The organism is Micromonospora sp. C41 (genome assembly GCF_018070485.1).
GTDB lineage: Bacteria > Actinomycetota > Actinomycetes > Mycobacteriales > Micromonosporaceae > Micromonospora > Micromonospora chalcea.
This window is the reverse complement of the sequence record NZ_JAGPXP010000029.1, coordinates 1-54,845: the sequence shown is the minus strand read 5'-3', so window position 1 is coordinate 54,845 and position 54,845 is coordinate 1. Positions and strand designations below refer to the sequence as shown.

Here is a 54,845-nt window from a genome sequence, read left to right as displayed (position 1 = left end):
GGCCTGCGGCGGTGGGTGACCGACCTGGACGACGACATGCGCCGGGCGCTCGTGGCCCGGACGGCGGTGGCCGCCGCGTCGGCCTGAGCTGGGAGCGCGCCGGGTGGGGGACCGCCCGGCGCGCTCGACGGCGGACCCCGCCCGGGGCCGCCGGGCGGGCGGCCTACGATCGCTGGGTGGAGGAAGACATCCGGCGGGTCGGCATCATGGGCGGCACGTTCGACCCGATCCACCACGGGCACCTGGTGGCGGCGAGCGAGGTGGCCGACCGGTTCGGTCTGGACGAGGTGGTCTTCGTGCCCACCGGACAGCCGTGGCAGAAGGCGGAGGAGGCGGTCACCCCGGCCGAGGACCGTTATCTGATGACGGTGATCGCCACCGCCTCCAACCCGCGCTTCCAGGTGAGCCGGGTCGACATCGACCGCGGCGGCCCCACCTACACCGTCGACACGCTACGCGACCTGCACGCCGAGTACGGCGCGAAGGCGCAGCTGTTCTTCATCACCGGCGCGGACGCGCTGGAGCGCATCCTCTCCTGGAAGGATCTGGACGAGGCGCTCGAACTGGCCCACTTCATCGGCGTGACCCGGCCCGGCTTCGAACTGACCGACAAGCACCTGCCGGCCGACTCGGTGAGCCTCGTGCAGGTGCCCGCGATGGCGATCTCCTCGACCGACTGCCGCGCGCGGGTCGCCCGGGGCGAACCGGTGTGGTACCTGGTGCCCGACGGTGTGGTGCAGTACATCGCGAAACGGCGTCTCTATCAGCGGTGATTCCGCGCTTTATGTCCCCGTTTGTGCCTGAAATCGACCAGAACTGACAAGTCGCCGCACCGCTGGGTGTGAGAGGCTTGGAGGGTCGCACGGTTGATCGAAGGAGAACGGTGACAGTTTCCGAGCGCGCGCACGAGCTGGCGATGGCCGCCGCCCAGGCCGCGGCCGACAAGAAGGCACAGGACATCGTCATCATCGACGTGGGCGACCAGCTCGCGATCACCGACGCGTTCCTGCTGGCCGCCGCTCCGAACGAGCGTCAGGTGCTCGCCATCGTCGACGCCATCGAGGAGCGCCTGCTGGAGCTGCCGGAGAAGGCCAAGCCGGTGCGCCGCGAAGGCGAGCGCGGCGGCCGCTGGGTGCTGCTCGACTACGTCGACATCGTGGTCCACGTCCAGCACACCGAGGAGCGCGAGTTCTACGCGCTCGACCGGCTCTGGAAGGACTGCCCGCAGATCCCGTTCACCGATCGCGACCTGGCCGACTCGGCCGCCGGCAGCGCCACCGCCGAATGACCCGACTGATCATCTGGCGGCACGGCAACACCGACTGGAACGCCGCGAGCCGCGTCCAGGGCCAGACCGACGTGCCCCTCAACGACCTCGGCCGCGAGCAGGCCCACGCCGCCGCCCCGGTACTCGCCGCGCTGCGCCCCGACGCGATCGTCGCCAGCGACCTGCGCCGGGCCGCCGACACCGCCGCCGCGCTCGCGGCGCTGACCGGGCTGCCGGTCCGCACCGACGCGCGGCTGCGGGAACGGCACTTCGGCCAGTGGCAGGGCCTCACCCTGACCGAGGTGGCCGAACGGTTCCCCGACGAGTACGCCCGCTGGCGGGCCGGCGACCCGGACCCGGGCGCCGGCCTCGAACCCCTGGGTGACCTGGGCGCCCGGCTCGGCGCCGGGTTCCAGGACGCGGCCGACCTCGCCGTCGGCGGCACGGTCGTGGTGACCACCCACGGCGGCGGCGCCCGGCAGGGCGTCGGGCACCTGCTCGGCTGGGACCACACGGTGCTGCGCAGCCTCGGCTCGCTGGCGAACTGCCACTGGACCGAACTGCGCCACAACGGCGTCCGGGGCTGGCACCTGCGGGCGCACAACGTCGGTCTGGTCACCCGGGCGGCGCTCACCGACGCGGTCTGACACCTCCGGCCCCGGCACGTCACAGCGCCATCGGCTAGCGTGCCGGTCATGCCCGTCGCGGTCGTCACCGACTCCACCGCCTACCTGCCCTCCGACCTGGCCCGCGCACGCGGGCTCACCGTCGTCCCGCTCACAGTCGTCCTCAACGGCGCGGAAGGGCTGGAGGGCGTCGAGACCTCCCCGGCCGACGCCACCCGCGCGCTGAGCGGCCGGCGGGTCTCGGTGAGCACGTCCCGGCCCGCGCCCGAACAGTTCGCGCAGGTCTACCGCACGCTGCTCGCCGAGGGCGCCGACGGCGTGGTGTCGGTGCACCTGTCCGCCGAGCTGTCCGGCACCGTCGAGGCCGCCCGGCTCGCCGCCGCCGAGATCGGCGACGACCGCGTCACCGTCGTCGACAGCCGATCCACAGGCATGGGCCTCGGCTTCCCGGCGCTCGCCGCCGCCGCGGCCGCCGCGGCGGGCGCCGACCTGACCGGGGTACGCGACGCGGCGCTGGACGCGGTCGCCCGCACCACCATCTACTTCTACGTCGACACGCTGGAGTTCCTGCGCCGGGGCGGCCGGATCAACGCGGCCGAGGCGCTGCTCGGCACCGCGCTCTCGGTAAAGCCGATCATGCACATGCCGGATGGCGCGATCGTGGTGAAGGACAAGGTCCGTACCGCCAGCCGGGGAGTCGCGCGGCTGGTCGACCTCGCCGTCGAGGCGGCAGACGACGCCCAGGTCGACGTCGCGGTGCACCACCTCGCCGCGCCGCAGCGGGCCGAGCAGTTGCTGACGGCGCTGACCGAGCGGCTGGGCGACCGGCTGCACGACACGTACGTCACCGAGGCCGGAGCGGTGGTCGCCGCCCACGCCGGGCCCGGGCTGGCGTGCGTGGTGGTCCACCGCCGTACACCCTAGGGTGGCCGGATGAACCTCCGGTCGTATGTCGTCACCGGCGGGGGCCGGGGCGTCGGACGGGCGATCGTCGAACGGCTGGCCACCGACGGCGGCATCGTGGTCGTGGTCGAACGGGACACGAGCGCACTGGACTGGCTGGCCCGGCATCCGCTCGCCGACCGGCTGCACGCCGTGACCGGGGACGCCGGCGACGAGGCGGTCACCGGCCGGGCCGCCGACCGCGCCGAGGCGTACGCGCCGCTGGCCGGCTGGGTCAACAACGCCGCCGTCTTCCGCGACGCCGACCTGCACCGCGCGCCCGCGAGCGAGGTGGTCGACCTGATCACGCTCAACCTGCGGCCCGCCGTGGCCGGGGCCGGCACCGCCGTACGCCGGTTCCTGGCCGCCCGTACCGGCGGCGCGATCGTCAACGTCTCGTCCCACCAGGCCCGCCGGGCGGTGCCGGGCGCGCTGCCGTACGCCACCGCCAAGGCCGCGCTGGAAGGGCTGACCCGGGCGCTCGCCGTCGACTACGGCCGCCACGGGATCCGCGCCAACGCGGTGGCGCTCGGCTCCGTCCACACCGAACGGCACGCCGCCTACCTGGCCGGACTCGACCCGGCCGAGGTCGCGCACGTCGACGCGGAGATGGCCCGGCTGCACCCGCTCGGCCGAATCGGGCGTACCGACGAGGTGGCCGAGGTGGTCGCGTTCCTGCTCTCCGACCGCGCCTCGTTCGTCAACGGCGCGGTCGTGCCGGTCGACGGGGGACGGGCCGCGCTCGGCCTGGACCCGGAGGCGCGCTGACCGTAGTTTTCGGCCACCTAGCACGGCCAGGGCTTGATCGGGTGTGTGTCCACAGTCCCTTGGTTGTCCACAGGTGAGCGTTCATCGGCCGATGCGGGACGAGCTGTCTCCGTAGCGTCCCGAGCCGTGCCAGACGACGAGGAGACGACGGTACGGCGGCGGCTCGCCCGGCTGTTCGGGCCTGGGCCCGGCGAGGCCGAGCCGGGTCTCGGGCTGCGTCCCGGCTTCCCGGAGCGCGACGGCGGGCGGGAACCCTCGTCCGGGGCGAACCCCTGGTCCGCCGAGCCGGACGCCGACGAAGGCCCGTCCCACGATGCTCCGGTGGCCGCGCGCGGCCTGGCGTCCCGGCTGCCCGGACCCGGGGCGTTCGATCCCGGCAGCCGGGGTGTGCGGGCGCTCGCGGCGGTGGCGGCAGTGGTGGTCGTGGTGGCCGCCGTCTGGGCCTGGCGCTCGCGTCCGAGCACCGAACCCGTGCCGCCGGTGACGGCGTCCTCCGAGGCGCCTGTGGGCGCGGCGACCGAGGCGGTCACCGGGGTGCCCGCGTCAGCCGGCGCACCGGGTCAGGTGGTCGTCGCGGTGGCCGGGAAGGTCCGCCGCCCCGGCCTGGTCCGGCTGCCGGCCGGCGCCCGGCTGGCCGACGCCGTCGAGGCAGCAGGCGGCGCGCTGCCCGGCGTCGACGTCGCGCTGCTCAACCCCGCCCGCAAGGTCACCGACGGTGAACTGATCCTGGTCGGTGTGACCGCCCCACCGGGACCGGGCGGGCCCGCCGCGGCGGGCGCAGGCGGTGCGCCGGGCGGACCTGCGGCGCCGGCCGGACCGGTCAACCTGAACACCGCGACGCTTGCCCAGCTCGACGCGCTACCCGGCGTCGGCCCGGTGCTCGCCCAGCGGATCCTCGACCACCGCGACCAGCACGGCGGCTTCCGGTCCGTGTCCGACCTGCGGCAGGTCGACGGCATCGGCGACGCCCGGTACGAGCAGCTCAAGGAACTGGTGACGGTGTGACCGGCCGGCGTGCCGCTGCCTCGCCCGTCCTCGACGGTGACCCTGCGCCTGTCCGCGACGTGCCCGACCTGCGGCTGGCCGGGTTGGCGGTGGCCGCGTGGCTCGCCGCGCTGGCCGGGCTGCACCTCACCGTCCGCGCGACCGTGTGGACGGCCGCCGTCGCCGCCGCGCTCGCCCTCCTGGCGGCCCTGCGCTGCTGCGGCGTGCTCGGCCGACCGGGGGAACCGACCCGCCGCTACGGCTGGATCGTGGTCGCCGTGCTGCTCGGCGTGGTCTGCGGGGCCGCCGCCACCGGCGCCCGGCTCGCGATCCGCGACGCCACGGCGGTACGCGCTCTGGTCACCGAAGGCGCAGTGGTCACCGCCGACCTGGTGCTGCGCGACGATCCCCGCCCGGTACGCGGTGCCCCCGGCCGGCCACCGATGCTCCTGGTCCGCGTCGACCTGGTCCGCCTCACCGGAGGCGACGGCGCGCGGGTCACCGGCCCGGTACGCGCCCTGGTGCTGGCCACCGACCCGGCCTGGCGGCCGCTGCTGCCGGGTCAGCGGGTCACCACCCAGGGGCGGCTGTCCGCCCCGCGCGGCGGTGACCTGACCGCCGCCGTGCTCTCCGCCGCCGATCCGCCCACGCTGCGCGGCAGCGCGTCCTGGCCGCAACGGGCGGCCGGGGTGCTGCGATCAGGGCTCCAGCGCGCCTGTGCGCCGCTGCCGGACGCGCCGGGCGGGCTGCTGCCCGGCCTCGTGGTGGGGGACACCAGCCGGCTGCTGCCCGAGGTGGAGGAGGACTTCCGGGCCACCGGGATGACGCACCTCAACGCGGTGTCCGGCTCCAACGTGGCGATAGTGGTCGGTGCGGTGCTGCTGCTGGCCCGCTGGGCGCGCGCCGGTCCGCGTACCGCCGCCACGCTGTGTGTGCTCGCCCTGGTCGGGTTCGTCATCCTGGTACGGCCCTCGCCGAGCGTGGTGCGCGCCGCCGCGATGGGTGCGATCGGGCTCGCCGCGCTGGCCGCCGGGCGGTCCCGGTCGGCGCTGCCCGCGCTCGCCGCGGCGGTCACCGGACTGGTCCTGTACGACCCGGACCTCGCGGGCGACCCGGGGTTCGCGTTGTCGGTCTGCGCCACCGGGGGACTGCTGCTGCTCGCGCCGGGATGGCGGGACGCGCTGCGCCGCCGGGGCGTACCGCCCGGGCTGGCCGAGGCGCTCGCCGTGCCGGCCGCCGCGCAGCTCGCCTGCGGCCCGGTGATCGCCGGACTGTCCGCGACGGTGAGCCTGGTGGCGGTGCCGGCGAACCTGTTGGCGGTGCCGGCCGTCGCGCCCGCCACTGTGCTCGGTGTGCTGGCGGCGGTGCTGTCGCCGGTGTGGCCGGGCGGCGCGGAGTTCCTGGCCTGGCTGGCGAGTTGGCCGGCGCGCTGGCTGGTGGCGGTGGCCGCGCACGGGGCGGACCTGCCGGCCGGGAACCTGCCCTGGGTGGGCGGGGTGGCCGGGGCCCTGCTGCTGGCGGGGGTGAGCGTGGCGCTGCTGCTCGCCTTCCGCCGACGCCGGGCGCGGCGGCTGGTCGCGGTCGTGGTGATGGCGGTGGTGCTCGGCGCGGCGCCGATCCGGTTGCTTGCCTCCGGCTGGCCGCCGCGCGACTGGGTGGTGGTGGCGTGCGCGGTGGGACAGGGGGACGCCGTGGTGCTGCCGGTGGCGGCCGGCCGGGCCGTGGTGGTCGACGCCGGACCGGACCCGTCCGGCGTGGACGCCTGCCTGCGCCGCCTGCGCGTACGTGAGGTGTCGCTGCTGGTGGTCAGTCACTTCCACGTCGACCACGTCGGCGGCGTGGCCGGGGTGTTCCGGGGCCGGCGGGTGGGCGCGGTGGTGGGTCCGTCCTGGTCCGAGCCGCCCTACGGCGCCGCCCAGGTACGCGAGGCGGCCCGCCGGGCCGGTGCGCCGCTCGCCGCCGCGCAGGCGGGCTGGCGGTGGCGGGCCGGAGCGGTGGACCTGGTCGCGGTCGGGCCGCCGCACCCGCTGCGGGGCAGCCGGTCCGACCCGAACAACAACTCACTCGTCCTGACCGCCACCGTGGCCGGGGTACGGGTCCTGCTCGCCGGTGACGCCGAGACGGAGGAGCAGCGGGCGATGCTGGAGACGATGCCGGCCGCCGCGATCCGGGCCGACGTGCTGAAGGTGGCCCACCACGGCTCGGCGTACCAGGATCCGCAGTTCCTCGCCGCGGTGCGCCCGGCGGTGGCGCTGGTGTGCGTGGGCGTCGACAACGACTACGGGCATCCCAACGCCGGGCTGCTGGACCGGCTGACCCGGGGCGGCGCGCGGGTGCTGCGTACCGACACCGGCGGTGACCTGGCCGCCGTGCGCGTCGGCGCCGGCCTCGCCGTGGTGACGCGCGGCCCCGATCCGGTACGACAGCGGTGAGGTGGCGAATCTTGTTGCGATAGATGGTGGATCAAGGCAAATGTCTGGATTTGCGCTGAGTGCGGGCTGTGCCGTCACAGTCCTCGATGACCAGGTCCGATCGGGTCGGAGGGCGTGCGAGTATGGGCGACGTGACCCCCGCCGACCTGCCTCCTATTGTGCTCGTCCTCGGCGACGAGGAGCTGCTCGCCACGCGAGCGGTGACCGAAGCCGTCGCCCGGGCCCGCGAGGTGGACCCCGACGTGGACGTGCGGGAATACCAGGCCGGCACGCTCACCGTCGGCGAGATCGCCGAGATGCTCAGCCCGTCGCTGTTCGGCGGCCGCCGGGTGCTGGTGCTCCGCTCCGGTCAGGACGCCCGCAAGGACCTGTCCACCGCGCTACTGGCGTACGCGAAGAACCCCGACCCGGACGTGCAGCTCGTCGTGCTGCATCTGGGCGGGGCCAAGGGCAAGGCGTTCGCCGACGGGCTTCGGGCGGCCGGTGCCACTGTGGTGCCGGCAATGAAGCTCAAGGGCGACCGGGAACGGGCCGCCTTCGTGCGGGACGAGATCCGCCGTAACGGGGGCAAGTGCACGCCGGACGCGGCCGACGCCCTGGTCGCGGCGGTCGGCAACGACATGCGTGAGCTGGCCGCCGCCTGCTCGCAGCTGCTCGCCGACACGGACGGGCGGATCAGCGCGGACACGGTGGCCCGCTACTACCGGGGGCGGGCCGAGGTGACCGGCTTCACGGTGGCCGACGCGACGATGGTCGGCGACGTGCCCGGCGCGCTGGAGGCGCTGCGCTGGGCGCTGCACGTCGGCGTCGATCCGGTGCCGATCGCCGACGCGCTGGCCGACGGCGTACGAACCGTGGCCCGGGTCGCCGCCGCCGGGCGGGGAAGCCCGTTCCAGCTGGCCAAGACGCTGGGCATGCCGGCCTGGAAGATCGAGAAGGCTCAGGTGCGGGCCCGGGGCTGGACGCCGGAGGGCCTGGTCGAGGCGATGCGGGTGGCCGCCGAGTGCAACGCGGCGGTCAAGGGCGGCGCCGACGACCGGGCGTACGCGCTGGAGCGAGCCGTGTTCTCGGTGGCCGCGGCCCGGCAGGGCGGCGCCCGGTGACCCGATCGTGGTCGACTGTGGCCACGGACGAGGAGCGGTACCGCCCGCTCTACGCCCGGGTGCTGGGCCTGCGCTTCGTCAACCCGGGCGGGGTGCTCTGCTTCCTGTTCTTCGAGGGCGCGATGGCGCTCGCCGTGCTGCTCGCGCTCGCCGAACTGGTGAGCTGGTGGGCGGTGCTGGTGCTGCCGGTCGCGGTGGCCGCGATGGTCAAGCTCAACGACGTGGTCGCCGAGATGGTCGTCCGCACCGCGGCGCTGGTGCCCGAGCAGGAGCGGGACCGCTTCCGGCGGCAGATGGAGCCGGTGGTCGGCCGGGCCCGGGTGCCCGCGAGCGCCCGCGCGCTGCCGAGCGGCGCGGTCCGGAGCGTCCGGTCGTTGCCGGGCGGCACGCCAGCCGACTCCCGGGGCGTCCGCTACCACCACCCGCAACGCGCGACGTTCGACCGCCCGACCGAGCGCTAGCAGCGCCTCTTCCCTGCGCCTTCGCGCGGAGATCTTGGTACGGAACCGCCCCTCAGGGGGCCGTTTCGTACCAAGATCTGCGGCGTGATCGGAGTGGGACAGCCGGAAGCCCCGTGGGCTCGATGGCCCCGGGGCTTCCGGTCGGGATCTGCGGTGCCGGTCAGGCAGAGAACGAGGCGACGCGCTTGGCGATCGCCGACTTCCGGTTGGCCGCCTGGTTGGCGTGGATGACACCCTTGCTGGCAGCCTTGTCCAGCTTCCGGGTGGCCTCACGCATCAGCACGGTGGCCTTCTCGGCGTCGCCCGCCTCGGCAGCCTCGTGGAACTTCCGGATGGCGGTCTTCAGCGACGACTTGACCGACTTGTTACGCAGCCGGCGCTTCTCGTTCTGCCGGTTGCGCTTGATCTGGGACTTGATGTTCGCCACGCGACAGCCTCGTCTTGATAGCTCGGGTTGGTCTGCTTTCGCGCACGACGAGCATGCGTCATCGCCGCGCGAAAAGCCAGGCTACCAGGTCGGTCCCCGACGAGCCAAAACGCCTCCGGCCGGGGCCCACCTGCCACCGTCACCAGCATGCCGTCGCACCCAGCGATCACACCAGTCCGATCGGCGTTTCCAGGCTGGTCGGGCAGCGCGCCAGCTCGGGGAGGTGGCGGGGTCAGGGCAAGTGTGATGCCGCCACCTCCCCGTGCTGGTGTGGATCAAGGGGGCGGTGGGATGCGTGCCACCTTGCCGAACCGGGGTGGATCACGGGGAACCGGCGGGGTGGGGTCAGGACCAGCCTCGCCGCTCGGCCAGCCAGCTGAGCGCCTGCTCGCCGCTCCAGCGCTGGTGGGCGCGCAGGTGCGGGGACGCCGTCGACGGTTCGGCGGCGGCTCCGGTCAGGTAGTAGCCGGCCAGCGCGGCCAGCGTCACGTCCAGCGCATCAGCGGGCGCCCCTGCCACCGCCGGGTGACCGGCGAACGCGGCGTCCGCGTCCAGGCCACTGGCGTACGCGGTGAGCAGCAGCCCGGCCAGGTCGAACCAGGCCGGCCCGTGACAGAGCCACGGCCAGTCGCACAGCCAGGCGCGCCCGCCGGAGTCGATCAGGAGGTTGTCCACCCGCAGGTCGCCGTGGGCCAGCCCGGGGGCCGCGTCGGCGTACCCGGGCAGGCGCGACTCCAGCGCCACCAGCTCGGCCAGCGGGGCGCCGGCGGCCTGCTCGGGCAGCGGCTCGCGCCCGGCGGCCACCTCGCCCCACCAGAGGATGTCGTCGCGGGCCAGGTCCGCGAGCCGGGGGAGCGGGAGCGCGGCCAGCTGCGCAGGCGGGTCGGCGAGGGCGGCGGCCACCTCGGCGTACGTGGCGAGAGCGGCGTCCAGCTCGGCCGGCGCCCAGGGCAGCGCGGGGGTGTGCCCGTCGATCGCGTCGAGCGCCAGCGCGTACCAGCCGGACTCGGTGAGCGCCCAGCGCGGCCGGGGCACCGGCAGGCCGGCCGGGAGCCGGGCCAGGATCGCCGCCTCGTGGGCGTACCAGTCGACCAGGTGCCGTTGCCCGTGCAGCGCCGCCGCCTTGACGAACACGCGCTCACCGTCTGGGCCGGTCAGCACGGCGGCGAATCCGCTGGTGAACCCGCCGGCGGCCACCCGTACCGCCGCCGGTGGGCCGCCGAGCCGGGCGGCCAGCGCGTTCCGCAGCCCGGCCGGCAGGTCGGCCCAGCCCGGCCGCACGGCCGTCGACCCGTACGCGACGGGCGGGAGTGAGATCGCACGCACCGCACCATGCTGCCGCACGCGGGCCGCGCCGCCCCGCCGCACCGGTGGCGCGCGGCGAACCGGCGCGTCGGAGGGCTCTGCCAGACTGCCTGCCATGAGGACCGACGAGTTCTGGCAGCTGATCGACGACGCCCGCGCCGGGGCCGGGGGAGAGCCCGACGCGGTCGCCGCCCGGGCGGTCGCGCTGCTGGCCGAGCGCGACCCGGAGGAGATCGTCGGGTACGCCCACCACCAGCGGCGGGTGCTCGCCGCCTCCTACCGGGTGGATCTCTGGGGCGCGGCGTACCTGATCAACGGCGGCGCCTCGGACGACGGCTTCGAGTATTTCCGGGGCTGGCTGATGACCCAGGGCCGGGCGGTGTTCGCCAAGGCGGTCGGCGACCCGGACTCGCTCGCCGAGTTGCCGCAGGTGCGGGCGGCGGCGCTCAGCGGCGAGGAGTTCGAGTGCGAGGACATGCTGGCGGTGCCGTGGGACGCGTACCGGAAGGCCACCGCGACCGACCTGCCGGCCGAGCGTGACCCGGTGCCGGTGCCCGACCTGAACGACTTCTGGGACTTCGACGACGAGGAGGAGGCCCGGCGTCGGCTGCCGAGACTGGCCACCCTCTTCGTGGAGCCACCCGTGGAATAGCAGTGGAGTAAAGGGGGAGTCCGGGCGCTCCCGGGGCGACGTGGGACCATGGAGGGGGCCGGCGGCGCGCCGGCCCGCTCACGTCAGCCGACCAGAACGGACCGCTGTGCCACCGACGCTCGATCCCGGCGCGAACGCTCCTGGTGCCACCGACCCGGCGCGCATCCGGAACTTCTGCATCATCGCCCACATCGACCACGGGAAGTCGACCCTGGCCGACCGGATGTTGCAGCTCACCGGTGTGGTCGACCCACGGCAGATGCGCGCGCAGTACCTGGACCGGATGGACATCGAGCGCGAGCGCGGCATCACCATCAAGAGCCAGGCCGTGCGGATGCCGTGGACGATCCGCGAGGGCGACCGGGCCGGTGAGACGGCCGTGCTCAACATGATCGACACTCCGGGCCACGTGGACTTCACCTACGAGGTGTCCCGTTCGCTGGCTGCCTGCGAGGGCGCGATCCTGCTCGTCGACGCCGCGCAGGGCATCGAGGCGCAGACGCTCGCCAACCTCTACCTGGCGCTCGAGAACGACCTGCACATCATCCCGGTGCTCAACAAGATCGACCTGCCGGCCGCCCAGCCGGAGAAGTACGCCGAGGAGCTGGCGCACCTGATCGGCGGCGACCCGGCGGACTGCATCAAGGTCTCCGGCAAGACCGGCGAGGGCGTGCCGTACCTGCTGGACGAGATCGTCCGGCAGTTCGTGCCGCCGGTGGGTGACGCCGAGGCCCCGGCCCGCGCGATGATCTTCGACTCGGTGTACGACGTCTACCGGGGCGTGGTCACGTACGTCCGGGTGATCGACGGCCGGATCTCGGCCCGGGACCGGATCAAGATGATGTCCACCGGCGCGGTCCACGAGCTGCTGGAGATCGGTGTCATCTCGCCGGAGATGGTCAAGGCCGAGGCGCTCGGCGTCGGCGAGGTGGGCTACCTGATCACCGGCGTGAAGGACGTGCGCCAGTCCCGGGTCGGTGACACGGTCACCATCAACAACAACCCGGCCAAGGAGGCGCTCGGCGGTTACAAGGACCCGAAGCCGATGGTCTACTCGGGGCTCTACCCGATCGACGGCTCGGACTACCCGAACCTGCGCGAGGCGCTGGACAAGCTCAAGCTCAACGACGCCGCGCTGGTCTACGAGCCGGAGACCTCCGGCGCGCTGGGCTTCGGCTTCCGCTGCGGCTTCCTCGGCCTGCTGCACCTGGAGATCATCCGGGAGCGGCTGGAGCGGGAGTTCAACCTCGACCTGATCTCCACCGCCCCGAACGTGGTCTACCGGGCCATCCAGGAGGACGGCGAGGAGATCGTGGTCACCAACCCGAGCGAGTACCCGACCGGCAAGATCGCGGAGGTGTACGAGCCGACGGTGCGGGCGACGGTGCTGACCCCGAACGACTACGTCGGCGCGGTGATGGAGCTGTGCCAGGGCCGCCGGGGCAGCCTGCTCGGCATGGACTACCTCTCCGCCGACCGGGTGGAGCTGCGCTACACGCTGCCGCTGGCCGAGATCATCTTCGACTTCTTCGACCAGCTCAAGAGCCGTACCAAGGGTTACGCCTCACTGGACTACGAGCCCTCCGGCGAGCAGGCGTCGGACCTGGTGAAGGTGGACATCCTGCTGCACGGCGAGCCGGTCGACGCGTTCAGCGCGATCGTGCACAAGGACAAGGCGTACACGTACGGCACGACGATCGCGGCGAAGCTGCGTTCGCTGATCCCGCGCCAGCAGTTCGAGGTGCCGATCCAGGCGGCGATCGGCAGCCGGGTGATCGCCCGGGAGACCATCCGCGCGATCCGCAAGGACGTGCTCGCCAAGTGCTACGGCGGTGACATCAGCCGCAAGCGCAAGCTGCTGGAGAAGCAGAAGGAGGGCAAGAAGCGGATGAAGATGGTGGGCCGGGTGGAGGTCCCCCAGGAGGCGTTCATCGCGGCGCTCTCGTCCGACTCCGGTGACGGCAAGCCCGCCGGCAAGAAGTAGCGGTCCGGCTCCGCGCAGCGGCCGGCGTCCCCTCGCAGGGGCGCCGGCCGTTCGCGTACCCAGGAGATTTTCAGCCTCTGGCAGCGCTCCCACCTGCGGGTTCGCGTCAGCCGGGAGGGTGGCGGTCGATGCGGCCGGTTTCGGTTTTCGATGCGTCGGGCACTTAGCGGTCACGACAGCAACCGCACAGAACGTGCGAAATCGCTTTAGGAGGACGACCGTGGAGTTCACCGTCTGGGGCATCATCACCGCGCTGGTCGTGGGTCTGATCGTCGGCGCGCTGGGCCGGCTGGTCGTGCCGGGCCGGCAGAACATGCCGATCTGGCTGCACATGGTGATCGGCGTCGGCGCGGCGCTGCTGGGCACCGTCCTGGCCCGCGCGCTCGGCATCGCCACGCAGACCGCCGGCATCGACTGGGCCGAGCTGGCCGTGCAGGTCGTGCTCGCCGCCATCGGTGTGGCCCTGGTGGCCGGCGTCGGCCGCCGCAGCAGCGTCTCGCGTTACTGATCGCATCACGCGCCTCGACGGGTGCCCGGCCGCATCGGCCGGGCACCCGTCGGCGTATTCGGCGCATTGAACCCCGTCGGTGTGCCGGGCCCGCCCGCCGCGCCGGGTTTCGGGGAGAAGCAGCAGGTCAGGGTACGTCTGAACAATTCGTCATCGGAGTCGGTTTGGATTTCCGGGCGGTCGGGAACTTAGCGATCACGACAGTAACCACACAAAAACGTGTGACCGGATCTTAAGGAGGAGGGCGACCATGGAGCTCACCGTTTGGGGCATCATCACGGCGCTGGTCGTTGGTCTGATCGTCGGCGCGCTGGGCCGGCTGGTCGTGCCGGGCCGGCAGAACATGCCCATGTGGCTGCACATGCTGATCGGCGTCGGCGCCGCGCTTCTGGGCACGCTCGTCGCCCGGGCCTCCGGCTTCGCCGAGACCGCCGGAATCGACTGGCGCGAGCTGATGCTGCAGGTGCTGTTCGCCGCGATCGGCGTGGCCCTGGTGGCCGGTGTCGGCCGTCGCCGCGGCGTCTCGCGCTACTGACCCCGCACCACGCGCCTCGACGGGCGCCCGGCCTCACCGGCCGGGCGCCCGTCGGCGTTCGTGGGCTCTGAACTGCCCGGACGGCATCGATGTCGGCCGGGCCCCGGCTGCGATACGGTCGCCTGTGCCCTCCGTCACGAACACCCCCTGTTGTAAAGGAAATTTTCCTACTAAGGTGCGGCGGAGAAGGTTAGTGCCAAACGGCCCTGAGGGAGATATGGCGTGAACAGGTGGAAGCGGCTGGCTCCGGTCACCGCCATCGTGGCGTCGGCCGCGTTGGTGCTGACCGCGTGCGGTGGCTCCGGCGACGACGACAAGGCCGCCGACAACAGCAAGCTCACTGTGTGGATGATGGGTGAGGGCGGCGACGCCCAGACCGCGTTCCTCGACAGCGTCGAGGCGGAGTTCAAGAAGAAGCACCCCGAGACCGACGTGGTGGTGCAGTACATCCCCTGGCTCGAGGCGCCGAAGAAGTTCCAGGCCGCGCTCGCCGGTGGCGAGGGCCCGGACGTCACCGAGCTGGGCAACACCGAGACCCAGGGCTGGGCCGCTCAGGAGGCCCTGGCCGACGTCTCGGACAAGTTCAACGCCTGGTCCGAGGGCAAGGACATCCTGCCCGACCTGGTCAAGAACGCTCAGCTCGACGGCAAGCAGTACGGCGTGCCGTGGTACGCCGGCGTGCGCGCCGTCTACTACCGCACCGACTGGTTCGCCGAGGCCGGCGTGAAGCCGCCGACGACCTGGGACGAGATGGTCGCCGCCGCGAAGGCGGTGCAGGCCAAGAAGCCCGGCACCTACGGCATCGCCCTGCCCGGCAACTCCGAGCTGCCGTTCTACTCCTTCCTCTGGAGTGCCGGCGCGGAGATCGCCACCAAGGAGGGGGACAGCTGGAAGTCCGGCTACAACACCCCCGAGGCGCAGAAGGCGGTCAAGTTCTGGACCGACCTGGTGACGGTGCACAAGGTCGCCCCGCCGGCCGCCGCCGGGTGGAACGAGGTCGACGCCCGTACCCAGTTCGCCACCGGCAAGGCCGCGATGGCGTTCGCGGGTAGCTGGCAGGGCGGCGCGATGAAGAAGGACAACCCGGACATCGAGAAGGTCTGGGGCACGTTCCCGATCCCCGGCCCGGACGGCAAGGCCGCCCCGGCGTTCGCCGGTGGCTCCGACATCGCCATCTGGAAGGACAGCGAGCGGGCGGCGCTGGCCTGGGACTACATGACCGTGCTGCTGAGCAAGCAGAAGGACAAGGAGTTCGCCAGCAGCCTCGGGTTCTTCCCGGTCTACCAGGACCTGGTCAGCAGCGGTGACTACGCCAACGACAAGGTGATGGCGGCGTTCGCCACGGCCATCCAGAACACCAAGCTGACCCCGCTCACCCCGAAGTGGGTCGAGGTCAGCCGGACCAAGACGGTGACCCAGGCGATGAACAGCTCGGTCATCAAGGGCCAGAAGACGGTCGAGAAGGCCACCGCCGACGCGGCCACCGAGATCGAAAGCATCCTCAACGCCAAGTGACCACGCTGACCGAGGCCACCGGCGAGGCCGCCGCGCGGGAGACCCCCGCGCGGCGGCGCCGTCGCCGGGTGGACTACCTTCCGTACCTTCTGCTCCTGCCCTGCCTGGCGATCATCGCCGTGCTGCTGCTCTGGCCGCTCGGCCAGGTCGTGTGGATGTCCTTCCACAAGCTGGACAGCGTCCGGCAGCTGCGCGGCGACCGCGAGTGGCCGTGGATCGGCCTGGCCAACTACGCGCAGATCCTCGGCGACCCGTTCTTCCGTACGGTGCTGCGCAACACGGTGCTGTTCGCGGTCGCCAACGTGGCGCTCACGATGGTCCTCGGCACGCTGGTCGGGCTGCTGCTCAACCGCCTGGGCAAGAAGATGGCCACGTTCGTGGCGAGCTGCGTGATGCTTGCCTGGGCCACCCCGGCGCTGACCGGCACGATCGTCTGGAAGTGGATCTTCGACGACACGAGCGGCCTGGTCACGTGGCTGTTCAACAAGCTTCCCGACGGGCTGTCCACGGCGCTGTTCGGGCGCAGCGACTGGACCGGGTACGGCTGGTTCAACGACCCGCTGCTGTTCTTCGCCATCCTGACGCTCGTGGTGGTCTGGCACTCGTTCCCGTTCATCGCGGTGAGCGTGCTGGCCGGGCTCAAGAGCGTGCCGACGGAGTTGCAGGAGGCGGCCCGGGTCGACGGCGCCGGCCCGTGGAAGGTGTTCTGGAAGGTGACGTTCCCGATCCTGCGGCCGGTCTTCGGCATCCTCGTGGTGCTCTCCACGATCTGGGACTTCAAGGTCTTCACCCAGCAGTTCGTGCTGGCCGGCGGCACCCAGGACCGGTCGACGTTCATGCTGTCGATCTACTCGTACGCGGAGGCGTTTTCACCGCCGCCGAAGTACGGCCTCGGCTCCGCCATCGCCGTGATCCTCACCGTGATCCTGCTCGTGGTGACCGCCCTGTACGTCCGCATGGTGCTGCGGCAGGAGGACGAATGATGAAGAGGATCGCCCTCAACGGCGCGGGCCTGCTGGTCGCGCTCTTCGCCGCGTTCCCGGTCTACTGGATGGTGGCGACGTCGCTGAAGCCCAACCGGGAGATCTTCTCGTCCACGCCCCGGCCGGTGCCGGCCGAGCCGACGCTGGAGCACTACCGGGAGATCCTCACCGGCAACCTGATCCCGGGCGTGACGTTCACCGACTTCTTCCTCAACAGCGTGCTCGTCGCGGGGGCCACGGTGCTGCTGAGCGGGCTGGTCGCCCTGCTCGCCGCGACAGCCGTGGCCCGGTTCCGGTTCAAGCTGCGCACCACGTTCCTGATCATGCTGCTGGTGGTGCAGATGATCCCGCTGGAGGCGCTGGTCATCCCGCTGTTCCTGATGATCCAGCGGCTCGGTCTCTACAACACGCTGCCCAGCCTGATCCTCACGTACCTCGGCTTCTCGCTGCCGTTCGCGGTCTGGATGCTGCGCGGCTTCGTCGCCGCGGTGCCGAAGGAACTGGAGGAGGCCGCCGCCATCGACGGCGCCAGCCGGGCCCAGACGTTCCGCAAGGTGCTGTTCCCGCTGGTCGCGCCCGGCCTGGTCGCCACCAGCATCTTCTCGTTCATCACCGCCTGGAACGAGCTGATCTTCGCGCTGACCTTCATCAACGACCAGCAGAAGTACACGCTGCCGGTGGCGATGACGTTCTTCTTCGGCCGCGACGACACCGCCTGGGGCTCGGTGATGGCGGCGTCTACGCTGTTCACCCTGCCGGTGATCGTCTTCTTCCTGCTGGTGCAGCGCCGGATGGTCTCCGGCCTGGTGGCGGGAGCGGTGAAGGGCTGAGCCGGCGGGCCGTCAGGCCGCGGCGAACACCTCGGCGCGTACCTCGGTGGCCGGGTCGCCCTTCACCCGGGCCCAGGAGCCCTGCTCGGCGGTCCACTCCAGGTTGCCGAAGCGGACCTTCTTCACGCCGTGGTCGTCGGCGTGCGAGACCAGCCAGTGCGCGTACCGCCAGCCGTTGCGGTCGTCGCCGGCCGGCACGGTGAGCGCGGTCAGGTCCGTCGCCGTGGCCAGCCGGGGCAGCCCCCAGTCCAGCGACAGGCTCTCCAGCACGGCGCTGGCGGCGGCCGGCCCGCGCATCGTCGGCGGCGAACTCACCGTGCAGGCCACCGCGCCGGTCGCGTGGCCGAGCAACGCGCGGGTCAGGACCTCCGACTCGTCGGCCCACTTCTCGTACGCCTCGGGGAAGGCCGACCGCTGCACCCGCTGGGCGGCGTCGGTGACCCGCATCCGCTCCCAGCCCTTGACCTTCTTCAGCGCGGCGTAGAACTTGTTCGCCGCGTACCGCGGGTCCTGGACCTGCTCCGGGGTGCCCCAGCCCTGGCTCGGGCGCTGCTGGAACAGGCCGAGCGAGTCGCGGTCGCCGTGCGCGATGTTGCGCAGGTGCGACTCCTGGTACGCGGTCGCCAGCGCCACCACCACCGCCCGCTCGGGCATCCGGCGCTGCATGCCGATGGCCGCGATGGTCGCCGCGTTCGCCATCTGGTCGGCGCCGAGCACCACCTCGCCGTCGGCCTGCACCGTGCAGGTCCGGCTGGCCAGGGGGAGCCGCAGGTGCTCGCCGAACTGCTTGGTCACGACATAGACCGCGAGCAGCGCCAGTACGCACACCGCAACACCAGATGCCACGATCGCCGCTCGCGTCCGCACCCGCACCCCCTGTCCCGACAGTCCGCCAAGCGTACGTCGGCCCCGCGCCGCCGCGTCTCGGCCGAGTGGCCGTCCCGCCAGCACGTGACCGGCGCCGTGCCGCCGCGCGGGGCCCGCCACCACCGAAGGTGACCAGCCGGGCCCCGCCGCGCACCTCAGTCTCCGGCGGGCACCCAGGCGGCGGGACGCTTCTCCCGGAACGCCATGACGCCCTCACGCCCCTCGTCGGAGAGGAAGTACCCGGTGGACAGCGCCGCCAACTCGGCGATCTCGGCCCGCAGGTCAGTCGCGGCGGGCCGGCGCAGCAGCTCCTTCGCCCCGGCCAGCGCCCCCGGCGCGCCCCTGACCAGCGAGGCGCAGTAACGCTCGACGGCGGCGTCCAGCTCGCCGGCCGGCACCGCGGCGGTGACCAGGCCGACCTCGGCGGCGCGGCGGCCGTCGAACGTGTCGCCGGTCAGGTACAGCTCGGCGGCGGCCCGCTGGTCCAGCCGGGGCAGCACGGTCGCCGAGATCACCGCCGGGATCACCCCGATCCGCACCTCGGTGAACGCGAACGTCGCCTCCTGCGCGCAGACCGCCAGGTCGGCGGCGGCGATCAGGCCCAGCCCACCGGCCCGGGCCGGCCCGGCGACCTTCGCGACCACCGGCTTCGGGCACTCCCGCACCGCCACCAGCACGTCGCCGAGCATCCCGGCGGGCACCGTGCCGCTGGCGTACGCGGCGGCGGTCTCCTTCAGGTCGGCGCCGGAGCAGAAGACCGGGCCGGTGTGGTCGAGCACGATCGCGCGTACCGCGTCGTCGGCGACCGCGTCGGCGAGCCCGGCCAGCAGCTGGGTCATCAGGGGCGTGGAGAGCGCGTTGCGGTTGTGCGGGCTGTCCAGGGTGAGGGTGGTCACCCCACGGGCCGTGGCGACTCGCACGAGAGCGTCCGGAGAGGTCATGCCGGGCACACTAGTGGCCATGCCCGGCGTCCTTCCAGAAGGCGAACCCGTCCCGCGCGACGGATCGCTGCCCGCCACCGCCCGTCGCGCCGTCGGCGCGCGCGGCTTCGGCGTGTACGTCCACGTGCCGTTCTGCGCCAGCCGGTGCGGTTACTGCGACTTCAACACGTACACCGCCTCCGAGCTGGGCGGCGGGGCGAGCCGGGAGACGTACGCCGACTCGGTGCTGGCCGAGCTGGCGCTGGCCGCCCGGGTGCTGGGCGACTCGCCGCCGCAGCGGGTCGACACCGTCTTCGTCGGCGGCGGCACGCCGACCCTGCTGCCCGCCGACGACCTGGCCCGGATCCTCGACGGCATCGACCGCGTCTGGGGGCTGGCCGCCGACGCGGAGGTGACCACCGAGGCCAACCCGGAGTCGGTGACCCCGGAGTCGCTCAAGACGCTGCGGGCGGCCGGCTACACCCGGATCTCGCTGGGCATGCAGTCCGCCGCACCCGGGGTGCTCGCGGTGTTGGACCGGCGGCACAGCGCGGGCCGGGCCACCGCCGCCGCGCTGGAGGCGCGCGACGCCGGGTTCGAGCACGTGAACCTGGACCTGATCTACGGCACGCCGGGCGAGACGGCAGACGACTTCGCCGCCTCGCTGGCCCAGGTCGTCGACGCCGGGGTGGACCACGTCAGCGCGTACGCCCTGATCGTGGAGGACGGCACCCGGCTGGCCGCGCGGATGCGCCGGGGCGAGCTGCCGTACCCCTCCGACGACGTGGCGGCGGACCGCTACCTGGCCGCGGAGGCGGCGCTCGGCGCAGCCGGCTTCTCCTGGTACGAGGTGTCGAACTGGGCCCGCTCGGCGGCGGCGGCGTGCCGGCACAACCTGCTCTACTGGACCGGCGCCGACTGGTGGGGCCTGGGCCCGGGGGCGCACAGCCACGTCGGCGGCGTGCGCTGGTGGAACGTCAAACACCCGAGCGCGTACGCGGCGCGGCTGGCCGAGGGCGCCTCGCCGGCACTGGCCCGGGAGGTGCTCAGCGCGGACGAGCAGCACATGGAGGACGTGATGCTGCGGGTGCGGCTCGCCTCCGGGCTGCCGCTGGACGTGCTGGACGAGCCCGGCCGGGCGGGCGCCGAGCGGGCCCGGGACGCCGGGCTGCTCGACGCCGGGGCGTACGCGCGGGGGCTTGTGGTGCTGACGCTGCGCGGACGGCTGCTGGCCGACGCGGTGGTACGCGACCTGCTGCCGTGACCGGCGCCGGCCGGCCGCCCCCTCGGCCGGCCGGCGGTGTCACTTCACGAAGTTGTAGGTCATCGGGTAGCGGTAGAGCACACCCTCGTTGGCCTTGACCCCGCCGATGATCCCGAAGATCAACGGCACCAGCCAGACCAGCATCGGGACGAAGAACAGGATCCCGCAGGTGATGACCGTGATCACCCAGGCGAGGACGCTGGCGATGGTCCAGGTGATCTGGAAGTTCAGCGCCGCGACCGCGTGGGCGCGTACGGTCGGCGACTGCTGGCCGCGGGTCATCATCGCGATCAGCGGGGCGACCCAGCCGAGCAGACCGCCACCGATGATGACGCCCGCGGCGCCACCGAAGTGCGCCACCAGGGCCCAGGTCTTCTCGTCGTTGTTGGCGTACCCGGCCGGGCCGTAGCCGCCACCGCCGGGATAGCCGCCACCGGCGCCGTAGCCCGGCGCGCCGGCCGGCGGGGGGTAACCACCAGGGGGCGGGTAGCCGCCCGGCGGAGGCTGGGCACCGGGGGGCGGGTAGCCGCCCGGGGGCGGATAGTCACCGGGCGGGGGATACCCGCCCGCGCCCGGCGCGCCGGACAGTGGAGCGGTGGGCGGCTCGCCGGAGCCGTAGGGCGCCGACGGGTCGGGCTGGGGGCCGGAGTCCCCTGCTCCGGGAGGGCGAGGAGGTTCAGTCATGGAGGTCACGGTAGGGCCAGCGGGCAAGTCGCACCAGGGCGACACAGACCGAGCGTGACCGGCTGTTCGGCCCTGGCGTGCCGCGCGGTGTGGTGGGCCGCACCGCAGGTCCGTCAGGCGATCATCGCGTCGGTGGGGGTGCCGACGTAGACTGGCACTCGCTACAGTCGAGTGCCAGCCGCCCGGCGGATGCCGCGTGCCGGCCCGGCCGAGGTGTGTCAGGAGGTGGGGACATGGGTCTCGACGACCGCAAACTCGCCGTGCTGCGCGCGATCGTCGAGGACTACGTCGCCACGCAGGAGCCGGTGGGCAGCAAGGCCCTGGTCGAGCGGCACCAGCTCGGCGTCTCCCCGGCGACGGTGCGCAACGACATGGCGGTGCTGGAGGAGGAGGGCTACATCCGGCAGCCGCACACCAGCGCCGGCCGGGTGCCCACCGACCGCGGCTACCGCCTCTTCGTGGACCGGCTCTCCCGGGTCAAGCCGCTCAGCCCCGCCGAGCGCCGCGCCATCGAGCGCTTCCTGGTCGGCGCGGTCGACCTGGACGACGTGGTGCACCGCACGGTCCGGCTGCTCGCCCAGCTCACCCGGCAGGTCGCCGTGGTGCAGTACCCGAGCCTGGCCCGGTCCAAGGTGCGTCACCTGGAACTCGTGCCGATCTCCACCACCCGGCTGATGGTCGTCATGATCGCCGACACCGGCCGGGTCGAGCAGCGACTCGTCGAGCTGCCCGCCCCGGTTCCCGCCGACGACGTGACCGACCTGCGCCGGCTGGTGAACGAGAAGCTCGTCGGCAGCCAGCTCTCCGAGACGCCGCCGCTGGTGCAGGCCCTGGTGGACGAGTCCGCGCCGCACCTGCGCCCGGCCATGACCACGCTGTCCACGGTGCTGCTGGAGACGCTCGTGGAACGGCACGAGGAGCGCCTCGCGCTGGCCGGCCAGGCCAACCTCACCCGGGGCGGCCTGCTCGACTTCCAGGGCTCGCTGCGGCCGATCCTGGAGGCGCTCGAAGAAGAGGTAGTGCTGCTCAAACTGATCGGCGAGACCGAGCCGAGCACCACCCGCGTGCTGATCGGCGACGAGAACGAGTTCGACAACCTGCGGGCCGCCTCGGTGGTCAGCACCGGCTACGGACCGGGCAGCACCATCGTCGGTGGGCTCGGCGTGCTCGGGCCGACCCGGATGGACTACCCCGGCAATATCGCCATGGTGAGGGCCGTGGCACGCTACGTGGGCGAACTGCTGGCCCAGAACTGACCAGTCAGGGCCGACGGCCGGTTGCGGCCGACGACCGGAGCGACGCGAGACGAACATGAGGACACCTAACGCAGTGGCCAGGGACTACTACGGCATTCTCGGCGTGAGCCGGGAAGCCTCCGACGACGAGATCAAGCGCGCCTACCGCAAGCTGGCGCGGCAGTACCACCCGGACGTCAATCCGGACCCGGAGGCCCAGGAGAAGTTCAAGGACATCAACGCCGCGTACGAGGTCCTCTCGGACGACCGGAAACGGCAGATCGTCGACCTCGGCGGCGACCCGCTCGCCCCCGGCGGCGGTGGCATGGGCGGCCCGGGCGGGCCCGGCGGCGCCGGTCCGTTCGTCGGTTTCCAGGACATCATGGACGCGTTCTTCGGCGGCGCGGCGGGCGGCAGCCGGGGACCCCGGCCGCGCACCCGGCCCGGCGCGGACGCGATCCTGCGCCTGGAACTGGACCTCAACGAGACCGCGTTCGGCGTCGAGGCGCCGATCACCGTCGACACCGCGGTGCTCTGCACCACCTGCTCCGGCGCCGGCACCGCCGCCGGCACCCACCTGGCCACCTGCGAGGCGTGCGCCGGCCGGGGCGAGGTGCAGTCGGTGCAGCGCACGTTCCTCGGCCAGGTGGTCTCCGCCCGGCCGTGCACCGTCTGCCAGGGCTACGGCACCACCATCCCGCATGCCTGCCCGACCTGCGCCGGTGAGGGCCGGGTGCGTACCCGCCGCTCGCTGACCGTCAAGATCCCGGCCGGCGTCGAGGACGGCATGCGGATCCGCCTGGCCCAGCAGGGCGAGGTCGGCCCGGGCGGCGGCACCGCCGGGGACCTCTACGTGGAGATCCACGAGCGGCCGCACGACGTCTACTCCCGCAAGGGCGACGACCTGCACTGCCGGGTGACGGTGCCGATGACCGCCGCCGCGCTCGGCACCCGGCTGACCATCAAGACGCTGGACAGCGAGGAGACCGTCGACGTCAAGCCCGGCACCCAGCCCGGCAGCACGCTGCGGCTGCGCGCCCGGGGCGTACCGCACCTGCGCGGCACCGGCCGGGGTGACCTCTACGTGCACCTGGACGTGCGTACCCCGACCAAGCTCGACGCCGACCAGGAGCGGATGCTGCGCGACTTCGCCAAGACCCGCGGCGAGGAGGTCGCCGAGCTGACCAAGCAGGGCGGCTTCTTCTCCCGGATGCGCGACGCCTTCAACGGGCACGCCTGAGGTGTCCGCCCCGCTGTTCCTGGTCGAGGCGCTGCCCACCGGTGACACGCTGACGCTGGACGGCCCGGAGGGCCACCACGCGGCCACCGTGCAGCGGCTGCGGGCCGGTGAGGAGCTGCTGCTCGCCGACGGCCGGGGCGGCACCGCCGCCGCGGTGGTCACCGCCGTCGGCCGGGGCGCGCTCGACCTGCGCGTCACCAGCCGGGGGTACGCGGACGCGCCCGTCCCGCGGCTCGTCGTGGTGCAGGGCATCGCCAAGGGCGACCGGGGTGAACTCGCCGTGCAGGCGATGACCGAGGTCGGGGTGGACGAGATCGTGCCGTGGGCGGCGTCCCGCTCGGTGGCGCAGTGGCGCGGCGACCGGGGCGTACGGGCCCGGCAGAAGTGGGTGGCCACCGCCCGGGAGGCGGCCAAGCAGGCCCGCCGCCCGTGGCTGCCGGTGGTGGCCGGCGCCCCGGACGAGTCCACCGCCACGGTGGCCCGCCGGATCGCCGGCGCGGCCGCCGCGTTCGTGCTGCACGAGGGCGCGCAGGACCGGCTGACCACAGTCGACCTGCCGACGGCCGGGGAGATCGTCCTGGTGGTCGGCCCGGAGGGCGGCATCGCCGACCACGAGCTGGCCACGTTCGCCGAGGCGGGCGCCCGCACGGTCCGCCTGGGCCCGTCGGTGCTGCGTACGTCCACAGCAGGCGTGGCCGCCCTGACAGTCCTGGCCACCCGCCTGACCCACTGGTAGCGGGGGAGGCGTGGGTCAGGAGCGGAGGTAGGAAGCGCCGTTCAGGTCGATGATCGTTCCTGAGGCCCACTCGGCCTCGGGGCTCGCCAGCCAGTGCACCGCCGCCGCGATCTCCTCCGGACGCGCCACCCGGTGGAACGGGGACTGCGCGCGTACCGCCTCGCCCCGCTCTGCCTTCAGATGCTCGTTGGTCATGTCCGTCTCGACGAAGCCGGGCGCCACGCAGGCCACCCCGATGCCGTACGGCGCCAGGGCCACCGCCAGCGACTGGGCCATCGCGTTCATCCCGGCCTTGCTGGCCCCGTACGCCGGGTTGGCCGGCTCGCCCCGGAACGCGCCCCGGGACGAGACGTTGACGATCCGGCCCCCACTGTCGCGCATGTGCTGCGCGGCGCACCAGGCCGCGTTCGCCGCGCCGACCAGGTTGGTGTCGAGCACCTCCCGCCACCGCGCCCGCCACTGCTCGTAGCTGCTCGCGAAGACCGGGTGCGGGGGATCGGCCGGCCCGAACACGCCCGCGTTGTTCACCAGCACGTCGAGACCGCCGAGCCGCTGGGCCGCCTCGTCCACCATGGCGCGTACCGCGTCGGGGTCGGCCAGGTCGGCGCGTACCACCACGTGCCCGTCGCCGGGCAGCTCGGCGCGCAGCCGCTCCGCCAGCTCGGCGGAGTCCCGGTGGTGGATCGCCACCCGGTCCCCACCTGCGGCGAACGCTCGCGCCACCGCCCGCCCGATGCCCCGCGAGGCCCCCGTCACCAGCACCGCCCGTCCCGCCATGGCGGCCATCCTGCCGCACCGGCCCGGGGTGTTAAGAAGGGCCCCTTCCCATGCCGGAGGCGTTAAGCGGGGGCCCCTCCTTACACTGCTGCGATGGACTGCCTCTTCTGCCGGATCGTCGCCGGGGAGATTCCCGCCACCATCGTCCGCGAGACCGCCACCACCCTGGCCTTCCGGGACATCGACCCGAAGGCGCCCACGCACGTGCTGGTGATCCCGAAGGAGCACTACGCCGACGTGGCCACGCTGGCCCAGGGCGCGCCCGAACTGGCCGGTGAGGTGCTCCAGACCGCCGCCGTGGTGGCAGAGGAGGAGGGCCTGACCGTGGACGGGTTCCGGCTGATGTTCAACACCGGCCCGTACGGCGGCCAGGAGGTCTTCCACGTGCACGCCCACCTGCTCGGCGGCGCGCCGCTCGGCCCGATGCTCTGCCGATGACCGACGTCTCGGACCGGCTCGGCCGGATGGTGCGCCAGGCCCAGGCCACCGGGCGGATCCCGGCGGTGTCGGCCGCCCTGCACCGCGCCGACCGGCCGCTCTGGACCTGCGCCGTGGGCGACACCGGCAACGACACCCCGCTGGGGCCGGAGACGGTGTTCCGGATCGGCTCGGTCACCAAGACGTTCACCGCGGTACTCGTCATGCAGTGCCGCGACGACGGCCTGCTCGACCTGGACGACCCGGTCGGGCGGCACCTCGACCTGCCGGCGCACGGCGAGCTGACCGTACGCCGGCTGCTGTCGCACACCGCCGGCCTGCAACGCGAGCCCCACGGCGACGTGTGGGACAGCCTGCGCGCCCCGGCCGTCGAGGAGCTGCTGGCCGACCTGGCCCGGGTCGAGCGGGTGCTGCCCACCGGGCGGCGCTTCCACTACTCCAACCTCGGCATGGCCCTCCTGGGCGAGATGGTGGCCCGGCTGCGCGGCGGGACCTGGGCCGAGGTGCTGGCCGACCGGGTCCTCGCCCCGCTCGGGCTGACCGCCACCGGTCCGGCCCCGACCGAGCGTGCCGCGACCGGGTTCCTGGTCGACGCGTACTCCGACGAGGCCCACCCGGAGCCACCGGCCGACTTCGGCGCGGTGGCCCCCGCAGCCCAGCTCTGGAGCACCGCGCCGGACATGGCCCGCTGGGCCGCCTTCCTGGCCGACCCGGCGGCGCTCGACCCGGACGGCGCGGTGCTCGCCGCGGCCACCGTCGAGGAGATGCGCTGGCCGCTCACCACCACCGACGAGTCGGTCTGGACGGCCGGCTTCGGCCTCGGGCTGATCCTGGTGCCGCAGCCCGAGCGGGTGACCCACGTGGGGCACGACGGCGCGATGCCCGGATTCCTCGCCGCCGTCTACGGGCGGCGCGGCGGGCAGGGCACCGCCGGGGCGATGGGCGCCGCGGTGCTCGGCTCGTCCGGCGCCGGCGTGGAGGTGTTCGACCTGGCGCACCGGCTGCTCGCCGCCGCCGCCGAGCACGACCCGGCGGAGATCGAGCCGTGGCGTCCCGGCCCGCCCGCGCCGGCGCACCTGCGCGGCATGCTGGGCCGCTGGTGGGGCGAGGGCTTCGAGTACGTCTTCTCCTGGCACGACGGGACGCTGCGGGCCCGGGGCGCGGACGACCCGGCCGGGAAGCCGCCGGCGGTGTTCGCGCCGCTGCCGGACCGGCCGGACGTGTTCCGCACGGTCTCCGGCCGCGAGGTGGGGGAGCTGCTGCGGCTCACGCGCGACGAGCACGGCGTGGTGGTCCGGATGCACTGGGCGACCTACCGCTTCACCCGCCGCCAGGAGACCTTCGACGGGTACGACTTCCGCGCCGGTGACTGATCGCCGAGCGCCGGAAATGGGCGCGGTGTGCGCGGTGCCGACCCGATACGATGGGAGGTAACCGTACGCCGCGCCAGCAGGGCCCGGCACAGAGAAGCGGAGAGCAGGTGGCGCAGGGCCCGACGGCCCGACCTATGACCGGCACCCCACCTCCCGGCACGCCGCGCGTGCAGACCAGGATCACGGTCGGAGACCAGAAGATCATGGTGAACCTGCTCGGCGCGGGCGACGAGATCCTGCGACTCGTCGAGCGTTCGGTCAACAGCGACGTCCACGTGCGCGGCAACGAGATCACCATCACCGGCGCGCCCGCCGACAACGCCCTCGCCGAGCGTCTCTTCAGTGAGCTGCTCGAACTGATCGAGAAAGGCGAGACCCTGACCACAGACGCGGTACGGCGTACCGTCGGCATGCTCGAGCAGGGCGGTGCCGAGCGGCCCGCCGAGGTTCTGACGCTCAACATCCTCTCCCGGCGCGGCCGCACCATCCGTCCCAAGACGCTCGGGCAGAAGAAGTACGTCGACGCGATCGACGCGCACACCATCGTCTTCGGGATCGGCCCGGCCGGCACCGGCAAGACCTACCTCGCGATGGCGAAGGCAGTGCAGGCGCTGCAGGCCAAGCAGGTCAACCGGATCATCCTGACCCGCCCGGCGGTCGAGGCGGGGGAGCGGCTGGGCTTCCTGCCCGGCACCCTGAACGAGAAGATCGACCCCTACCTGCGCCCGCTCTACGACGCGCTGCACGACATGCTCGACCCGGAGACCATCCCGAAGCTGATGGCCGCCGGGACGATCGAGGTCGCGCCGCTGGCATACATGAGGGGCCGCACGCTTAATGACGCGTTCATCATCCTGGACGAGGCGCAGAACACCACGCCCGAGCAGATGAAGATGTTCCTCACCCGGCTCGGCTTCGGCTCCAAGATCGTCGTCACCGGTGACGTCACCCAGGTGGACCTTCCCGGCGGGACGACCAGCGGCCTGCGCGTGGTCCGGGAGATCCTGAACAACGTCGAGGACGTGCACTTCGCCCAGCTCTCCAGCTCCGACGTGGTCCGCCACAAGCTGGTGGGTGAGATCGTCGACGCGTACGCCCGCTGGGACGCCGAGCGGGAGAACCAGCAGGCCCAGAGCGTGCACGCCGTACCCGGGCGGACCGCCCAGGGCGGCCGGGCCGGCCGGCGCCGCTGACCACCGGCGCAAGCCGTCACACCATCAGAGGAAGACAGTTGTCCATCGAGATCGCCAACGAGTCGGGTGTCGAGGTCGACACCGACGCCGTGCTCGCCGTCGCGCGGCACGCCCTCGACGAGATGGGGGTCAACCCCCTCGCCGAGCTGTCCGTGCTGCTCGTCGACATCGAGTACATGTCGGAGCTGAACCACCGCTGGATGGGCGGCGACGGCCCGACCGACGTGCTCGCCTTCCCCATGGACGAGGGCAGCGTCGACCACGGCCCGGGCGAGAGCGCCCCGGCCGGCGGTGAGCCGGCCCTGCTCGGCGACATCGTGCTCTGTCCGGAGGTGGCGGCCAAGCAGGCCGCCGTGGCCGGGCACTCGGCGGCCGACGAGCTGCACCTGCTCACCGTGCACGGCGTGCTGCACCTGCTCGGCTACGACCACGCCGAGCCCGAGGAGGAGCGGGAGATGTTCGGTCTCCAGGCCCGGCTGCTGGCCAGCTGGCGGTCGACCCGGTCGCGGTGATGGACACCTTGGCGGCGGTCCGCGCGCCCGCCGGCCTGCCCGATCTTCAACTCCTGGTCTTCGCCGCCGGGCTGGTGGTCCTCGCCGGCCTGATCGCGATGACCGAGGCGGCGCTCGCAGCGGTCTCCCCGGCCCGCGCCGCGGAGCTGACCCGGGACGGGGCGCGCGGCGGGCGGGCCCTGCAGGTGGTCGCCGGTGACGTGGTCCGCCATCTGAACCTGCTGCTCCTGCTGCGGCTGCTGGCCGAGCTGACCGCCACCACGCTGGTCGCGCTGGTGGCTGTGGACACGTTCGGCGCGGGCTGGCGGGCGGCGCTGGTGACCGCCGGCGCGATGACGGTGGTGAGCTTCGTGGTGGTCGGGGTCGGGCCGCGCACGATCGGCCGCCAGCACGCGTACGCGGTCGGCCGGGCGGTCGCGCCGCTGGTGCGCTGGCTGGGCCGCGCGCTCAACCCGCTGGCGTCGCTGCTGATCCTGATCGGCAACGCGGTCACCCCGGGCAAGGGCTTCCGCGAGGGGCCGTTCGCGACCCAGGTGGAGCTGCGGGAACTGGTCGACCTGGCCGAGCAGCGCGGCGTGGTGGAGCACGGCGAGCGCCAGATGATCCACTCGGTCTTCGCGCTCGGCGACACCATCGCGCGCGAGGTGATGGTGCCGCGTACCGAGATGGTGTGGATCGAGGAGCGCAAGACGCTCGCCCAGGCGCTGGCGTTGTTCCTGCGCTCCGGGTTCAGCCGCATCCCGGTGATCGGCGAGAACGTCGACGACGTGCTCGGCGTGCTCTACCTCAAGGACCTGATCCGGCGGGTGCAGGGCGACCAGGCGGCCCGGCAGATGCCGGTGGCCGAGCTGATGCGCCCGGCCACGTTCGTGCCGGAGTCCAAGCCGGTGGACGACCTGCTCTCGGAGATGCAGGCGGCCCGCAACCACCTGGTCATCGTCGTCGACGAGTACGGCGGCACCGGCGGGCTGGTCACCATCGAGGACATCCTGGAGGAGATCGTCGGGGAGATCACCGACGAGTACGATGTCGAGCGCCCGCCGGTCGAGCATCTGCCGGACGGGGCCGTGCGGGTGACCGCGCGGCTGCCGGTGGAGAATCTGGGCGAGCTGTTCGACACCGCGCTGCCCACCGACGAGGTGGAGACGGTCGGTGGCCTGCTGGCGCAGGCGCTCGGCCGGGTGCCCATCCCGGGCGCCGAGGCCGAGGTGGCCGGCCTGCGGTTGATGGCCGAGGGCACCACCGGCCGGCGCAACCGGATCGACACGGTTCTGGTGAGCCGCGTCGACCGGGGCGACGCGCCGGAGGGCGCGAACCGAAACGACCCGCCCGATTCCCGTGGCGACAACAACCGTTCCGAGGAGAGGCAATCCGCCGATGCCTGAGACACCCGCCGTGCCCGCCGCCCTGCCCACCCCGGCCGATCCGGCCGAGCTGAGCGCCGAGGACGCCAAGCTCGTCGTGCTGGCCCGGGGCGCGCGGGGCCGGGTGGCGGCAGTGGAGGGCGCCGCGGTCCGCGACCAGGACGGCCGGACGTACGCGGCGGCGAGCGTGGCGCTGCCGTCGTTGACGCTCACCGCGCTCCAGCTGGCTGTCGCCTCGGCGGTGGCGGCGGGCGCGAGCCGGCTGGAGGCCGCTGTGGTGGTGACCGAGGCGTCGACGCTGGACGGGGCGGGGCACGCGGCGGTGCGTGACCTGTCCGCCGACGCGCCGATCCACGTGGCCGCGCCGGACGGCGCCGTGCTCGGCACGGTGGTCGAGTGACCACGCCTGAGGCGCGTCCCTACCGGGCCGGTTTCGCCTGTTTCGTTGGGCGGCCGAACGCCGGCAAGTCGACGCTCACGAACGCGATCGTCGGCACCAAGATCGCGATCACCTCGAACAAGCCGCAGACCACCCGGCACATCATCCGGGCGGTGCTGCACCGGCCGGACTCGCAGCTCGTGCTGGTCGACACCCCGGGCCTGCACCGCCCCCGCACGCTGCTGGGGGAGCGCCTCAACGACCTGGTCCGGGAGACGTGGAGCGAGGTCGACGTGATCGGCCTGTGCGTGCCGGCGAACGAGCCGGTCGGCCGGGGCGACCGTTTCATCACCGGCGAGCTGGCGAGCCTGAAGGCCACCGTGCTGGCGGTGGTGACGAAGACCGACCTGGTGGACAAGAAGCGGCTGGCCGAGCAGTTGCTCGCGGTCAGCGAGCTGGGCGAGTTCGCTGCCGTGGTGCCGGTCAGCGCGGTCTCCGGGCACCAGGTCGACACGCTCGTGGACGTGATGACCGGCTACCTGCCGCCCTCGCCGCAGCTCTACCCGGACGACATGCTCACCGACGACCCGGAGCAGGTCCTGGTGGCGGAGCTGGTCCGCGAGGCGGCGCTGGAGGGCGTACGCGACGAGCTGCCGCACTCCATCGCGGTGGTGGTCGAGGAGATGATCCCGGAGGGCAACCTCACCAAGATCTACGCCGACGTGTACGTCGAGCGGTCGAGCCAGAAGGCCATCGTCATCGGCCACCGGGGCAGCCGCCTCAAGCACGTCGGCACCACCGCCCGGCGGCAGATCGAGGAACTGCTCGGCACCCGGGTCTACCTCGACCTGCACGTACGGGTGGCGAAGGACTGGCAACGCGACCCGAAGCAGCTGCGCAAGCTCGGCTTCTGAGCCCTCGGCCGGGCGTGCTCGGCGACGGGTGATCAGGATCAGTCAGGCCTATGGGACATCTCACTTTTCATAGGCGTCTGTGGTTGTTTCGAGGTGTCCGGGAGCAGGGTAGGGACCATTGTCTCTGCCCCCGGACCCCGCCGCGAGCTGATGCGAAACCGCTATCTGGACCTGCTGCGCTTCCTGGCCATCCTCCGAGTCGTCACGTACCACGTCACCGGCTACGCCACGCTCACGCTGGTGTTCCCGGCGATGTCGGTGATGTTCGCCCTGGCCGGGTCGCTGATGGCCGCGTCGCTGGACCGCAGCGGGGTGGGCGCGGTCGGGCGGCGGCTGCGCCGGCTGCTGCCGTCGCTGTGGGTGGTCGCCGCCGTCTTCGTGCCGGCCATGCTGCTCACCGGGCTGGCGTTCGGCCCGAAGGTGCTGCTCTGGCTGTTCCCGATCAGTGACCCACCGGCCAACTACTGGGGCGGGCTGGCGCTCAGCCCGATCTGGTACCTGCGGGACTACCTGTGGTTCGTGCTCGCCTCACCGTTCGTGCTGTGGCTGTTCCGCCGGGCGCCGCTGCCCACGCTGGCCGCGCCGTACCTGCTCCTGGTCGCGATCGAGGCCGGCATCCTGGCGAACCCGCCGACGGTGCTGCGCGAGTTCGGCCTCTACTTCGGCGCCTGGCTGCTCGGCTTCGCCCACCACGACGGGCTGCTGCGCCGGATGCGCAACCGGGTGCTGCTGCCGGTGGCCGCCGTCGTCGGCGCGGCCGGCCTGGCCTGGATCTTCACCCATCCCGGCCCGCGCGGGTACGACATCAACGACATCCCGCTCGGTAACGCGCTCTGGTCGGCCGCGTTCATCCTGGTCGCGATCGGCCGCGCGCCGACCGGGGTGACCTGGGTAGACCGCGTGCCGGCGCTCGGCCGCGCGGTGACGGTGGTGAACCGGCGCGCGCTGACCATCTACCTCTGGCACATGCCGTTCGTGGTGGCGCTCACCCCGCTCGTCGGCCTGGTCGGCTGGTCGCCACGCGACCCGGTCGGCCTGTGGCTGCGGGTGGGGCTGGTCTTCGCGCTGGTCGGCGTGGTGACGCTGATGGTCGGCTGGGTCGAGGACGTGGCCGCCCGGCGTACCCCGGAACTGCTTCCCGGCAGGCCGCGGCGGACCGTGGCGGAGCGGGCGGCGGCCGCCCCGGCCAGCCCGGCTCCCGCCGGCGCCCAGGACGGGCTCGTGGGCGCCGGCGCCCGGATCCCGTCGCCGCGCCGCGCGGTGGACCGGGCGGACGACCCGCCGCCGGGCGCGGGCGGCCACCGGCGGGACGCCCCGGCCGCCGACTGACCGCGCTCAGCGGCTGGTGACCGTCACGTTCCCGCTGGTGGCGGAGACGTCCAGCAGCACTGACGCGCCAGGGTCGTCGGTCACCGTCACGTCGGTGTCCCCGGATCTCGCCTCGGCCCGCACCCGGTAGCGGCCGGCCGGCACGGCCAGGTCCACGTCCCCGCTGGTGGCGTGCAGCCGGGCCGGAGCGGGCTGGTCCAGTTCCACGACGACGTTGCCGGAGGTGGTCTCGGCGTCGACCGCGGAGGCGAGGCGCCGGGCCTCGATGTCGCCGGAACGGGCCCGCAACCGCACCGGGCGGGCCGCCTCGACCACCCGGATGTTGCCGGACGTGGACGACGCGCGGACCTCTCCGGTGGCGCCCCGGATGGTCAGGTCGCCGGAGCTGAGCGTGAACTCCACCGCCCCGATCTCGGTCAGGTCGACGTTGCCCGAGGCGGTCCCGCCCTTCACCGCCACGCCGGGCGGCGCGGTCACCTCCCAGGAGATGCTGCACCGGTGACCGCAGTCGGTGGGCAGCACGAGTTCGTCGCCCTTGATCTCGTACCGGCTGGTCGGCTCGTCGCCCTGGTAGCGGACGACGCGCTTGATCCGTACCTGGTCGGCCGGGCCGTTGGCCCGGACCACGACGTCCCCGGAGCCGTCTTCCGTCACGGTGATCCGGGTGATCTTCGCCTGCTCGGTGTGGTCGTAGTCGAGCCGGCGGAACGAGAGGGTGTCACACCCGGAGAGAACGATGAGCGTGGCGGCAGCGGTCGCGGCCACCGCGGTACGGAGCGAAGCCATGGCCAGCACACTAGGTCCGGCCCGGCGCCCGGCACATCGGGGATCGCCCGCCGGTCCACCCCGAGCCGACCCTGAGATCGCACCCGGAGGGAGAATGGCCTGATGGCCGGGTACCGCCGACAGCTCTACCGCGACGACGCGGTGGTGCTGCGTGTGCAGAAGCTGGGCGAGTCCGACCGGATCATCACGCTGTTCACCCGCCGGCACGGCCGGTTGCGCGCGGTGGCCCGGGGCGTGCGGCGCACCACGAGCCGGTTCGGCGCCCGGCTGGAGCCGTTCGGGCACGTCGACCTCCAGCTCGCCGGTGACCCCAAGGGCAACCAGGGCAGCTCGCTGCACACCGTCAGCCAGGTCGAGGCGATCGAGCTGTACGGCAAACGGTTCCTCGGCGACTACCCCCGCTACACGGCCGCCAGCGCGATCGCCGAGACCGCCGAGCGGCTCACCCCGGTCGAGCGCGAACCGTCGCTGCGGCTGTTCCAGCTCACCCTCGGCGCGATGAAGTCGCTGGCCCGCGGCGAGCACGCCACCACGCTGGTGCTCGACGCGTACCTGCTGCGCGGCATGGCGTTCGCCGGCTGGGCGCCGGCGCTCGCCGCCTGCGCGGTCTGCGGCGAGCCGGGCCGGCACCGCGCGTTCTCCGTACCGGCCGGCGGCGCCGTCTGCCCGGACTGCCGGCCCCCCGGCGCCGCCCACCCCGCGCCCGCCACGCTGGAGCTGATGTCCGCGCTGACCTCCGGCGACTGGGGGTACGCCGACGCGGCCGAGACCGGCGTACGCCGGGAGTGCAGCGGGCTGGTCGCGGCGCACCTCCAGTGGCATCTGGAACGCGCGCTACGCTCGCTGCCGCTGGTCGACCGGGGCGCCCCGGCGGCCGGCGCGGTCCCGTCGCCCGGCGGCGCGGGACCGGATGTGGTCCCGCCGCGCTCCGGCGCCGGGCCCGTCGCCGGTGTGAACAGGGAGATGACCGAGTGATCCGATCGACGAGGGCGACCCGCCGCGAGCCGGTCCCGCCGACCCCGCACCCCTCCGGGGCCCGTCCGCCGGCGCTGCCGCCCGCCGCGGTGCCCCGGCACGTCGCCATCGTGATGGACGGCAACGGCCGCTGGGCCAAGGAGCGCGGCCTGCCCCGCACCAAGGGGCACGAGCAGGGCGAGCACAGCCTGTTCGACACCGTCGAGGGCGCGATCGAGATGGGGATTCCCTACCTGTCGGCGTACGCGTTCTCCACCGAGAACTGGCGGCGCTCGCCCGACGAGGTCCGCTTCCTGATGGGCTTCAACCGCGACGTCATCCGTCGCCGCCGCGACCAGCTCGTCGACCTGGGCGTACGGGTGGTCTGGTCGGGCCGCGCGGGCCGGCTGTGGAAGAGCGTCATCTCCGAGCTGCAGACCGCCGAGGAGATGTCGCGCGGCAACTCGACGCTGACGCTGCAGTTCTGCGTCAACTACGGCGGCCAGGCGGAGATCGCCGACGCCGCCGCCGGGATCGCCCGCGACGTCGCCGCCGGCAAGCTGGACCCGGCCAAGGTGAACGAGAAGACTGTCGCGCGGTACCTCTACCACCCCGAGGTGCCCGAGGTCGACCTGTTCCTGCGCCCCTCCGGCGAGCAGCGCATCTCCAACTTCCTGCTCTGGCAGACCGCGTACGCCGAACTGGTCTACCTGGACACGCTCTGGCCCGACTTCGACCGCCGCCACCTCTGGTACGCCTGCGAGCTGTACGCCCAGCGCGACCGCCGCTTCGGCGGCGCCCTGCCCAACCCGGTCGCCCCGGGCGCCTGAGGGGGCAGGCTTACCGGCGCGCCGCTCTGGGTACCGATACCTCCAGACAGCAAACGCGGAGGTGAACCACATGATTCAGAAGCGGATCGCGCAGTGGGCGGTCATGGCGGTCGCCGTGCCGCTGGCGGCGGCCGGCGCGCGCCGGCTCAGCCACACCCTGGAGGCCCGTCGCGGCCCGTCCGGGGTGAGCCGTCTGCTGACCAAGGGCGCCGACCTGATCCGGCCGCAGAAGGCCAGGCGTCGCCGGTTCTTCTGACCTGCGACGTCGGCCCGACCGGTACGCCCCGCATCCGGCTTTACCGCCGGGCGCGGGGCGTTGCGCTCTACGATCGGCGCAGGGGCGCGCCGCCGGGTGCGCGCCCGCCACGGGGGTGGAGGATGCGCGATCTCCGGTACGAGATGACTGCTGCCCTGGCCGCCGCCGACCTGGTGGAACCGGACCGCCGGGACGCGGTCGCCGGGCTGTGCGCCGAGCTGGCCGAGCGGTGGTGCGCCGAACTGGGGCACACCCCGGCGGTCCGCTCCGGCGAGATCGGCGAACTGGCGGCCGGCGAGCCGGCGGCCGGCTGGGCGCCCGACCCGCACGCCCAGCGGGCCTGGTGAGGTGTCCGGCCGGGCTCACGCCTCCACTTCGGAGCGGTCGCCCGCCCAGAGCGTGTGGAACGAGCCGTCCCGGTCCAACCGGTGGTAGGTGTGCGCGCCGAAGTTGTCCCGCAGCCCCTGGATCAGCGCGGCCGGCAGCCGCTGCGCCCGCAGCGCGTCGAAGTAGGCCAGCGACGACCCGAAGGCCGGTGCCGGCACGCCCGCCCGGGCCGCGTCGGCCACCACCCGTCGCCAGGCCGGTACGCCGGCGCTGACCCGCTCGGCGAACCACGGCGCGACGAGCAGCGTCGCCAGGTCCGGCTCCGCGTCGTACGCCTCGCGGATGCGGTCCAGGAAACCGGCCCGGATGATGCAGCCACCCCGCCAGATGGTGGCCGTGCCGCCCAGGTCGATGTTCCAGTCGTACTCCCGGCTGCCGGCGCGGATGTGGTCGAAGCCCTGCGCGTACGCGACGATCTTGCTGGCCAGCAGCGCGCGGCGCACGTCCTCGACGAACGTCTCCCGGTCGTCCACCTGCCACTTCTCGCCCGCGTCGGCGAACACCCGGCGGGCGGCCTCGCGCTGGCCGGCGTGCCCGGACAGCGACCGGGCGAACGTGGCCTCGGCGATGCCGGTGATCGGAATGCCCAGGTCGAGCGCGCTCTGCACGGTCCAGCGGCCGGTGCCCTTCTGCTCGGCCTGGTCGAGCACCACGTCGACGAACGCCTGACCGGTTGCCGCGTCGGTGTGGCCGAGCACGTCGGCGGTGATCTCGATGAGGAACGACCCCAGCTCGCCGCCGTTCCACTCCCGGAAGATCTCCGCGATCTCCGCCGGGCTCGCCGACAGACCGGCCCGCAACAGGTCGTACGCCTCGGCGATGAGCTGCATGTCGGCGTACTCGATGCCGTTGTGCACCATCTTCACGAAGTGGCCCGCGCCGTCCGGCCCGACGTGCCGGCAGCAGGGCTCGCCGTCCACGTGCGCGGCGATCTTGGAGAAGATCGGCCCCAGCTTGCGGTACGACTCGGCCGACCCGCCGGGCATGATGCTCGGGCCGAGCAGCGCGCCCTCCTCGCCGCCGGACACGCCGGTACCGACGAAGTGCAGCCCGTGCGCGCGCAGCGCCTCCTCCCGGCGGCGGGTGTCGGCGAAGTGCGCGTTGCCGCAGTCGACGACGATGTCGCCCTCCTCCAGCAGCGGGACCAGCTCGTCGATCACCGCGTCGGTCGGGGCGCCGGCCTTCACCATCACGATCACCGCGCGGGGCCGCTCCAGCGAGCCGACGAAGTCCGCGAGCGACTCCGACGGCACGAACGTACCCTCGTCGCCGTGCTCCGCGACCAGGCTGCGGGTACGTTCCGGCGACCGGTTGTGCACCGCCACGGCGAAGCCGTTGCGGGCCAGGTTCCGGGCCAGGTTGCGGCCCATCACCGCCAGACCGGTGACCCCGATCTGCGCCGTCGCCTGCTCTGCCATGCGTACCGCCACCTCTCGTCCGTACTGCCGTGCTGCGACCGTATCGCGGCCGTCGAGGATGTGGGCGACGGTGTCCACAGGGTGTGACCGGCGGGTGGCCGTACGTCCCTCGGCTTAATTCGGCTGCGGGACTCGCCGGTGGCGCGATAGCGTTGCCGCATGCGTATGTGACGCCCCACCTCCGAGCCCGGTCCACCGCCGCGAGTGCCGTGGACCCGTCCTGCTCCGGGCGTCCGCATCCTTCCCCGCCACCGTCGGTCGCGGTGTCTGTCGTGATCGGAATGCGCCGGAGTCCTCGCTCGGCGCGTCCCGGTCGGCGCGCCCGCACGACAGGAGGCCCGCGAATGCCCGCGAAGCGCAATCCGAAGAAGTCCCGCAAACAGTCCTCGCCGCAGGTGACCGCGCCGGCGCTCGACGCGCTCACCGCGCCGCCCGCAGTGGTGCTCCCGACGGAGCCGGTGGCGTCCGCCGTGTCCCTGGACGCGGCGCCGCATTCGGCGTCACCGGAGACTCCGGTCCTGCCCAGCGCGCCCGCGACGCCGCCCCGATCCGGCCCACCGGCAGGGCGGCAGGCCCGGGTCACCGGGCGCAGCCAGCGCGCCGGCCAGACCCGCTTCTACGCGTTCCGCCGGAGCTGACCGGCAGGCCGGATCCCGTCGCCCGCTGCCCGGGCAGGCCCCTCATCCGGGTCCTTGCCCGGGCAGCGTTTCTCCTTCCCGCCGCTCGCCCCCACCGCCGGTGTCCCTAGAGATCTTGGAAGATTTCGGCCCCTATGGGGACCATTTCCTACCAAGATCTTCCCCGACGTCGGTCGATCATGAAGTTGGCGGCGACAAAACGGGCAGCCCGTGCCGTCAACTTCATGATCAACGGGGGCGGGGCGGGGCGAGGCGGGGCGAGGGGGGTCAGCCGATCAGGGGGCGGAAGGTGCCCAGGGCGATGCTTGTCGCCAGAGCGGCGGCGGCCAGGAGGGCCGATCCCACGACCAGCAGCGTGTCCGCGCCGGTGAAGCGCTGCGGGCGGGCCACGGTGCGCGGCGTACCCGCGTCGAAGCCCCGGGCGTCCATCGCGACGGCGAGCCGTGTACCGCGCCGGATCGCGCCCACCAACAGCGTGAACGCGGTCGACCCGAACAGCCGCAGCTTCGCCACCGGATTGCGGCCGGCGTCCACGCCGCGGGCCCGCCGGGCCATGCTGATCATCCGCCATTCCTGCTCCAGCAGCGGCACCATCCGGAACGCGGCCAGCGCGCCGATGGCGAACCGGGCGGGCGCCTTCGCGTTCTGGATCAGCGCGTCGGCCAGGTCGGTCGGGTCGGTGGTGGCGAACACGACGATGCCGGGCAGCGCCACCGCGAGCATCCGCAGCACCAGGCCCAGCGCCGTGACGAGCACCCCTTCGGTGACCAGGATCGGCCCGGCCTGGAGCAGCACCGGGCCGGAACGGTCGGCCGCGAAGAGCACAAGCGTGACCAGGATGCCGACGGCACCGGCGAGCAGCGGCCAGGCGCGGCGGGCCAGCACCCGGTAGCGGACGCCGAACAGCGGCAGCACCGCGAGTTCGACGGCGATGGCGACGGCCGGGGCCACCGGATCGAGCGTCGCCACCAGGATCAGCGTGAACACCATCGCGGCGGCCAGCTTCGCCACCGGGTTGCGCCGGGCCAGCGGAGCGCCCGGCGCGGCGACCGGTTCGACGTTGATCACGAGGACGCCCCCAGGGTGAGCGTCCGGTCGGCCAGCGCGGCCACGAAGTCCTCGTCGTGGGTCACCGCCACCACGCCGTGCCCGGCGTCGCGCAGCTCGGCGAGCAGGTCGATCAGTTCCAGCCACGTGCGCCGGTCCTGGCCGAACGTAGGCTCGTCGCAGATCAGCAGGCGGGGCGCGGTGGCCAGGGCCGTCGCCACGCTCAGCCGCCGCGCCTCGCCACCCGAGAGGGTGTACGGGTTGGCGCCGGCCAGCCGGTCCAGCCGCAGCCGCTCCAGCAGGGCGTCCACTGTGGCGCTGACCGCTGCCTGGGGCTGCCCGGTGCGGCGCGGGCCGAGCGCCAGCTCGTCGCGGACGGTGGCGGTGACGAACTGGTGTTCCGGGTCCTGGAACACCGAGCCGATCCGGCGTACCAGCGCGGGCGCCCGCCAGCGGTACGGGGGAGTGCGCGCGTCCCGCCCGGCCAGTTCCGCCGACGCGGTGACGCCGCCCGTGCCGGGTTTCAGCAGGCCGCCCAGGAGCAGCGCCAGCGTCGACTTGCCGGCCCCGTTGGGGCCGAGGACGGCGAGCGCCTCGCCGGCGCGTACTCGAAGATCGGTGGGGTCGAGCCGGGGCGGCAGGCCGAGCCGCTCCGCGGTGAGCAGCACGTCGCCGGGCGGCGTGGTGGCGTGCCGGGGTGGCGTGACCTGGCCGGGCACCCACACCCCGGCGGCGGCCAGCGCGTCGCCGTGCGCGGCGAAGACCGCAGCGGGCGGCCCGTCGGCGCGCACCCCGCCGCCCGGTTCCAGCACCACCACGCGGTCGACCAGCGGCAGCGCCTCGGTGACCCGGTGCTCCACCAGGACCATCGTGGTGTCCGTGTCGAGCGCGTTCGCGACGGCCCGGCGGATCAGCGCGGCGCCGGCCGGGTCGAGGTTGGCGGTGGGCTCGTCCAGCAGCAGCAGTCCGGGGCGCAGCGCGAGCGTGCCGGCCAGGGCGAGCCGCTGCTGCTCGCCGCCGCTGAGCGCGGCGGTCGGCCGGTCCCGGTCGTACGGGAAGCCGACCCGGCGCAGCGCCTCGTCGACGCGGGGCCAGATCTCCCCGGCGGGTACGCCACGGTTCTCCAGCCCGAACGCCACGTCGTCGCCGGAGCGGGCCATGACGAGCTGGGTCTGCGGATCCTGGAACAGGATGCCGACGCGCTCGCGGGCCTTGCGCGGGTCCAGCCCGTCGATCTCGACGGTGCCCTCCTGCTCGCCGGAGTCCTCCGGCAGCAGCCCGGCCAGCGCCGCCAGCAGCGTGCTCTTACCGGCGCCGGAGGGTCCGAGCAGCAGCACCCGCTCGCCGCTCTCCACCCGAAGATCCACCCCGCGCAGAGCCCAGCGTTTCCGTCCCCCGTGCCGCCACCCGAACCCCCGCAGCACCACCCCGCTCACCGCTCACCCACCCCCTCTCCCGGCCCAGCCTGCGTGATCAAGGAGTTCGCGTCCGGAAAACCGTGCCCGGCGGACGCAAACTCCTTGATCACCGGGGCGGGGCGAGGCGAGGCGAGCCTCAGACCAGGGCGCGGTCGCGGCCGGCGGGGAAGCGGTCCAGGACGCCGGTGTTCGCCAGCGCGCGGGTGAGGGCCACCGCACCCAGGCCGGCCACCAGCAGACAGCTGAGCACGCCGAACGCGATGTAGGGCAGCCGGAACGTCGTCCAGCTCGTGCCGGGGTACCAGTAGAGAGCGTCGAACAGCGTGGCGAAGAGGCCGCCGCACGCGCCGGCGAGCGCCGCCGTGAGCGGCCGGTGGAGGCGGTACCGGGTGGCCGCGAAGACCGCCTCGACGCCCAGGCCCTGCACCGCGCCCTGGAGGATCGCCATCGCACCGTAGGGGGAGCCGAGCAGCACCGAGACGGCCGAGGCGACGGTCTCGGTGAGCAGCGCCGCCCCCGGCTTGCGGACGATGAGCGCGCTCAGCACGGCCGGGATGAGCCAGACGCCGTACATGACCGACTGGAGCGGGGCGAAGAAGGCGAACGGCCCGTCGCTGCCCTTCCAGAGGATGTTCCAGAGCTGGAACACGACGCCGAAGGTGACGGCGATGACCGAGGCGACGACGATGTCGACGGTACGCCAGCGGTTGCTGTCGTTGTGGTTCACGGTTGGCTCCCAGTTCGTCGAGGTGAACCAGGAGAAGACGCACGCCGCGCCCGGTGGTCACCGGACGGCGACGCGGCTGGAGGTCGACCGAACTCCCTGCGCTGGCATTACCCAGATCAGGTTCGAGGGTCTGCGGGCACCGGCCCGCACTCTCAGCGCTGTGCGCTCCCCTGTCGGATGTGAAGTTGTCTCGTCGCAGACGCTAGCACCGACCACGGGCCCCGGCCCAGCAGGGCGAGTGTCGGTATGGTGGCGATCATGCTGGTGGATGCGCGGGGACTGACGTTCGAGGTACGCGCCGACGGCCCCGAGGGCGGTGACCCGGTCCTGCTGCTGCACGGCTTCCCGCAGCACTCCGGCGAGTGGGACGCGGTGACGCCCGCGCTGCACGCCGCCGGGCTGCGCACGTACGCGCTCGATCAGCGCGGCTACTCGCCCGGCGCGCGGCCGGCGGACGTCGGGGCGTACCGGATTCCGGAGCTGGTGGCCGACGCGGCGGCGGTGCTGGACTCCCTCGGGGTGACCCGCGCCCACGTGGTCGGCCACGACTGGGGCGCGATCGTGGCGTGGGGTCTGGCGGCGGCGCACCCGGAGCGGGTGCGGACGCTGACCGCGGTGTCGGTGCCGCACCCGGCCGCGATGGGGCACGCGCTCGCCACCGACCCGCGGCAGAAGGTCAAGTCCGCGTACATAGCGTTGTTCCGTAAGCCCGGTACGGCGGAAAAGGTGCTGCTGGCGTGGAACGGTGCCACGCTGCGCAAGCTGCTCAGCGGCGTGGGCGACGCCGGCGCGGTGGCCCGGTACGCCGAGCCGATGCGCGAGCCGGGGGCGTTGACGGCGGCGCTGAACTGGTACCGGGCGATGACCGGGGCGGACATGAAGGCGGTCGCCCCGGTCGGGGTGCCCACCACGTTCGTCTGGAGCGACAAGGACGTGGCGATCGGCCGGACGGCCGCGCAGGCGTGCGCCGCGCACGTCACAGGTGACTACCGGTTCGTGACGCTGCCTGGCGTCAGCCACTGGATCCCGGACGAGGCGCCCGGCCCGCTGGCCGAGGCGATCCTCGCCCGGTGCGCAGGAACGGAGGAGGCATGACGGTGAGCGCCGAGGCGTACCTGGCGGTGGTGACCGAGACGATCGGCCGGGTCGCCGCCGAACAGCGGCGCAACGTGGCGGACGCGGCCGACCTGATCGCGGCGGCGCTGCGCGCCGACGGCGTGGTGCACGCGTTCGGCACCGGGCACTCCGAGGCGCTGGCCATGGAGATCGCCGGTCGGGCCGGTGGGCTGGTGCCCACGAACCGGATCGCGTTGCGTGACCTGGTGCTGGTCGGCGGCGACCCGGCCGACGTGCTGGGCCCGAAGCTGGAACGCGACCCGGCGGTGGCGCACCGCCTCTACGAGCTGGCGCCGATCCGGCCGCAGGACGTGTTCGTGCTCGCCTCGAACTCGGGCGTGAACGGGGCGATGGTCGAGTTCGCGTCCATCGTGAAGGAACGCGGGCACGGGCTGGTGGCGATCACGTCGGCGCAGCACTCGGCCCGGATGACGTCGCGGCACCCGTCCGGCCGCAAGCTCGCCGACTTCGCCGACGTGGTGCTGGACAACGGCGCCCCGTACGGCGACGCCACGCTGCCGCTGCCGGGCGGCGGCGCGGTGGGCGCGGTCTCGTCGATCACCGCGGCGCTGCTGGCCCAGCAGATCGTCGCCGAGGTGGTGGCCCGGCTGGTCGCGGCGGGGGAGCGTCCGCCGGTCTACCTGTCCGCGAACATCACCGGCGGCGACGAGCACAACGCCGAGCTGGAGGCACGGTACGCGGGGCGGATCCGCCGCGGTTCCTGAACCGGTTTCGTGATCATCCGTACGGGGCACAGGCGGTCCTGCCGGTGGGCGTTCACCCGCCGGCCGTGCCGTCTCCCGGGGAGGTCCGCGAGTGTCGAAGGAATCCGAGAAGCAGCGCTGGCAGCGCAACTTCGCCGATCTGTTGCAGGAGCTGCGCGTCGCGCAGACCGGCGTGCAGATCCTGTTCGCCTTCCTGCTGACGCTGCCGTTCAGCGCCGGGTTCGACCGGACCACCGAGTTCCAGCGTGACATCTACATCCTGGCGCTGCTGACCGCAGCCGCCTCCGCCGCGATGATCATTTCTCCGGTGGCGTTCCACCGGGCGCTGTTCCGCCAGGGACGCAAGCCGGAACTGGTCCGCTTCGCCCACCGGATGGCCACCGGCGGCCTGTTCTTCATGCTGATCGCGATGGTCAGCTCGGTCCTGCTGGTCTCCGACTTCGTGCTGGACCGGCCGATCGCGTTCCTGCTCAGCGCGCTCACCGGCCTCTGGTTCCTGATCTTCTGGGCGATCCTGCCGTTCAGCCGCCGCAACTGGGGCGACGACGACATCGACGACGAGGACGACGACCCGCAGACGCTCACCGGCGGCTGACCGTCCGCCAAATCGGACGTGCACGCGGCGCTACCCCTGGGTAACACCCGGGGGTAGCGTCGTTTTCGTCGAGCGCGTCGACGCAGCCGGACCGACGAGGAGGCAGCCGTGACCACGACACAGAACAGCCGGCCCGAGTCCCCCGACGGCGCGGGGCCGCTGCCCGGAGAGGCGGGCCAGGTCACCGAGAAGGAGGCCCGCCAGGTCGCCGAGGCGGCCCGCGAGTCGGCCTGGGACCGGCCCAGCTTCGGCAAGGAACTTTTCCTCGGCCGGTTCCGGCTCGACCTGATCGACCCGTGGCCCCGCCCCGACCCGGCCGAGGTGGCCCGTGCCGACGAGTTCCTCGGCTCGCTGCGGGCGTACCTGGGGTCCGAGGTGGACGGTGAGGCGATCGAGCGGGACGCGCGCATCCCCGACGAGGTGTTCCACGGACTGGCCGGGCTGGGCGCGTTCGGCATGAAGATCGACCGCAAGTACGGCGGACTCGGGCTGAGCAACCTGCACTACTGCCGGGCGCTGATGCTCGTCGGCTCGGTGAGCCCGGCGGTCAGCGCGCTGCTCTCCGCGCACCAGTCGATCGGCGTGCCGCAGCCGCTGAAGATGTTCGGCACACCCGAGCAGAAGGACCGGTTCCTGCCCCGGCTCGCCGCCGGTGAGGTCTCCGCGTTCCTGCTCACCGAGCCGGACGTCGGCTCCGACCCGGCCCGGCTCGCCACCACCGCCGAGCCGACGGCGGACGGCGCCGGCTACCGGCTCAACGGGGTGAAACTCTGGGCCACCAACGGCACGCTCGCCACCCTGCTCGTGGTGATGGCCCGGGTGCCGGCCGGCGAGGGGCGGCGCGGCGGCATCACCGCGTTCATGGTGGAGGGCGACAGCGACGGCATCACCGTCGAGCGGCGCAACTCCTTCGTCGGGCTGCGCGGCCTGGAGAACAGCCTCACCCGCTTCCACGACGTGTTCGTGCCGGCCGAGAACGTGATCGGCGGCGAGGGCAAGGGCCTGAAGATCGCGCTGACCACGTTGAACACCGGCCGTCTCTCGCTGCCGGCCATGTGCGTGGGCGCCGGGAAGTGGGCGCTGAACGTGGCCCGGGAGTGGGCGGCGGACCGGGTCCAGTGGGGCCGACCGGTGGCCGAGCACGAGGCGGTGGCGAAGAAACTGTCGTTCATCGCCGCCACCACGTACGGCATGGAGTCCATGCTCGACCTGTCCTGCATGCTCGCCGACGACGACCGCAACGACATCCGGATCGAGGCGGCGCTGGTCAAGCTCTACGCCAGCGAGATGGCGTGGCGGATCGCCGACGAGCTGATCCAGATCCGCGGCGGACGCGGGTACGAGACGGCCGACTCGCTCGCCGCCCGGGGCGAACGGCCCGCCGCCGTCGAGCAGCTCCTGCGTGACCTGCGGATCAACCGGATCTTCGAGGGCTCCACCGAGATCATGCACCTGCTTATCGCCCGCGAGGCGGTCGACGCGCACCTGTCGGTGGCGGGCGACATCATCGACCCGGACGCCGGGCTGGGCCGCAAGGCGAAGGCGGGCGCGCGGGCCGGCGCCTTCTACGCGAAGTGGCTGCCCACGCTCGCTGTCGGCAAGGGGCAGACGCCCGGGGCGTACCAGGAGTTCGGGCCGCTGGCCGGGCACCTGCGCCACGTCGAGCGGACCTCCCGCAAGCTGGCCCGGTCGACGTTCTACGCGATGTCCCGGTGGCAGGGGAAGATGGAGCGTAAGCAGGCGTTCCTCGGCCGGGTGGTGGACATCGGCGCGGAGCTGTTCGCGATGAGCGCGGTCTGCGTCCGGGCCTACGCCGAGCGGGACGCGCACCCGGAGAACGTCGAGCTGGCCGACCTGTTCTGCCGTCAGGCGCGGCTGCGCGTCGACGAGCTGTTCACCGGCCTGTGGTCGAACACCGACTCGGTCGACGTGGCCGCCGCCAAGCGGATCGTCGCCGGCCGGTACGCCTCGCTGGAGGACGGCGTCCTCACGCCGCCCGCCGACCTGCCGTGGGTGGCGCGCTGGGAACCGGGGCCGTCCACCGCCGAGGACGTGCGCCGCCGCATCCCGCCGGCCGGCTGACCAACCGCTACGCCTCGGCGCGCCCGCGCGGCGGTCGTCGTCCGCCGGTGCGGTGCCGGGTTCCGGCGTGCTGCGCCTGCGGACGGCGTCGTCCGTCGGTCCACGCGGAGTCCGGCGACTGCCCGGCCGCGCAGGAACTTCGGCCGCGCCCCACCGGTCTCCGTTCCCGAACCGGGGGAGCGAGCTGGTGTCGCGGCGTGGCCCGGGCCCGTGGCCGTGGTGCCGGACCTGCGGCGTGCCGTCGGACCGGCGGCCCTCAGACGGGGCCAGCGACCCGTTACGCGGTGTCACGTGGTGCCAGAGGAAGGACTCTGTTTTTGGCGTTATGCCTCTCAGTCATAGATATGACTCAGAGGCATAACGCCGAGAAGTGCATCAGCCGGGAGCCGGGAGCCGGTCCGTCAGCGGCCGCCGCGCAGCCCCAGCCCGCGCAGCTCCAGCGCGGCGAGCGCGTCGACGGTCTCGTCGTCGCCGCGCCGCCACGCCTCGGCGACGTCCGGCGCGATCCGGTTCAGCTTCGACAGCGGCTGACCGGCCAGCGCGCGCAGCGCCAGCAGGTCCCGGCCGGCCGGCGCGCCGGCCAGGGCCTTCGCCGCGCCTGCCCGGCGCATCCAGCGCACCCGCAGCGGCAGCCAGCCGAACAGCACCAGGCCGAGCGGGAACACCAGCACCGCGATGGTCAGCCCGAGCGCCAGCTGCCCGACCATCTCCTGCTGGTCGCGGCCGGCCTCGGCGACCGCGCGGGCGGCGTCGGCGGCCCGGGTGAACGGCGCGGTCAGCTCGTCGCCGACCAGCGGCACGCGGCCGACCTTGCCGCCGGCGTCGGCCAGGTTGTCGGCGAGGCCACCGCCGGCCCCCTCCAGCTTCTGCCCGGGTACGGCGAGCTTCTCGACCACGTCGTGCAGCCACAGCGCGAAGCGGATCGCCGCGTACACCCAGGCGACCACGAGCAGGTCGGTGAGGAACTGGCGGGCCGCGGTGGGAAAGCGGTCGGCGTAAATCTTCACGCCGGACAGCCTGCCACGGCTCGGCCCTGCCGGCACGAGACAGTTTCGCGCCTCAGGAGGGCCCTTCACCGGCGTGGCTGACCGCGTCCGCCACGATGTGCGCGACGTGGTCGTCCACCAGGGCGTACGCGATCTCCCGGCCGCGCCGCGACCCGCGTACCACCCCGGCGCCGCGCAGCACCCGCAGGTGCTGGGAGACCAGCGGCTGTGGCGCGCCGAGCTTCTCGACCAGCTCGTGCACGCAGCGCTCGCCCTCGGCCAGCTCGCTGACGATCGCGAGCCGGATCGGGGCCGAGAGCGCGCGCAGCAGGTCACCCGCGCCCTCGAAGGCGTCGTACCCGTTCGTGCCGGTCACCCTGTAACGGTAACCAATCCCAGCTGCGTCAGCCGGTAGGGCCTCATCCGAGCAGCACCTCGTGCTCGGCGGGCTCGACCGGCGGCGCGGCCCGGTCGCTCCCGCTCCGGCGTCGCAGCGCCCGCACACCGGCCGCGCCGAGCGCGACCAGCAGGAACGAGCCGATCGCCACCAGCACCACCGACGCGCCGGGCGCGGTGTCAGCGGTGGCCGCCACCCAGACGCCGGCGCCGGCGGCGAACAGCCCCAGGGCCATGGCCGCCGCCATGGTGGACCGGAAGCCCCGGGTCACCTGCTGCGCGGTGGCCACCGGCACCACCATCAGCGCGCTGATCAGCAGCACCCCGACCGCCCGCATGGCGATGGTCACCGTGATCGCGGTGCCGACCGCGATGATCAGGTTCAGCGCGCGTACCGGCAGGCCGGAGACGCGCGCGTACTCCTCGTCGTGGCAGACCGCGAACAGCGCCGGGCGCAGCACCAGCATGGTCACCAGCAGCGCCGCGCCGAGCACGCCGATGGTGACCAGGTCGCCCTGCGAGGTGGTGGTCAGCGACCCGAACAGGTACGCGTTGAGCGCCCCGCTGCTGGCGTCGGAGAGCCCGACCAGCACCACGCCACCGGCGATGCCGCCGTAGAACAGCAGCGCCAGCGCCAGGTCGCCGGAGGTGCGCCCGTACGCGCGGACCAGCTCGATGACGATCGCGCCGAGCGTCGCGGCGATCACTGCCACCAGCACGGGAGAGCGGTTGAGCAGCAGGCCCGCGCCGACGCCGGTGAGCGCCACGTGCCCGATCCCGTCGCCGATCAGGGCCAGCCGCCGCTGCACCAGGTAGATGCCGAGCGCGGGCGCGGCCAGCCCGATGATCAGCGCGCCGACCAGGGCGCGGAGCATGAAGTCGTACTGGAAGAGGTCCATCTCAGATGCCTGTCCAGAGCCGGGCGGGCTCCTCGTCGCAGTGCGGGTGCACGTGCTCGTGGTCGGGGTCGGCGTGGTGGCCGGCGGGTTCCGGCACGGCGCCGTCGTGGGCGATGCCGCCCTGGTGCACCACCACGGCCCGGCTGATCAGCGGGCGCAGCGGGCCCAGCTCGTGCGCGACGAGCAGCACCGTGCCGCCGCCGTCCCGGAACGAGCGCAGCGCCCCGGCGAACGCCTCCTGGCTGGCCGCGTCCACCCCGGCGGTCGGCTCGTCGAGCACCAGCAGCTCCGGCCCGCCGGCGAGCGCGCGGGCGATCAGGGTGCGCTGCTGCTGGCCGCCGGAGAGCGTGGACACCGGGTCGCCGGCCCGGTCGGCGAGCCCGACGGCGTCCAGCGCCGCCGCCACCGCCTCCCGGTCCGCCCGTCCGGCGGGCCGCAGCACGCCGCGGCGGGCCAGCCGCCCGGACGCCACCACCTCGCGTACGGTGGCGGGCACTCCGCTGCCCGCGCCGAGCCGCTGCGGCACGTACCCGATTCGGTGCCACTGCCGGAAGCGGCGCTGCGGCGTGCCGAACAGGGCGACCGACCCGGCGCCGACCGGCACCAGGCCGAGCGCGGCGCGCACGAGCGTCGACTTGCCGGAGCCGTTGGCGCCGAGCACGGCGACCACCTCGCCGGCGGTCACTGTCAACGAGACGTCACGCAGCACCGGGCGGCCGTCGTAGCCGACTGTGGCGTGCGCGATCTCGATCACGGGTGGGGTCATGAACAGTCCAGAGCGGTTCGCAGGGTCTGCAGGTTGGTACGCATCGCGGAGAGGTAGTCGCCGTCGGCGGGCGGGCCCTCCAGCGGGTCCAGCACCGCCGTCTTCGCGCCCACCTCACGCGCGATCGTCTCGGCGACCTTCGGGCTGACCAGCGTCTCGAAGAAGATCGTGCCGGCCTGGTGCTCGCGGGCCTCCTCGGCGACCTCGGCGAGGCGCTGCGGCGACGGCTCGGACTCCGGGGTGAGCCCGCTGATGCCGATCTGCTCCAGTTGGTAGCGCTCGGTGAGGTAGCCGAACGCGGTGTGGCTGGTGACGATCTCCCGGCGCTTGCAGGTGCGCAGGCCGTCGGCGTACTCGGTGTCCAGCTTCGTCAGCTCGGCGCGCAGCGCGCCCGCGCGGGCGGTGTAGTCGGCGGCGTGCTCCGGGTCGGCCTTGCCGAGGCGCTCGGCGAGCTTGTCGCCGATGGTGGCCAGCCGGGTCGGGTCGAGCCAGACGTGCGGGTCCTTGCCGCCGCTCTCCCCGGAGTGCCCGGCCTCGCCCTCGTGGTCGTGGCCACCGGCGGCGGCGTCGCGCAGCGGCGTCACGCCCGCCACGTCGAACGCGCGGTCGCCGCCGTTCTGCTCCACCGCCTCGTCCACCGCCGGCTGGAAGCCGCTGAGGTAGACGACCACGTCGGCGTCGACGACCTGGCCGACCTGCCGTGGGTTGAGTTCCAGGTCGTGCGGCTCCGCGCCGGGCTTGGTCAGGTTGCTGACCGAGACCGTGTCGCCGCCGATCCGCTCGGACAGGAACTGCAGCGGGTAGAACGCGGCCACCACGCCGACCTTGCCCGGCTCGCTCGCGGCGCCGGTGCCGTCCGCGCAGGCGGTCAGGCCGGCGGCGGCGAGCAGGGCGGTTGCGGTGGCGGTCAGGACACGGCGGGGTGCGCGAACGGTCATGGGCTCAACTGTCCGCGACAACGAAAACTATTGTCAAAAACGCATGATTGCATGTCAGCGCAGGTCAGCTCGGCTCTGCTTCCGTACGTCAGCCGACCATGAGCTTCGCCAGCGCCACCGCGATCAACAGGGTGAGCATCACCAGCCGGAACATCCGGGTCGCCGGCGCCTGCACCGGCCAGGTGACCGACATCAGCCACACCAGGCCGCCGGCCAGCGCCAGCAGCAGGACGCCGCCCGCCGGGCCGGGCGCGAAGAGGCCGACCAGCATCAGGGCCAGTACGGCGAGGAACACCGCCGTCGGGTTGAGCCGTGCCAACCGGGACAGCACGGGACTCTGCGTACGCTGCATGCCACAAACTCTACGAGGAGGAACGCCGTGCTGGTCACCAACCGGTTCGTGGTGGAAGCCGAAACGGTGGACGAGTTCACCCGGGAGGCGCACGCCGCGCTGGCCGCGCTCGCCGCCCGCCCCGGCTACCTGCGCGGTGAGCTGCTGCGGGCGCTCGACGACCCGGACCACTGGTGCCTGCTCACCGAGTGGGAGTCGGTCGGGGCGTACCGGCGGGCGCTCGGCGGGTTCGACGTCAAGGTCACCGCCGTGCCGCTGCTCGCCCGATCGGTGGACGAACCGTCGGCGTACGAGACGCTCGCCAGCGCCGCCCCCGAGGGTGAGATCGTCGTCGTCGCCAGCGATCGGGCCGCAGGTCCTTACCGGTGAGTGCCGGGGCACTACCCTGGCGCGTATGACCGCTCCCGGACCGGCCGCACCACCCCCGTCGTCAGTTCCGCCCGCGCCGCCGGCGGACCCCGGGGTGCCCGCGCCGCCGCAGGGGCCCGGTGCCGCGCCGCCGTTCGCCGCCCCGCCCACCGAGGGCGGGCGGACCCGGCTCTGGCTCGGCCTCGGCGCGGGCGCGCTCGCCGTGCTGATCTGCTGCGGCGGAGGCGGCGCGGCGGTGGTCGGCCTGGCCGTGAGCAACGCCCAGGCGATCGGCGAGCAGGGCCGGGCCGTCACCAGCGACTACTACCAGGCACTGGTCGCCCGGGAGTGGTCCAAGGCGTACGACACGCTCTGCGACGACCTCCGCCGACGCGAACCGCGGCCCGAGTTCGTGCGGCGCGTCGCCACCGAGCCGCAGATCTCCGGCTACCGGGTCGGCGAGGTCGACATCACCACGCTCACCGTCCCGGTGGACGTCACGCTGGCCGGCGGTCGGCGGGAGGCGCAGACCGTGACGCTGGCGCCGGACCAGCAGACGGGCGGCGTGGAGGTCTGCGGGGTGAGCTGACCGGCCCCCGGTATTCTGCTGGGCTCGGGACGAACGCGGTCGTACCGTTGTCCCGAACAGCCCGGTTTTATCCATCTCAACCGCGCCGACCGCCAGCCGGCGTAGGAGGAAACATGCCAGCCGACCGTATCGACGCCGTCACCAGCCTCGCCAAGCGCCGGGGCTTCGTCTTTCCCTCCAGCGAGATCTACGGGGGCACCCGGTCGGCGTGGGACTACGGTCCGCTCGGCGTCGAGCTGAAGGAGAACGTCCGCCGGCAGTGGTGGCGGACCATGGTGCAGCAGCGCGACGACGTCGTCGGCCTCGACTCGGCGGTCATCCTGGCCCGCAAGGTCTGGGAGGCCAGCGGCCACATCGCCGAGTTCGTCGACCCGCTCACCGAGTGCCAGTCCTGCCACAAGCGGTTCCGGGCCGACCACCTGGAAGAGGCGTACGAGGCCAAGCACGGCAAGCCGCTGACCTCGCTGACGGAGCTGAACTGCCCCAACTGCGGCAACAAGGGCACCTTCACCGAGCCGAAGATGTTCAACGGCCTGATGAAGACCTACCTGGGCCCGGTGGAGAGCGACGAGGGCATGCACTACCTGCGCCCGGAGACCGCCCAGGGCATCTTCGTCAACTACAAGAACGTCGAGACGGTCGCCCGCAAGAAGCCGCCGTTCGGCATCGCGCAGACCGGCAAGTCGTTCCGCAACGAGATCACCCCCGGCAACTTCATCTTCCGGACCCGCGAGTTCGAGCAGATGGAGATGGAGTTCTTCGTCGAGCCCGGCACCGACGAGCAGTGGCACGAGTACTGGCTCTCCGAGCGCTGGAACTGGTACCTCGACCTCGGCCTGTCCGAGGAGAACCTGCGCTTCTACGAGCACCCCAAGGAGAAGCTCTCCCACTACTCGAAGCGCACCGTCGACATCGAGTACCGGTTCCGGTTCGGCGGCAGCGAGTTCGCCGAGCTGGAGGGCATCGCCAACCGCACCGACTTCGACCTGTCCACGCACAGCAAGCACTCCGGCGTCGACCTGTCGTACTTCGACCAGGGCAAGGGCGAGCGCTGGATGCCGTACGTGATCGAGCCGGCCGCCGGCCTCACCCGCGCGGTGCTGGCGTTCCTGCTCGAGGCGTACGACGAGGACGAGGCGCCGAACACCAAGGGCGGCGTGGACAAGCGCACCGTCATGCGCTTCGACCCGCGGCTGGCCCCGGTCAAGGTCGCCGTGCTGCCGCTGTCGCGTAACGAGGCGCTGTCGCCGAAGGCCAAGCAGCTCGCCACCGACCTGCGCAAGCGCTGGGTGGTCGAGTTCGACGACTCGCAGGCGATCGGCCGCCGCTACCGCCGGCAGGACGAGATCGGTACGCCGTTCTGCGTCACCGTCGACTTCGACACGCTCGACGACAACGCCGTGACGGTCCGGAACCGGGACACCATGGCCCAGGAGCGCGTCTCGCTGGACCAGGTCGAGCGCTACCTGATCGAGCGCCTCCCCGGCTGCTGACCTTGCTGTAAGGAAGGGCCCCTTCTTAACGCCTCGCGTAGAGAAGGGGCCCCTTCTTAACACCCGTCGCCGGGGGAGATCGGCTCCGCCCGTACGCCGGTCGCGGCGCCCACCCCGCGCCTGGCCGCGTACGCGTCCTCCACCGTGCGCCGCACCCGGCCCGGCTCCCTGCGGATCTGCGCCGGCGTGAAGTGCAGGACCAGCACCCCGTACCGGCTCAACTCGTTGTGCCGGTCCAGCGTCCGTGCCCAGTCGGTCGGGCTGAGGTGGTACTCCCGCGAGTCGACCTCCAGCGCCACCGCGCAGTCGGCGAGGTAGCCGTCCGGCGTCGGCAGGCGGGTGCCGTCGGCCGCCGACAGCCGCGGGTTCCACAGGATCCCGCCGAGCATGCCGCTGCCGCCCAGGCACTCCCGCAGCTCGGTCTCCGGCGCGGAGCGGACCCCGTCCGTGATCTCGGCGAACGCCTTCCGGATCAGGGCGGTGCGACTGCGCCGGGCCCGGCGGATCTCCGCGTCCAGGCTGTCCAGATCGGTGAAGCCGCGCTGCACGGCCTCCGCCACCGTCGCCCGTACCGGCCGCAACTGGCGCAGGTCGCGGGCCGCGTCCACCACCGCCCGCGCCGGCGAGCACACCGGATAGAGCGCGGTCCGCCGGGCCCGCGGATCAAGCTCCAGGGCCCGCGCGATCACCGCGTGACCGGCCGAGCGGCGCCGCGCGTGGTGCGGCAGGATCAGGTGTACGTCAGCAGTGCGCGGACTGTGCCGGAAGCCGTACCAGATCAGGGCGGCCAGGCCGGTGAGCTGCGCGTCGGCGCCTGCGTAGAGCGCCGCCGAGATGCGTCGTTGCTCGTCGGTGAGGGTGCCGGTGACGAGCGCGTACGTGGCCGGCAGCACGCGCTGCCACAGGCCGCGCCGGGTCTGCCGGTACAGGTACATGTCGTCGTATCCGACGCCGAGAAGCTGCGTCCGCGTGACGATCTGCTGCTGGCGTTCCGCCAGGTCGCCGAGTTCGGGTGGTTGTTCGGGCATGCCCGGCAGCGTGCGGGCTCCGCCGATCCTTCTGTGGCCCGCTCGCCCGCCCTGTGGACAGCCGGCCCGGCTGTGGAGCGCGTCCGCGAGGCGGGCCGGCTGTGATATGCGCCCTGTTAACAAGGGGCCCCTGCACTACCGGAGACGTTAATAAGGGGCCCTTCCTTACACTTGGTCGGTGACTGCCCCTACGCTGCCCGCGCTGACCATCGGCCCGCACCAGGTGTGGCCGCCGGTGGTGCTCGCGCCGATGGCCGGGATCACCAACGTCGGCTTCCGCCGGCTCTGTCGCGAGCAGGGCGGCGGCATCTACGTCTGCGAGATGATCACCACCCGGGCGCTCGTCGAGCGGAACCCGAAGACGCTCCGCATGATCGCCTTCGGCGCCGAGGAGCAACCCCGCAGCCTCCAGCTCTACGGCACCGACCCGGAGATCACCGCCGCCGCCGTGCGGATCGTGGTCGAGCGCGACTTGGCCGACCACATCGACCTGAACTTCGGCTGCCCCGTACCCAAGGTCACCCGGCGCGGCGGCGGCTCGGCCCTGCCGTGGCGCCGCCGGCTGTTCGCCCGGCTGGTCAAGGCCGCGGTGGACGCCGCGTCACCCGCCGGGGTGCCGGTCACCGTCAAGATGCGCAAGGGCATCGACGACGACCACCTGACGTACGTCGAGGCGGGGCTGGCGGCCCAGGACGCGGGCGTCGCGGCGGTCGCCCTGCACGGGCGTACGGCCGCGCAGCGCTACTCCGGCACCGCCGACTGGGACGCGATCGCCACGCTCAAGTCGGCGCTCGACGTGCCGGTGCTCGGCAACGGTGACATCTGGGAGGCCGACGACGCGCTGCGGATGGTCGCGCACACCGGCGTGGACGGCGTGGTGATCGGGCGCGGCTGCCTGGGCCGGCCGTGGCTGTTCGCCGACCTGGAGGCCGCGTTCAACGGCAGCCCCGAGCGGCGGCTGCCCTCGCTCGGCGAGGTGGCGGTGACCATGCGCCGGCACGCCGAGCTGCTGGTGGAGCAGTTCGTGGCCGGTGCCCGCAACCCGGCCCGGGGCGAGCGGGACGGCTGCACCGACTTCCGCAAGCACGTCGCCTGGTACCTGAAGGGCTTCCCGATCGGCAGCGAGCTGCGCCGCTCGCTCGCCATGATCGAGAGCTTGGCGCAGCTCGACGACCTGCTCGGCAAGCTCGACCCGGCCGTACCGTTCCCGGTGGAGAACCTCGGCCAGCCGCGCGGCCGCACCAACTCCCCGGGCAAGGTTTTCCTGCCCGACGGGTGGCTGGCCAGCCGCGACGACGACACCCCGCCGGACGGCGCCGAGCTGGACGACTCCGGCGGCTGACAACCCGGGTACGCCGAAGGGCCCGACCCCGTGGTGGGGGTCGGGCCCTTCGTGTTCGGTCAGGAGCTGTAGCCGCGGCTGGCGATCCAGCGGGCGAGCTCGTCCACGTCCATCCGGTAGGAGGCCTGGTTCGGGTTCGCCGAGTCGGCGATCGTCACGACCTTCCCGCCGTCGCGGTAGCC

At 73.2% G+C, this 54,845-nt stretch carries 60 protein-coding genes, 1 pseudogene and 1 riboswitch (1 of these 62 running past the window's edge); of the genes and pseudogenes, 42 read left to right on the top strand and 19 right to left on the bottom strand.

Annotated features, from left to right (window positions below; genetic code table 11):
• From pepN to KBX43_RS25360, 10 genes are all read left to right on the top strand, one after another.
• A protein-coding gene (gene pepN / locus KBX43_RS25405; RefSeq protein ID WP_210887424.1) for an aminopeptidase N crosses the window boundary here: on the top strand, positions 1-87 show its end. Its footprint begins 2,430 nt before the window's first position; the window shows 87 of its 2,517 coding nt (coding positions 2,431-2,517); its start codon lies off the left edge, out of view; the stop codon is at positions 85-87.
• A gap of 89 nt (positions 88-176) precedes the next feature.
• A complete protein-coding gene (gene nadD, locus KBX43_RS25400) occupies positions 177-773 on the top strand; it encodes a nicotinate-nucleotide adenylyltransferase (RefSeq protein WP_030503098.1) in 597 nt (198 codons plus the stop codon).
• Between the two features lie 110 nt (positions 774-883).
• Positions 884-1,288 (top strand): ribosome silencing factor, encoded by a 405-nt coding sequence (gene rsfS / locus KBX43_RS25395; protein ID WP_043328985.1) that lies wholly within the window; start codon positions 884-886, stop codon positions 1,286-1,288.
• Positions 1,285-1,914: a histidine phosphatase family protein gene (locus KBX43_RS25390; RefSeq protein ID WP_166457743.1), complete on the top strand. Its 630-nt coding sequence runs from the start codon at positions 1,285-1,287 to the stop codon at positions 1,912-1,914. The genes rsfS and KBX43_RS25390 overlap by 4 nt, the downstream gene beginning before the upstream one ends.
• A 48-nt stretch (positions 1,915-1,962) precedes the next feature.
• The gene (locus KBX43_RS25385) at positions 1,963-2,817 is read left to right on the top strand and encodes a DegV family protein (protein ID WP_069088002.1); all 855 of its coding nucleotides are present in this window, start codon (positions 1,963-1,965) and stop codon (positions 2,815-2,817) included.
• 9 nt (positions 2,818-2,826) lie between these two features.
• Positions 2,827-3,603 (top strand): SDR family NAD(P)-dependent oxidoreductase, encoded by a 777-nt coding sequence (locus tag KBX43_RS25380; RefSeq protein WP_069087983.1) that lies wholly within the window; start codon positions 2,827-2,829, stop codon positions 3,601-3,603.
• A gap of 126 nt (positions 3,604-3,729) precedes the next feature.
• Entirely contained in the window at positions 3,730-4,608 is an 879-nt protein-coding gene (locus KBX43_RS25375; protein WP_210887421.1) for a ComEA family DNA-binding protein, read from the top strand.
• Positions 4,605-7,019: a ComEC/Rec2 family competence protein gene (locus KBX43_RS25370; RefSeq protein WP_374226021.1), complete on the top strand. Its 2,415-nt coding sequence runs from the start codon at positions 4,605-4,607 to the stop codon at positions 7,017-7,019. Before KBX43_RS25375 ends, KBX43_RS25370 begins: the two co-directional genes overlap by 4 nt.
• 122 nt (positions 7,020-7,141) lie before the next feature.
• A complete protein-coding gene (gene holA, locus KBX43_RS25365) occupies positions 7,142-8,122 on the top strand; it encodes a DNA polymerase III subunit delta (protein WP_043328991.1) in 981 nt (326 codons plus the stop codon).
• Entirely contained in the window at positions 8,119-8,583 is a 465-nt protein-coding gene (locus KBX43_RS25360; protein ID WP_043328992.1) for a hypothetical protein, read from the top strand. Before holA ends, KBX43_RS25360 begins: the two co-directional genes overlap by 4 nt.
• Before the next feature lie 160 nt (positions 8,584-8,743).
• On the opposite strand, the gene rpsT is transcribed toward KBX43_RS25360, so the two are convergent.
• The gene (gene rpsT, locus KBX43_RS25355) at positions 8,744-9,010 is read right to left on the bottom strand and encodes a 30S ribosomal protein S20 (protein ID WP_030503107.1); all 267 of its coding nucleotides are present in this window, start codon (positions 9,008-9,010) and stop codon (positions 8,744-8,746) included.
• 345 nt (positions 9,011-9,355) lie between these two features.
• The gene (locus tag KBX43_RS25350; RefSeq protein WP_223201343.1) at positions 9,356-10,432 is read right to left on the bottom strand and encodes a phosphotransferase family protein; all 1,077 of its coding nucleotides are present in this window, start codon (positions 10,430-10,432) and stop codon (positions 9,356-9,358) included.
• On the opposite strand from KBX43_RS25350, the gene KBX43_RS25345 reads away from it, so the two are divergent.
• From KBX43_RS25345 to KBX43_RS25315, 7 genes are all read left to right on the top strand, one after another.
• Positions 10,431-10,967: a DUF4240 domain-containing protein gene (locus KBX43_RS25345; RefSeq protein ID WP_043328995.1), complete on the top strand. Its 537-nt coding sequence runs from the start codon at positions 10,431-10,433 to the stop codon at positions 10,965-10,967. The genes KBX43_RS25350 and KBX43_RS25345 overlap by 2 nt on opposite strands.
• A 106-nt stretch (positions 10,968-11,073) precedes the next feature.
• On the top strand, positions 11,074-12,951 hold the full coding sequence (gene lepA, locus KBX43_RS25340) for a translation elongation factor 4 (protein WP_064448695.1): 1,878 nt from the start codon (positions 11,074-11,076) through the stop codon (positions 12,949-12,951).
• A 220-nt stretch (positions 12,952-13,171) separates the two neighbouring features.
• Positions 13,172-13,459: a GlsB/YeaQ/YmgE family stress response membrane protein gene (locus tag KBX43_RS25335; RefSeq protein ID WP_043328996.1), complete on the top strand. Its 288-nt coding sequence runs from the start codon at positions 13,172-13,174 to the stop codon at positions 13,457-13,459.
• Positions 13,460-13,709: 250 nt separating this feature from the next.
• Entirely contained in the window at positions 13,710-13,994 is a 285-nt protein-coding gene (locus KBX43_RS25330; RefSeq protein ID WP_043328998.1) for a GlsB/YeaQ/YmgE family stress response membrane protein, read from the top strand.
• A gap of 222 nt (positions 13,995-14,216) precedes the next feature.
• Complete coding sequence (locus KBX43_RS25325; RefSeq protein ID WP_043329000.1) at positions 14,217-15,509, top strand: sugar ABC transporter substrate-binding protein; 1,293 nt, start codon at positions 14,217-14,219, stop codon at positions 15,507-15,509.
• Entirely contained in the window at positions 15,506-16,492 is a 987-nt protein-coding gene (locus KBX43_RS25320; protein WP_043329002.1) for a carbohydrate ABC transporter permease, read from the top strand. Before KBX43_RS25325 ends, KBX43_RS25320 begins: the two co-directional genes overlap by 4 nt.
• Positions 16,489-17,322, top strand: a complete 834-nt coding sequence (locus tag KBX43_RS25315) for a carbohydrate ABC transporter permease (RefSeq protein ID WP_043329004.1) — start codon at positions 16,489-16,491, stop codon at positions 17,320-17,322. The genes KBX43_RS25320 and KBX43_RS25315 overlap by 4 nt, the downstream gene beginning before the upstream one ends.
• A 12-nt stretch (positions 17,323-17,334) precedes the next feature.
• Here KBX43_RS25315 and KBX43_RS25310 read toward each other — a convergent pair whose 3' ends face one another.
• A complete protein-coding gene (locus KBX43_RS25310; RefSeq protein WP_030503116.1) occupies positions 17,335-18,195 on the bottom strand; it encodes a hypothetical protein in 861 nt (286 codons plus the stop codon).
• 149 nt (positions 18,196-18,344) lie between these two features.
• Positions 18,345-19,130 carry an enoyl-CoA hydratase-related protein gene (locus tag KBX43_RS25305; protein WP_043331020.1) on the bottom strand — a complete coding sequence of 262 codons (786 nt, stop codon included), beginning with the start codon at positions 19,128-19,130 and terminating at the stop codon, positions 18,345-18,347.
• Between the two features lie 19 nt (positions 19,131-19,149).
• On the opposite strand from KBX43_RS25305, the gene hemW reads away from it, so the two are divergent.
• On the top strand, positions 19,150-20,373 hold the full coding sequence (gene hemW / locus KBX43_RS25300) for a radical SAM family heme chaperone HemW (protein ID WP_176722777.1): 1,224 nt from the start codon (positions 19,150-19,152) through the stop codon (positions 20,371-20,373).
• Positions 20,374-20,412: 39 nt separating this feature from the next.
• Here the strand turns inward: hemW and KBX43_RS25295 are convergent, their stop codons facing one another.
• A complete protein-coding gene (locus KBX43_RS25295; RefSeq protein ID WP_082931180.1) occupies positions 20,413-21,057 on the bottom strand; it encodes a DUF4870 domain-containing protein in 645 nt (214 codons plus the stop codon).
• Between the two features lie 233 nt (positions 21,058-21,290).
• Here KBX43_RS25295 and hrcA point away from each other — a divergent pair, with 233 nt between their 5' ends.
• The 3 genes from hrcA to KBX43_RS25280 all read left to right on the top strand — a co-directional run bounded on the left by hrcA (position 21,291) and on the right by KBX43_RS25280 (position 24,268).
• Positions 21,291-22,313 (top strand): heat-inducible transcriptional repressor HrcA, encoded by a 1,023-nt coding sequence (hrcA, locus tag KBX43_RS25290; RefSeq protein WP_030503120.1) that lies wholly within the window; start codon positions 21,291-21,293, stop codon positions 22,311-22,313.
• 73 nt (positions 22,314-22,386) lie between these two features.
• On the top strand, positions 22,387-23,532 hold the full coding sequence (gene dnaJ, locus KBX43_RS25285; protein ID WP_176722776.1) for a molecular chaperone DnaJ: 1,146 nt from the start codon (positions 22,387-22,389) through the stop codon (positions 23,530-23,532).
• 1 nt (position 23,533) lies between these two features.
• A complete protein-coding gene (locus KBX43_RS25280; RefSeq protein WP_043329010.1) occupies positions 23,534-24,268 on the top strand; it encodes a 16S rRNA (uracil(1498)-N(3))-methyltransferase in 735 nt (244 codons plus the stop codon).
• A gap of 15 nt (positions 24,269-24,283) precedes the next feature.
• Here KBX43_RS25280 and KBX43_RS25275 read toward each other — a convergent pair whose 3' ends face one another.
• Positions 24,284-25,045 (bottom strand): SDR family NAD(P)-dependent oxidoreductase, encoded by a 762-nt coding sequence (locus tag KBX43_RS25275; RefSeq protein WP_043329012.1) that lies wholly within the window; start codon positions 25,043-25,045, stop codon positions 24,284-24,286.
• A 93-nt stretch (positions 25,046-25,138) separates the two neighbouring features.
• Here KBX43_RS25275 and KBX43_RS25270 point away from each other — a divergent pair, with 93 nt between their 5' ends.
• From KBX43_RS25270 to KBX43_RS25235, 8 genes are all read left to right on the top strand, one after another.
• Positions 25,139-25,483, top strand: a complete 345-nt coding sequence (locus tag KBX43_RS25270; protein ID WP_013475524.1) for a histidine triad nucleotide-binding protein — start codon at positions 25,139-25,141, stop codon at positions 25,481-25,483.
• Positions 25,480-26,856, top strand: a complete 1,377-nt coding sequence (locus KBX43_RS25265; RefSeq protein WP_043329013.1) for a serine hydrolase — start codon at positions 25,480-25,482, stop codon at positions 26,854-26,856. The genes KBX43_RS25270 and KBX43_RS25265 overlap by 4 nt, the downstream gene beginning before the upstream one ends.
• Positions 26,857-26,990: 134 nt before the next feature.
• Positions 26,991-28,049 (top strand): PhoH family protein, encoded by a 1,059-nt coding sequence (locus KBX43_RS25260; RefSeq protein ID WP_030503125.1) that lies wholly within the window; start codon positions 26,991-26,993, stop codon positions 28,047-28,049.
• A 38-nt stretch (positions 28,050-28,087) separates the two neighbouring features.
• Entirely contained in the window at positions 28,088-28,561 is a 474-nt protein-coding gene (gene ybeY, locus KBX43_RS25255; protein ID WP_030503126.1) for an rRNA maturation RNase YbeY, read from the top strand.
• Complete coding sequence (locus tag KBX43_RS25250; RefSeq protein WP_210887453.1) at positions 28,537-29,946, top strand: hemolysin family protein; 1,410 nt, start codon at positions 28,537-28,539, stop codon at positions 29,944-29,946. Before ybeY ends, KBX43_RS25250 begins: the two co-directional genes overlap by 25 nt.
• Positions 29,939-30,325, top strand: a complete 387-nt coding sequence (locus KBX43_RS25245; RefSeq protein WP_030503128.1) for a hypothetical protein — start codon at positions 29,939-29,941, stop codon at positions 30,323-30,325. Before KBX43_RS25250 ends, KBX43_RS25245 begins: the two co-directional genes overlap by 8 nt.
• Positions 30,322-31,218 carry a GTPase Era gene (gene era / locus KBX43_RS25240; protein ID WP_064448689.1) on the top strand — a complete coding sequence of 299 codons (897 nt, stop codon included), beginning with the start codon at positions 30,322-30,324 and terminating at the stop codon, positions 31,216-31,218. Before KBX43_RS25245 ends, era begins: the two co-directional genes overlap by 4 nt.
• A 150-nt stretch (positions 31,219-31,368) precedes the next feature.
• Complete coding sequence (locus KBX43_RS25235) at positions 31,369-32,547, top strand: acyltransferase (protein WP_064448688.1); 1,179 nt, start codon at positions 31,369-31,371, stop codon at positions 32,545-32,547.
• Positions 32,548-32,553: 6 nt separating this feature from the next.
• Here the strand turns inward: KBX43_RS25235 and KBX43_RS25230 are convergent, their stop codons facing one another.
• The gene (locus KBX43_RS25230; protein ID WP_043331022.1) at positions 32,554-33,333 is read right to left on the bottom strand and encodes a DUF4097 family beta strand repeat-containing protein; all 780 of its coding nucleotides are present in this window, start codon (positions 33,331-33,333) and stop codon (positions 32,554-32,556) included.
• Positions 33,334-33,435: 102 nt separating this feature from the next.
• Here KBX43_RS25230 and recO point away from each other — a divergent pair, with 102 nt between their 5' ends.
• The 4 genes from recO to KBX43_RS25210 all read left to right on the top strand — a co-directional run bounded on the left by recO (position 33,436) and on the right by KBX43_RS25210 (position 35,720).
• A complete protein-coding gene (gene recO, locus KBX43_RS25225; protein WP_013287962.1) occupies positions 33,436-34,308 on the top strand; it encodes a DNA repair protein RecO in 873 nt (290 codons plus the stop codon).
• Positions 34,305-35,117: an isoprenyl transferase gene (locus KBX43_RS25220; RefSeq protein WP_043329022.1), complete on the top strand. Its 813-nt coding sequence runs from the start codon at positions 34,305-34,307 to the stop codon at positions 35,115-35,117. The genes recO and KBX43_RS25220 overlap by 4 nt, the downstream gene beginning before the upstream one ends.
• A 70-nt stretch (positions 35,118-35,187) precedes the next feature.
• Positions 35,188-35,373 carry a hypothetical protein gene (locus KBX43_RS25215; RefSeq protein ID WP_013287960.1) on the top strand — a complete coding sequence of 62 codons (186 nt, stop codon included), beginning with the start codon at positions 35,188-35,190 and terminating at the stop codon, positions 35,371-35,373.
• A gap of 122 nt (positions 35,374-35,495) precedes the next feature.
• Entirely contained in the window at positions 35,496-35,720 is a 225-nt protein-coding gene (locus KBX43_RS25210) for a hypothetical protein (RefSeq protein ID WP_043329023.1), read from the top strand.
• 15 nt (positions 35,721-35,735) lie between these two features.
• On the opposite strand, the gene gndA is transcribed toward KBX43_RS25210, so the two are convergent.
• Complete coding sequence (gndA, locus tag KBX43_RS25205) at positions 35,736-37,178, bottom strand: NADP-dependent phosphogluconate dehydrogenase (RefSeq protein WP_210887418.1); 1,443 nt, start codon at positions 37,176-37,178, stop codon at positions 35,736-35,738.
• Positions 37,179-37,522: 344 nt separating this feature from the next.
• Between gndA and KBX43_RS25200 the strand changes: the two genes are divergently transcribed.
• Positions 37,523-37,816 carry a hypothetical protein gene (locus KBX43_RS25200; RefSeq protein ID WP_043329025.1) on the top strand — a complete coding sequence of 98 codons (294 nt, stop codon included), beginning with the start codon at positions 37,523-37,525 and terminating at the stop codon, positions 37,814-37,816.
• Between the two features lie 267 nt (positions 37,817-38,083).
• Here the strand turns inward: KBX43_RS25200 and KBX43_RS25195 are convergent, their stop codons facing one another.
• From KBX43_RS25195 to KBX43_RS25185, 3 genes are all read right to left on the bottom strand, one after another.
• Complete coding sequence (locus KBX43_RS25195) at positions 38,084-38,884, bottom strand: energy-coupling factor transporter transmembrane protein EcfT (protein WP_064448687.1); 801 nt, start codon at positions 38,882-38,884, stop codon at positions 38,084-38,086.
• Complete coding sequence (locus tag KBX43_RS25190; RefSeq protein WP_064448686.1) at positions 38,881-40,299, bottom strand: ABC transporter ATP-binding protein; 1,419 nt, start codon at positions 40,297-40,299, stop codon at positions 38,881-38,883. The genes KBX43_RS25195 and KBX43_RS25190 overlap by 4 nt, the downstream gene beginning before the upstream one ends.
• Positions 40,300-40,417: 118 nt before the next feature.
• Entirely contained in the window at positions 40,418-41,008 is a 591-nt protein-coding gene (locus KBX43_RS25185) for an ECF transporter S component (RefSeq protein WP_069087972.1), read from the bottom strand.
• Between the two features lie 75 nt (positions 41,009-41,083).
• Positions 41,084-41,190, bottom strand: a riboswitch (TPP riboswitch).
• A 76-nt stretch (positions 41,191-41,266) separates the two neighbouring features.
• On the opposite strand from KBX43_RS25185, the gene KBX43_RS25180 reads away from it, so the two are divergent.
• The 4 genes from KBX43_RS25180 to KBX43_RS25165 all read left to right on the top strand — a co-directional run bounded on the left by KBX43_RS25180 (position 41,267) and on the right by KBX43_RS25165 (position 45,526).
• The gene (locus tag KBX43_RS25180) at positions 41,267-42,103 is read left to right on the top strand and encodes an alpha/beta fold hydrolase (RefSeq protein ID WP_210887415.1); all 837 of its coding nucleotides are present in this window, start codon (positions 41,267-41,269) and stop codon (positions 42,101-42,103) included.
• Positions 42,100-42,849 (top strand): sugar isomerase domain-containing protein, encoded by a 750-nt coding sequence (locus KBX43_RS25175; protein WP_030503141.1) that lies wholly within the window; start codon positions 42,100-42,102, stop codon positions 42,847-42,849. The genes KBX43_RS25180 and KBX43_RS25175 overlap by 4 nt, the downstream gene beginning before the upstream one ends.
• 91 nt (positions 42,850-42,940) lie before the next feature.
• Entirely contained in the window at positions 42,941-43,444 is a 504-nt protein-coding gene (locus KBX43_RS25170) for a DUF6328 family protein (RefSeq protein ID WP_104112434.1), read from the top strand.
• Positions 43,445-43,552: 108 nt separating this feature from the next.
• A complete protein-coding gene (locus KBX43_RS25165) occupies positions 43,553-45,526 on the top strand; it encodes an acyl-CoA dehydrogenase family protein (protein ID WP_210887411.1) in 1,974 nt (657 codons plus the stop codon).
• 401 nt (positions 45,527-45,927) lie between these two features.
• On the opposite strand, the gene KBX43_RS25160 is transcribed toward KBX43_RS25165, so the two are convergent.
• From KBX43_RS25160 to KBX43_RS25135, 6 genes are all read right to left on the bottom strand, one after another.
• Entirely contained in the window at positions 45,928-46,533 is a 606-nt protein-coding gene (locus tag KBX43_RS25160) for a hypothetical protein (RefSeq protein ID WP_210887408.1), read from the bottom strand.
• Positions 46,534-46,585: 52 nt separating this feature from the next.
• Positions 46,586-46,888 carry a metalloregulator ArsR/SmtB family transcription factor gene (locus tag KBX43_RS25155; RefSeq protein WP_030503145.1) on the bottom strand — a complete coding sequence of 101 codons (303 nt, stop codon included), beginning with the start codon at positions 46,886-46,888 and terminating at the stop codon, positions 46,586-46,588.
• Between the two features lie 43 nt (positions 46,889-46,931).
• Positions 46,932-47,807 carry a metal ABC transporter permease gene (locus KBX43_RS25150; RefSeq protein ID WP_043329036.1) on the bottom strand — a complete coding sequence of 292 codons (876 nt, stop codon included), beginning with the start codon at positions 47,805-47,807 and terminating at the stop codon, positions 46,932-46,934.
• Between the two features lies 1 nt (position 47,808).
• Entirely contained in the window at positions 47,809-48,573 is a 765-nt protein-coding gene (locus KBX43_RS25145) for a metal ABC transporter ATP-binding protein (protein WP_030503147.1), read from the bottom strand.
• Positions 48,570-49,511: a metal ABC transporter substrate-binding protein gene (locus tag KBX43_RS25140; RefSeq protein ID WP_210887406.1), complete on the bottom strand. Its 942-nt coding sequence runs from the start codon at positions 49,509-49,511 to the stop codon at positions 48,570-48,572. The genes KBX43_RS25145 and KBX43_RS25140 overlap by 4 nt, the downstream gene beginning before the upstream one ends.
• A gap of 88 nt (positions 49,512-49,599) precedes the next feature.
• A complete protein-coding gene (locus tag KBX43_RS25135; RefSeq protein ID WP_030503149.1) occupies positions 49,600-49,863 on the bottom strand; it encodes a DUF6703 family protein in 264 nt (87 codons plus the stop codon).
• Between the two features lie 27 nt (positions 49,864-49,890).
• Between KBX43_RS25135 and KBX43_RS25130 the strand changes: the two genes are divergently transcribed.
• The 3 genes from KBX43_RS25130 to KBX43_RS25120 all read left to right on the top strand — a co-directional run bounded on the left by KBX43_RS25130 (position 49,891) and on the right by KBX43_RS25120 (position 52,293).
• A complete protein-coding gene (locus tag KBX43_RS25130; protein WP_030503150.1) occupies positions 49,891-50,232 on the top strand; it encodes an antibiotic biosynthesis monooxygenase in 342 nt (113 codons plus the stop codon).
• Between the two features lie 94 nt (positions 50,233-50,326).
• Positions 50,327-50,800 carry a hypothetical protein gene (locus KBX43_RS25125; RefSeq protein ID WP_043329042.1) on the top strand — a complete coding sequence of 158 codons (474 nt, stop codon included), beginning with the start codon at positions 50,327-50,329 and terminating at the stop codon, positions 50,798-50,800.
• A gap of 113 nt (positions 50,801-50,913) precedes the next feature.
• Positions 50,914-52,293, top strand: a complete 1,380-nt coding sequence (locus KBX43_RS25120; RefSeq protein ID WP_013475540.1) for a glycine--tRNA ligase — start codon at positions 50,914-50,916, stop codon at positions 52,291-52,293.
• Positions 52,294-52,349: 56 nt separating this feature from the next.
• On the opposite strand, the gene KBX43_RS25115 is transcribed toward KBX43_RS25120, so the two are convergent.
• A complete protein-coding gene (locus KBX43_RS25115) occupies positions 52,350-53,321 on the bottom strand; it encodes a type IV toxin-antitoxin system AbiEi family antitoxin domain-containing protein (protein ID WP_210887403.1) in 972 nt (323 codons plus the stop codon).
• A 178-nt stretch (positions 53,322-53,499) separates the two neighbouring features.
• Between KBX43_RS25115 and dusB the strand changes: the two genes are divergently transcribed.
• Positions 53,500-54,663, top strand: a complete 1,164-nt coding sequence (gene dusB / locus KBX43_RS25110; protein ID WP_104112439.1) for a tRNA dihydrouridine synthase DusB — start codon at positions 53,500-53,502, stop codon at positions 54,661-54,663.
• A 59-nt stretch (positions 54,664-54,722) separates the two neighbouring features.
• Here the strand turns inward: dusB and KBX43_RS31705 are convergent.
• Positions 54,723-54,845: pseudogene (locus KBX43_RS31705) on the bottom strand (phytochelatin synthase); the annotation flags it as partial.

What these genes read in the sequence shown, in the direction of transcription:
- KBX43_RS25345 (WP_043328995.1), top strand. Translation starts at nt 10,431, where the DNA reads ATGAGGACCGACGAGTTCTGGCAGCTGATCGACGACGCCCGCGCCGGG.
- KBX43_RS25210 (WP_043329023.1), top strand. Translation starts at nt 35,496, where the DNA reads ATGCGCGATCTCCGGTACGAGATGACTGCTGCCCTGGCCGCCGCCGAC.
- KBX43_RS25305 (WP_043331020.1), bottom strand. Translation starts at nt 19,130, where the DNA reads ATGACCTCTCCGGACGCTCTCGTGCGAGTCGCCACGGCCCGTGGGGTG.
- KBX43_RS25140 (WP_210887406.1), bottom strand. Translation starts at nt 49,511, where the DNA reads ATGACCGTTCGCGCACCCCGCCGTGTCCTGACCGCCACCGCAACCGCC.
- hemW (WP_176722777.1), top strand. Translation starts at nt 19,150, where the DNA reads ATGCCCGGCGTCCTTCCAGAAGGCGAACCCGTCCCGCGCGACGGATCG.
- KBX43_RS25180 (WP_210887415.1), top strand. Translation starts at nt 41,267, where the DNA reads ATGCTGGTGGATGCGCGGGGACTGACGTTCGAGGTACGCGCCGACGGC.
- recO (WP_013287962.1), top strand. Translation starts at nt 33,436, where the DNA reads ATGGCCGGGTACCGCCGACAGCTCTACCGCGACGACGCGGTGGTGCTG.
- KBX43_RS25275 (WP_043329012.1), bottom strand. Translation starts at nt 25,045, where the DNA reads ATGGCGGGACGGGCGGTGCTGGTGACGGGGGCCTCGCGGGGCATCGGG.
- gndA (WP_210887418.1), bottom strand. Translation starts at nt 37,178, where the DNA reads ATGGCAGAGCAGGCGACGGCGCAGATCGGGGTCACCGGTCTGGCGGTG.
- KBX43_RS25115 (WP_210887403.1), bottom strand. Translation starts at nt 53,321, where the DNA reads ATGCCCGAACAACCACCCGAACTCGGCGACCTGGCGGAACGCCAGCAG.
- KBX43_RS25265 (WP_043329013.1), top strand. Translation starts at nt 25,480, where the DNA reads ATGACCGACGTCTCGGACCGGCTCGGCCGGATGGTGCGCCAGGCCCAG.
- KBX43_RS25295 (WP_082931180.1), bottom strand. Translation starts at nt 21,057, where the DNA reads ATGACTGAACCTCCTCGCCCTCCCGGAGCAGGGGACTCCGGCCCCCAG.
- KBX43_RS25315 (WP_043329004.1), top strand. Translation starts at nt 16,489, where the DNA reads ATGATGAAGAGGATCGCCCTCAACGGCGCGGGCCTGCTGGTCGCGCTC.
- KBX43_RS25380 (WP_069087983.1), top strand. Translation starts at nt 2,827, where the DNA reads ATGAACCTCCGGTCGTATGTCGTCACCGGCGGGGGCCGGGGCGTCGGA.
- KBX43_RS25135 (WP_030503149.1), bottom strand. Translation starts at nt 49,863, where the DNA reads ATGCAGCGTACGCAGAGTCCCGTGCTGTCCCGGTTGGCACGGCTCAAC.
- hrcA (WP_030503120.1), top strand. Translation starts at nt 21,291, where the DNA reads ATGGGTCTCGACGACCGCAAACTCGCCGTGCTGCGCGCGATCGTCGAG.
- KBX43_RS25215 (WP_013287960.1), top strand. Translation starts at nt 35,188, where the DNA reads ATGATTCAGAAGCGGATCGCGCAGTGGGCGGTCATGGCGGTCGCCGTG.
- KBX43_RS25120 (WP_013475540.1), top strand. Translation starts at nt 50,914, where the DNA reads ATGCCAGCCGACCGTATCGACGCCGTCACCAGCCTCGCCAAGCGCCGG.
- KBX43_RS25175 (WP_030503141.1), top strand. Translation starts at nt 42,100, where the DNA reads ATGACGGTGAGCGCCGAGGCGTACCTGGCGGTGGTGACCGAGACGATC.
- KBX43_RS25350 (WP_223201343.1), bottom strand. Translation starts at nt 10,432, where the DNA reads ATGGCAGGCAGTCTGGCAGAGCCCTCCGACGCGCCGGTTCGCCGCGCG.
- KBX43_RS25235 (WP_064448688.1), top strand. Translation starts at nt 31,369, where the DNA reads ATGCGAAACCGCTATCTGGACCTGCTGCGCTTCCTGGCCATCCTCCGA.
- KBX43_RS25390 (WP_166457743.1), top strand. Translation starts at nt 1,285, where the DNA reads ATGACCCGACTGATCATCTGGCGGCACGGCAACACCGACTGGAACGCC.
- KBX43_RS25200 (WP_043329025.1), top strand. Translation starts at nt 37,523, where the DNA reads ATGCCCGCGAAGCGCAATCCGAAGAAGTCCCGCAAACAGTCCTCGCCG.
- KBX43_RS25330 (WP_043328998.1), top strand. Translation starts at nt 13,710, where the DNA reads ATGGAGCTCACCGTTTGGGGCATCATCACGGCGCTGGTCGTTGGTCTG.
- KBX43_RS25230 (WP_043331022.1), bottom strand. Translation starts at nt 33,333, where the DNA reads ATGGCTTCGCTCCGTACCGCGGTGGCCGCGACCGCTGCCGCCACGCTC.
- KBX43_RS25245 (WP_030503128.1), top strand. Translation starts at nt 29,939, where the DNA reads ATGCCTGAGACACCCGCCGTGCCCGCCGCCCTGCCCACCCCGGCCGAT.
- holA (WP_043328991.1), top strand. Translation starts at nt 7,142, where the DNA reads ATGGGCGACGTGACCCCCGCCGACCTGCCTCCTATTGTGCTCGTCCTC.
- KBX43_RS25150 (WP_043329036.1), bottom strand. Translation starts at nt 47,807, where the DNA reads ATGGACCTCTTCCAGTACGACTTCATGCTCCGCGCCCTGGTCGGCGCG.
- KBX43_RS25385 (WP_069088002.1), top strand. Translation starts at nt 1,963, where the DNA reads ATGCCCGTCGCGGTCGTCACCGACTCCACCGCCTACCTGCCCTCCGAC.
- KBX43_RS25270 (WP_013475524.1), top strand. Translation starts at nt 25,139, where the DNA reads ATGGACTGCCTCTTCTGCCGGATCGTCGCCGGGGAGATTCCCGCCACC.
- KBX43_RS25260 (WP_030503125.1), top strand. Translation starts at nt 26,991, where the DNA reads ATGACCGGCACCCCACCTCCCGGCACGCCGCGCGTGCAGACCAGGATC.
- KBX43_RS25145 (WP_030503147.1), bottom strand. Translation starts at nt 48,573, where the DNA reads ATGACCCCACCCGTGATCGAGATCGCGCACGCCACAGTCGGCTACGAC.